This window comes from Mesorhizobium sp. CO1-1-7 (assembly GCF_020164885.1).
In the GTDB taxonomy this organism is placed as follows: Bacteria; Pseudomonadota; Alphaproteobacteria; order Rhizobiales; family Rhizobiaceae; genus Mesorhizobium; species Mesorhizobium australicum.
This window is the reverse complement of record NZ_JAIUHA010000004.1, coordinates 332,383-390,053: the sequence shown is the minus strand read 5'-3', so window position 1 is coordinate 390,053 and position 57,671 is coordinate 332,383. Positions and strand designations below refer to the sequence as shown.

Genomic DNA, 57,671 nt, shown 5'->3' with positions numbered 1-57,671 from the left:
GCCTCGAGCCCCTCGACGCGGTCGTCGATGCCGCCGACGGAGGTGAGGAAGATCGCCGGCGTGCGCACGCCGGCGGCGCGGACGGCCTTGACCATCGACAGGCCATCGAGGCCCGGGATCATCCGGTCGGCGACGATCACGTCGTAGCCGCCGCCGGTCGCGGCGAAAAGCCCATCATGGCCATTGCGCAGAAGGTCGCAGACATGGCCGGCCTCGGTCAGGCCGCGCACGATATAGTCCGCCGTCCTGTGGTCGTCCTCGACGAGAAGTAGCCGCATCGCTGTTCCCTGGCTGCCGGTATCCGGGACAGGCTATCACCGGCACGAGTCCGTTCCTAGAATAGTCGCCAACTGGCCAAGCCCTGCGGCACCCCGCCGGCGGCTCACTCCGAGTCCAGCAGCATGTCGTCCATCTCATCGGCATTATTCCTGAGCGTCATGCAGAGAACGAGCGCGATGATGCAGCCGAGGAAGATCAGGCTGGTGTAGGTGGTGCCGAGACCGAGGCCGCCATATTCGGCTGGCTGCGACAGCCAATCGCCGAAGGAGGCGCCCAGCGGACGCGTCAGTATATAGGCGAGCCAGAAGGCCAGGATGGCATCCAGATGGATGAGATACCAGGCGAGCGCGATGAGCGCGATGACGCCGCCGAACAGCAGGCCCGTGGTCAGATAGCCCATGTCGAAAGTTTCGGCGACCAGATCGCCGGCGGCGGTTCCGAGCGAGAAGGTGAAGAGAATCGCCAGCCAGTAGAAGATCTCGCGCCTGGTCGTGAAGATGGTGTGGATCGAAAGCGTCCGCTCGCTCGCGTACCAGACCGCGAATGTCGCCGCGAGCACAACGGAAAAGGCAATCGTCGTCGTCTGCAGGCGCACGCCGAAATTGTCGACGAGGTTGTCGGTGATCAACGTGCCGACGACGCTGATCAGCACCACCGCCAGCCAGTAGGCCCACGGCACGTAGCGTTTGTGCGCGAACTGCAGGGCGAGGGCGACGACCAGCACGCCGGTCATGATCAGCGAGGTGACGGTCAAGCCGAGGCCGAGGTTGACGGCGAGATAGTCCGCCGCCGTGTCGCCCATGGTCACCGCCATCAGCTTGACCAGCCAGAAGTCGAGGGTGGCGTCCGGCACCCTGTTTTGGCTCGGTGCGGGGGGTGTGTGGGGTGCGAGCATGGCTGATGTCCCGATGCCGATGGTTGCGCCGGCGGCGGAAGCGATCCGGCATTCGGATGATAGGCAAGCGACTTCTCACCAGCCTGTCCGGCGCCATACAAATTCGTAAGGATGGCGGTGGCTGGCGCAAAAGGCCTTTACGAATGCCTCCCGATGCGCTGATAGAGGGTGAGCGCCTTGTATCCGCCATCAATGGCGTGCCCCAGTGGCCGGGCCTGCACTAGAGTGCCCAGGAAAACGCGAAAATGACCTACGCTTCCCTCAAGCCGGTTTCACAGGCTTTCGACCAGCGCAAGCGGCTGATATTCATCCGGGTCGCGGCGGTGCTGGCGGTGCTGCTGCTGTTCCTGACCAAACCGGCGCTCAGCGAAGGCTCGAACGGCCACGAAACGCTCGAATTCCTCGGCTTCTGCCTGGTGCTCGCCTGCGTCGCCGGCCGGCTGTGGAGCATCCTCTATGTCGGCGGCAAGAAGAATGAAGAGCTGGTCTCGACGGGACCATTCTCGATGAGCCAGAACCCGCTCTACTTCTTCTCGACGGTCGGCGCGGTCGGCATCGGCCTGCTCTACGGCTCGCTGGTGGCCGCCGCCGCGCTTGGCGTCGCCAGCTTCCTGATCTTCCGTGTCACGGCGCGCAGGGAGGCCGAATATCTCCTGGGCAAGTTCGGCCCGGCCTACAGCGCCTACATCAAGGCGACGCCCCGGTTCTGGCCAAACCCGCTGCTCTACCACGACAATGACGAGCTGCGGTTCTCGACCCGGGCGCTGAGGCGCACCTTTTTCGACGGGCTCTATTTCCTCGCCATCTTCCCCGCCATCGAGCTGATCGAGTATTTCAGGGAGACAGGCGTGCTGTTCCCGGCCTTCATCACGCTGTACTGAGCAGCTCGCCACGGGAATTGGCGCGGCTGATCGGCCATCATGACTGCCGATGGCCATTCATGAAAATCGAAACTAGCTTCCCAGCGGATAAGGCATGTAGCCGACGAAGCCGGCTATCTTCCAGCTCGCGCCGACCTTTCGGCAGAAATACAGTGTCTGCCATTTCAGCCTGTCGACGCTGCCATCCGCCTTGGCGACGCTGCCGTCGAACTTCTTGTGCAGCACGGCGCGGTCGCCGTCGACATCGATGTCGCGCAGATTGGTAACGCGAAACAGCGCCTCGCGCAGCGGCTCGGCGAATTTGGTCGCCGCCGTTTCCTTGGCCTGGCGCAGCCACTCGTCGCGGTAAATCTCCAGCCGCGGGAATTGCAGCCGCCAGGCATCGGCATTGGCCAGGAAATGCGCATGCATGCCGAAGAAGCTTTCGGCAATGAAATCGTTCTCGACCATGGCCCAGTCCTGGCCGATGAAGGCGTCGATGTCGCGCCGCACCAGCATCTCCCACAGCGCGTGACGGTCGGCGTCGCCGGAAGGGAACGGGTTCTTATCGAAAGTCATTCTCGCGGTCTCCGGTTTAGCGAGGGCGTCTGTCCGTCGTGGCGTCGAGCCCGTCCGGCAACGTGCACGATGCAAGCGCTTCTGTAATAAAGCAACACGGATTTCGAACAATGTTGCTTTCCAACAAGGGCCTCTATCGGGATTGCCGCGATCGCGGTAAATCTCGTCGCAAAGCGGGCGCCACCTCGGTGTCCGGCCATGTCATCGGAGGAGGCCGTCCCTTGCCCAAGCAGACTTTCGGAACATCCCACGTGCCGCTGTCGCCGGCCGTGCGGGCCGGCGATTTCGTCTTTGTCTCGGGCCAGGTTCCGGTCGGCGGCGATGGCATCGTGGTCAAGGGCGGCATCACGGAGCAGACCGAGCAGGTGCTGGCCAATGTTAAGGCCGCATTGGCACTCGCCGGTTGCACGATGGACGATGTGGTCAAGACCACCGTCTGGCTCGAGGACGCGCGCGACTTCGGCGCCTTCAACGCTGTCTATGCCAGGCATTTTCCGAAGAACCCGCCAGCCCGCACCACGGTCGAATCGCGGCTGATGATCGACATCAAGATCGAAGTCGAGGCCGTCGCCTACAGACCGGCCTGAGACGGCAATTCGGCCAATCGGAGGTTCCAACAATGCAATTCGACCTCCTCGTGAAGGGCGGGCGGCTGATCGACCCGGAGGCCGGCATCGATGCGCCGCGCGATGTCGCCATTGCCAATGGCCGCGTCGCCGCGATCGACGCCGACATCCCCGCGACCAGCGCCGCCCAGGTGGTGGACGCCACCGGTTGCATCGTCGCGCCCGGCCTGGTCGACCTGCACAGCCACGTCTATTGGGGCGGCACTTCGCTCGGTGTCGACGCCGACAGGCTCGCCGCCAAGAGCGGCACCACCACCTTCATCGACGCCGGCAGCGCGGGCGCGGGCAATTTCCTGGGCTTCCGCCGCCATGTCATGGAGCGTTCGAAGGTGCGCATCCTGGCCTATGTCAACATTTCCTTTGCCGGCATTTTCGGCTTCTCGCAGACGGTGTCGGTCGGCGAATGCAGCGATCTCCGTCTCTGCGAGCCGCGCGAGGTGGTGGCGGCGGTGCGCGAGCACGCCGACGTCGTCGTCGGCGTCAAGGTTCGCTCCGGCAAGCATGCCGGCGGCACAAGCGGCATCGCGCCGGTCGATCTGGCGCTGGAGGCCGCCGACAAGGCCGGCCTGCCGCTGATGGCGCATATAGACGAGCCGCCGCCCGGCCGCTCCGAAGTGCTGCCACGCCTGCGCCGGGGCGACATCCTCACCCATTGCTTCCGGCCCTTCCCCAATGCGCCGGTGTTCGCCTCCGGCATGGTGCGGCCCGACATGCGGCTGGCGCGCGAGCGCGGCGTCATCTTCGATCTCGGCCATGGCATGGGTTCGTTTGACTTCGAGGTCGCCCGCGCCATGCTGGCCGAAGGGTTGGCGCCCGACGTCATCTCGAGCGACGTGCACCTCTACTGCGTCGACGGGCCGGCCTTCGACATACTTGTCTGCATGTCGAAGCTAATGGCCCTCGGCATGCCGCTGGTCGAGGTTCTGCGCGCCGCGACGCAGGCGCCGGCGCGGGCGATCGCGCGGCCCGACCTCGGCACGCTGACGATCGGGACCGCCGGCGACGTCGCCGTGCTGCGGCAGCGGTCAGGCCGCTTCACCTTCGTCGATGCCGTCGGCGCCTCGCTGGTCGCCGACCAGCGGCTGGTGTCGGAAGGCATCGTCGTCGGCGGCATTTGGTGGCCGAACGAGGCCGTCGACGATGTCGGCGAGACCGAGCGCTTCGTGGCCCATGCAAACCATACGCATGTCGAGGTGGCAGCCAGGCATTTCGGACACCGGCACGATTAGCCGATCTCGAGACGGCTGCGCGATTGACGAGCGGCTTCCCCCACTCCGTCTCGGCTTCGCCGAGCCACCTCTCCCCCCTCCGGAGGGAGAGGAAGGGAGCCAAGGCCGGTGAACTTGCGCCTTTCCTCTCCCCCGTCGATCGGGGGAGAGGTGTCGAGCGAAGCTCGACGGAGTGGGATCGACCTCTCACCGAAGCATGCTTCCGCCTTACCGCCCGGCGTTGCTGACCGCCCCATAAACCGGCGTCTCGATCCCTTCCATCCGTGCCTTGATCTGCAGCGCGACATATTTCGAATAGAAGCGCGACAGCGCGAGATTGCCGCCGTGGAACCACAGTGCTTCCTGCGCCGTCGGCTTCCACATGTTGCGCAATTCGCCTTGCCAGGGGCCGGGGTCGCCCTTGACGCCGGAGCCTAGGCCCCAGCAGGGGCCGACCTTGTCGGCGACCTCGCGCGAGACGAGCGCCGCCACATTCTCGTTCATCGACTGGTAGCCGGTGCAGGCGACGATGGCGTCGGCCTCGAGCTCGCTGCCGTCCTCGAACAGGATGCCTTTCGCCGTCAGCGATTTTATCGCGACGCCGCTGCGGATGCCGACCTTGCCGTCGATGATCAGGTCCGAGGCGCCGACATCGATGTAGTAGCCGGAGCCGGTGCGGTAGGCCTTCATCAAAAGGCCGGTTTCGTCGTCGCCGAAATCGAGCGCGAAGCCGGAGGCGGCCAGACGCTCGTAGAATTCGGCGTCGCGCGCGCGGACGACGTCGTAGAGCGCGCGCTGGCCCTTGGGCACCAGCGCGAACGGCGTCGAGGCGACGATCATGTCGGCCTTCTCGGTGGTGATGCCGCGTGCCAGCGCGTCCTCGGAGAAGATCTCGAAGCCGACCTGCATCAGCGTGTCCGACTTGACCACCGTGGTCGGCGAGCGCTGGATCATGGTGACGTCGGCGCCGCTCTCCCAGAGATCGACGCAGACGTCGTGGCCGGAACTGGCCGCGCCGATGACGGCGACCTTCTTGCCGCGGAATTTCTCGCCGCTGGCATACTGGCTGGAATGCAGCAGCTCGCCCTTGAACTGGTCGGAACCCGGCAGATCGATCTTGCGCGGCGGACCGTAGGCGCCGGTGGCGAAGACGATGTGCTTCGGCTTCAGCGTGATGCGCTGCCCGACGCGGTCGACCACCACGGTCCATTCTTTCTCCGCCTCGTCGTAGCTGGCGCTGAGGCACCTGGTGGCGACCCAGTAATTCAGCTCCATGACGCGCGTGTACATTTCCAGCCAGTCGCCCATCTTGTCCTTGGGCGTGAAGACGGGCCAGTTGTCGGGGAACGGTATGTAGGGCAGATGGTCGTACCAGACCGGATCGTGCAGCACGAGCGTGCGGTAGCGGTTGCGCCAGGAATCGCCCGGCCGTGCGTTCTTCTCGATGACGATGGTCGGCACGCCGAGCTGCCGCAGCCGTGCGCCGAGCATGATGCCACCCTGGCCACCGCCGATGACCAGGCAATAGGGTTGCTCCGTTACGCCGAGTTCGCGCGCCTCGCGTGCCCGCGCCTCCGACCAGGTCTCGCGTTCCGGGTCCGCCTTGTGGCGCACGCCCAGCGGTCGCGCCGCGCCCTTGCGCTCCTCGTGTCCCTTCAAGTCGGTCATCGCCGTGAACAGGGTACGGCAGCGGCCATCGCGCAGCCGCATGATGCCCTGACCCGTGGCCGCCGCCGTCTCGAAGGTGAACCAGGCCTCGATCGTGCCTTCATCCGAGGTTGCCTCGCCGGTGAGCTGCCACGCGGCAGGCTTCGTCGTCGCCAGCATCGACTTCAGCATGTCGGCGATGGCCTCGCGGCCTTCCATCGTCGTGACGTTCCAGGTGAAGGCCAGCAGGTCGCGCCAATAGCAATCGTCGACGAACAGGTTGCTTGCGGCTGACACGTCGCCGGTTTCAAGCGCCTGCGAAAACGAGCCAAGCCATGCGGCCGCCTGTTTGGATGGTGACATTTCGAGCATTTCTTCCCTCTTGTATGCGTCCAATCTGTATAGCGGGACGGCAACTGTCGAACTCGGCGCTGCCCCTCATCCGCCTGCCGGCACCTTCTCCCCGTATAGTGACGGGGAGAAGGATTAGTCTCCCAGCGGCTCCATTTCCTTGCCCGTGCGGTGGATCTGGGCGTTGTATTTGATGCGGCGCACGGTCTCGCGGGCCGGGCCGTCGAGCTTGTAGGCCGACGCCACCGCCAGGAGGTCGATCATCGCCAGGAAGGCGAAGCGCGAGGCCGTCGGCTTCAGCGTATCGGGATATTCGGGCACGGCAACCGTCAGCCTGACGTCGCAGGCGCGGGCGAGCTCGGTATCGGGCGCCGTCACGGCGATCGCGTTGGCACGGTAGTGCTTGGCGAGTTCGACGGCCTCGATCACCTCGCGCGTGCGCCCGGTCGCCGAGATGGCGATCACCAGGTCGCCGGGCTTCAGCGTCGAGGCGGTCATGCGCATCAAATAGGGGTCGCACTGGGCGCTGATCGAGATGCCATAGCGAAACAGCCGGTACTGAGTTTCCTGCGCCAGCGCCGAAGAGCTGCCGCCGAGCCCGAACACGGTGACCTGGCGGGCCCGGGCGATCAGCTCGGCGGCCTTTTCCAGCTCACCCGGATCGAGCTGCCGCTCGGTTTCCTGCAGCGCCCGGCGCGCTTCGCCGAACACCGCGTTCCAGAACGGCATGGCGGCGTCGCCCTCCCTGGCCGGCGACGTGTCCAGGTAGAGCGCGCCGACGACGAGGCTCTGCGCCAGCTTCAGCTTGAAGTCGCGCACGCCCTCGCAGCCGATGGCGCGGCAGAACCGGGTCACCGTCGGTTCGCTGACGCCGGCGCGCTGGGCCAGCGCCGCGTTGGAGGCGTCGACGGCATATTTGACATTCTCGAGCACGACATCGGCGACGCGGCGTTCGGCCGGGCGCAATTCGCCGTAGCAATCCTTGACCAGCGAGATGATGTCGGGAATGCGCCGGACGGGTTCGCCCCCGGTTCCCTCTTCGTCCGCGATCGGATGGCTGGCAGCTTCGGTCATGAAGGCGGTGTTCCCTAGCCCGTTTTCGACCTGACCTCTTATCATGTTTGCACGCTGTCGTTCCATGCGCAGGACGGCGCTGCAACCGATGCGTGCCGTCAAGGCATCCGCGTGTGCGCCTGCCAAATCATGTAGGAAAGCAACACGAATTTCAAGGCAAAGAATACCACGTCAATACAGATAGTTATGCCTAGCAGTCGGTTCTCGTCCCATGCTCGCCGCCGTCGACGCTTGACAGCAAAGTAGGATAGTTACACACTGATTTTTGACAGTCTGATGACCTTTGGATCATCACGCAATCTCCGAGGGGCGGATGAACGCGGGCGAGATAACAACGCCGAAGCTTGGCGTGCAGGCAGCGACCAAGATCTATCACACGGCGTCCGGCGACCTCTTGGCGCTGGACCGCTGCAGCCTCGACGTCAGAGCCAATGAAATCGTCTCGATCGTCGGCCCGTCCGGTTGCGGCAAGACCACGCTTTTGTGGTCGATGTCGGGGCTGCACGGCCTGACAAGCGGCGCGATCAAGCTCGACGGCAAAGAGATTTCCGGGCCGCATCCCGATATCGGCATCGTCTTCCAGGAAGCCAACCTCCTGCCCTGGCGCAATCTCGACGCCAACATCCGCTTCCCCTTCGAGATCAAGGGCGAAAAACCGGACCGCGCCTGGATCGCGCATCTGCTTAACCGCGTCGGCCTCGACGGTTTCGGCGGCAAATTCCCGCGCGAGCTTTCGGGCGGCATGCAGCAGCGCGCGGCGATCGTGCGGGCGCTGGCGCTGAAACCATCGGTGCTTTTGATGGACGAGCCGTTCGGCGCGCTCGACAGTTTTACCCGCGAGGAGATGAACCGGCTGGTCGAGGAGATCTGGCTCGACACCAAGACCACTATCGTCTTCATCACCCACTCGATCGAGGAAGCGATTTTCCTCTCCGACCGCGTCGTGGTGCTGAGCGCGCGGCCGGGTCGCGTCGCCAAGGAATACCGCGTGCCGTTCCCGCGGCCGCGCTCGCTGGAGATCATGGCGACGAAGGAGGTGTTCGACCTCACCAACCGGATCAAGATGGACATTGTCGGAGAGCGCACCAGACCGAAGGCGCCGGAGCGCCCGAGCGCCGAGATCGTGAGGATCAGGCCGTGAGCGACGCCATTCCCGAATTTTCGAAGTCGAAACCAGGCGATGGGCAAGACGTCAGCCTGACCAACCTCTCGGCCTTCGCCAGCGGCCCCGGCATCAAGTCGGGCAAGGAGGTGGCGGCCATTCTCGCCGTCGCCGTCATCATCATCGGCGGCATCGAACTGGCGCTGCGGCTGTTCCATGTGCCGCTCTACATCATGCCGCCGCCGAGCTCGATCGCCTATGCGCTGTTCGACGAGTTTCCGCTGATCGCGCCGCATCTCGGCTATACGCTGGTCGAGCTGGTGTCCGGCTTTGTCATCGGCGCCGCCGTCGGTCTGGTGCTGGCCGCCGTCATCACCCAGTTCCCGTTCGCGGAAAAGATCGTCGCGCCGTATATATTGCTGCTGGTCACCACTCCGATGCTGGCGCTGGTGCCGCTGCTCATCTTGCGTTTCGGTTTCGGCTACACGCCCCGTATCATCGCGGTGGCCCTGGCCGCCGGGCCGATGGTGATGATCAATGCCGCCACCGGCTTTCGTCGCGTCGACAGCGCCAAGATCGCGCTGGCGCGGTCCTATGGCGCCAGCACCTTGCAGATCTTCTGGAAGATCCGCGCGCCGATGGCGCTGCCGATGATCCTGGTCGGGCTGATGATCGGCGCCATCTTCGGCCTGCTCACCGCCGTCGGCGCCGAGATGGTCGGCGGTGGCTTCGGCCTCGGCAACCGGCTGACCACCTATTCGTCGATGATCCAGATGCCGCAATTCTTCGCCGTGGTGCTGATCCTGTCGATGCTCGGCATCCTGATCTACGTGCTGTTCTTCCTCATCGGCAAGAAATGGGCGAGCTGGGAGGCTTGACGCAGAAGCAATGACCACGCCCGGGAGGCGGGCGGCAAGGCAGACTGACATCAAACAAAAAAGGGGAATGCCATGACCAAAGACAATTTCATCCAGCAGGCGGGGATGAGCCGCCGCATCTTCCTGCAGGTGACCGGCGCCGGGCTGGTGACGGCGACCGCACTCGGCGCCACCGGCCTCAGGGCGAGGGCCGAGGCCTATGGAAAATTCACCTGGATCTCGCCGCGCGGCACGCTCGAAGTGCTCGACGACTACCCCTACTGGGCGGCCAAGAAGGCCGGCTATTTCGACGGGCTCGACACTGACATGCAGCCGGGACCGTCCGACGGCACGGCGACGGTGAAGTTCGTCGATGTCGGCCAGGCCGATATGGGCTTTCCCTCGCCCGGCGTGTTCTCCTTCGCCATCCAGAACGGCATGAAGCTGAAGTCGGTGTTCCACATGGGCGCGCGCGACACGTTCAGCATCGCCTTCCGCAAGGGCGAGGGCTCGAACGACCTGAAGAAGCTCGAAGGCAAGACCATCCTGCTTGGTTCCGCAGCCTGGCAGTCGATCACCGATCCGCTGCTTGCGGCGCAAGGCGTCGACATCAAGAAGGTCAAGTATGTCGAGGCCGGCTGGCCGACCTGGGGCACCGCGCTTGCCGGCGGCCAGGGCGATGCGGCGCTGTCATGGGAAGGGCTGCGCGCCGAATGGATCGCCAAGGGTCTCGATTTCGAATACTGGCTCGGCGTGAAGAACTCGAAACTGCCGGCCAATACCTTCGTCGTGCGCGCCGCCGATCTCGAGGATCCCGACAAGAAGGCGTTCCTGGAAAAATACCTGCGCGGCTGGGCGATGGGCCTTGAGTTCGGCTATCAAAATCCGCGCGCGGCGGTCGAAGCGGTGTTCGAGCAGTTCCCGACGCTGGCCAAGAACCTCGGACCGGAGCTCGGCACCACCTCGATCCTGCAGCAGATCAACGTCTTCCGCGGCGACATGGACAAGCGCGGCGGCTGGGGGTCGCACGACATGGCGAGCTGGCAGGGCTTCTTCGACGAGATCCACAAGATCGGCCAGATCACCAACCCGGTGAAGGCCGAGGATGTCTGCAGCAACGACCTGATCCCGGCCGCCAACGACTTCGACAAGGCCAAGGTCAAGGCCGACGCAGACGGCGTCAAACTGTCGGAAGGCTTTGCCGCGCTCGATGTCGAGAAGATCAAGGCGCACCTGTTCGATTCGGCGGTGAAGTAGAAGCGCGCAAGCGAAGGCCATGACGACGCCACTCCTCATTGCCCTGCCTTGGCTCCTTTCCTCTCCCTCCGGAGGGGGGAGAGGTGGCGCCGCGAAGCGGCGACGGAGTGGGGGAAGGCGGTCGCTAAACGCGCAGTCGCTGCGGGACAGGCACAATCTGGCGAAGTAACCTCAGGCGGGCGGCGAAGGTCGACCCCCACTCCGTCGAGCTTCGCTCGACACCTCTCCCCCGATCGACGGGGGAGAGGAAAGGGCCGGGCAACGAGCGGCGGCGCTGACCTGAGGTGATTGTCCGGATAAACACGCGGCAACCGGTCGCCGCGCACAATTCAATCCAGAACCTGGGAGATAACGGTGGCCGACAAGGTGAAAGTACTGGTGGTGGGTCTCGGCAATATGGGTGCGTCGCACGCCAGCGCCTATCATCGCTCGGAGGGGTTTGAGATCGTCGGCATCATGAGCCGCTCGATCAAGAGCAACACGAAAATCCCGGCCGAACTCGCCGGTTATCCGCTCTACGAGGATTTCGACCTGGCGCTGAGGGAGACCAGGCCGGATGCGGTCTCGATCAACAGCTGGCCGAACACCCATGCCGAATACGCGCTGAAGGCGATCGCGGCGAACTGCCACGTGTTCATGGAGAAGCCCTTGGCCACCAACATCGAGGACGCCGAAAAGGTGGTGGCGGCCGCGCGGGCGAAAAACCGCAAGCTGGTGCTCGGCTACATCCTGCGTGTCCACCCCTCGTGGATCAAGTTCGTCGAGGTTGGCAAGACGCTCGGCAAGCCGCTGGTCATGCGGCTCAACCTCAACCAGCAAAGCAGCGGCAGCGCCTGGCACTGGCACAAGAACCTGATCGATTCGCTGATCCCGATCGTCGATTGCGGCGTGCATTATGTCGACGTCATGTGCCAGCTGACCGGCGCCAAGCCGGTGCGCGTGCATGGCATCGGCGCCAAACTATGGGCCGAAGCCGACAAGCAGAATTACGGCCACTTGCATGTCACCTTCGATGACGGCTCGGTCGGCTGGTACGAGGCCGGCTGGGGTCCGATGATGAGCGAGACGGCCTACTTCGTGAAGGATGTCGTCGGCCCGAAAGGCGCGGTCTCGATCGTCGCCGGCCAGCAGGCGAGCAGCGCGGCCGAGTTGGCCGAAGTGTCGAACTCCGCCGACATCGACCGCCACACCAAGACCGACGCGCTGAAGATCCATTATGCGGCCGTCGACGGCGACAAGAATTTCAAAAAGCCTGACGAGATCGTCAGCATGGAGGACGAGCCCGGCCACCAGGAACTGTGCGACCGCGAGCAGGCGTTCTTCCTGCGCGCCATAAGCGAGGACCTCGATCTGACCGAGCAGATGGACGCGGCGGTCAACAGCCTGCGCATCGTGCTCGCGGCCGAACAGAGCATAGAGCTGGGACGGACGGTCGAGCTGGCGTGAGGCGATCGGGTTGGTGGCGCTGGAGGCGGCGGCGCAAGCAGAACATTGGCGAGATTGGAGCCGCTGCAGGACAGTTATCTCAGGTTTGCGCTGCCCCTCATTGCCCTGCCGGGCATTTCTCCCCGTATAGTGACGGGGAGAAAGACGCTGTCACCGACGACTTCGCCAACTTCCTAACGTCACAGGAATGGCGCCGAGGTTGCGGCAGTCCCCCTTCTCCCCGTCACTCTACGGGGAGAAGGTGCCGGCAGGCGGATGAGGGGCGGTGCCAACATTGGCAAATGACCGAAGCGGTAGCTCGGCGCCTCGACGAGCGACGTTGAGGACAGAAGGATCGGGAGGAGAGACATGGTCACCGACAGTCTTTTGAAAACCTATGCCGAGTCCGACGCGCTTGGCCTCGCCGCGCTGGTCCGCGGCGGCCAAGTTTCGCCGGCGGAACTGGTCGAGGCGGCGATCACGCTGGTCGAACGGTTGAATCCGTCGCTCAACGCGGTCATCCATCGCCTCTATGACATGGCGCGCGCGCAGGCCGCGACGGTCGACAGATCGGCACCCTTTGCCGGCGTACCATTCCTGCTCAAGGAACTGGCCTCGTCCTGGACGGGTGCGCCCAACACCAATTCCTGCTTCTATCTCAGAGATGTCGTCGCCGATTTCGACACCGAAGTCGTTCGCCGCATGAAGGCGGCGGGACTGGTGCTGGTCGGCAAGTCGAACGCGCCCGAAAACGGCTGGTCGATCACGACGGAACCAAAACTCTACGGCACGACGAAAAACCCGTGGAAGGAGGGCATCACGCCGGGCGGCTCGAGCGGCGGCGCGGCCTCGGCTGTCGCCTCGCGCATGGTGCCGATCGCGGAGGCCAGCGACGGCGCTGGCTCGATCCGCATCCCCGCCTCCTGCTGCGGGATCGTGGGCCTGAAACCGTCGCGCGGCCGCGTCAGCCTGGCCCCGTTCGGCGACTATTGGTATGGCGGTGCCTACTTCCTCTGCTGCTCGCGCACGGTGCGCGACACGGCGGCCTATCTCGATGCGGTGGCCGGCGCGCTGCCCGGCGAACCCTATACGCCGCCGGTGCCGGATGCCTCCTGGCTCAGCCTGTCGGCGCGTGCGCCGAAAAACCTGCGCATCGGCTTCACCGTCACGCCGCCCAACGGCACCGCCATCGATCCGGAGGTGAAGGCGGCGGTGCTGGCGACCGTGGCCGCATTCGAGCGGTTGGGGCATCATGTCGAGGAGCACGACATGCCGCTCGATGCCGACGGCGTATGGGCGACCTACACCAACATGACCTGCGTGCAGACGGCGGCGACCTTCGACTCCCTGGAAATGGTGATCGGCCGGCCGGCGACGCCAGGCGATGTCGAGGCGGTGACCTGGGCGATCATCGAGCGCGGCCGCGCCACCAGCGGGGTCAGGCACATCTCCGATGTCGAGCAGCTCCGGCAGGTCGGCCGCGATATTGTCGGCGATCTCAAGGCCTATGATCTCTTCGTCACGCCCACCTTGACGCAACTGCCGCGGCCGTTCGGCTATTACGATATGTCGGAGACCGACATCGACCGCTACAACGCCAAATGGACGGATGCCGTCTTTGCCTTCCCCTTCAACATCTCCGGCCAGCCGGCGATCTCGCTGCCGCTCGGCTGGTCGCAGGGCGGCGTGCCGGTCGGCGTGCAGCTGGTCGGCCGCTACGGCGACGAGGCGACGGTGCTGGCGGCGTCGGCACAGCTGGAACAGGAAATGCCATGGAGGGACAGGCGGCCGCCGGTGAGCGCTTAGGGACCTGTACGGAGGTTTGATCGCTGGACGGCAAAACCTTTCCCGTCGTCATCCTGGGGCGTAGCAAGGAGCGCAGCGACGCCGCGCAGACCCCAGGATCCATGCCGCGACATCAAAGCGTTCCCGGCGGTCCAAAATTCTGCTCCGCTGCACCCCACGGAAAGGTCACGGCATGGATCCTCGGGTCTCCGCGACGGAGCTTCGCTCCTGCTCCGCCCGTGGATGACGAAGGTGGAGGGACCTCAGCCAATTTCCGGAGGTGCAGATCTCAAGCCTCCTACTACCCGATCACCTCCAGCCGCCGCGGCAGCCGGTTCATCGCGACCGGCCCTTCCGGCGTGATCAGGAACTGGTCCTCGAGGTTGAAGCTGGCGAGGCCGTGGATATAGAGCGGGATTTCGAAGGCCAGCACCATGCCGGCCTCGATCACGACCTCGCTGCCGGCCGATATGAACGGCCATTGCTCGGAAAAGACCGACTGCCCGACGCCGTGGCCGAAGTGACCGCGGCGGTAGGAGCGCAGGCCTTGGCGCGCCAGGCTGTCGGTGGCGACGCGGTGGACATGGGCAAGCGTGTTCCCGGGAACAAGCTCGGCCAGCCCGTCGTCGAAGGCGCGCTCGGCAATAGCGTGCAGTTCGGCCTGATCAGCCGAAGGCGGGCCGAAGGTGAAGTTGCGCGACATGTCGGAGGCGTAGCCACCGACCGTACAGACCATGTCGCATTTCAGCGGATCGCCCGCCACGGCCCTGGCGTCGGCGCCCTTGGCCCGGGCGCCCAGCGTCACATATTCGGCCGTGATGACCGGATACGAAAGCCCAGCCGCCGCTGCGGCGACGCCCTGCCGGTAGAGCGCGACGAGATCGCTCTGACGCATGCCGGCCATGGCATCGACCTGCAGCCGCTCCAGGCCGGCTTCCGACAGGATGATGCCTTGCCGCAGCAGGTCGATCTCGCGCTGCGACTTGAGCGCGCGCAGCCGGTCCAGCACAAGCGAGCCGTCCACAACAGGGCAATCCGGCAGCAGCGCCTGGATGGCGGCAAAATCGGCGGCGGGAATGAAGTCGAGGTCGAGGCCGAGCGTGGCGCGCTCCAGCCCGAAATCGGCGAGGATTGCCTGCAGCTGTCGCACCGAGCCGGCGAGGTCGAAGGTGGCGGGACGCGCGAAATCCGGCGCGCGGCCGAGCGAAGCCAGGCCAGCCTCGATACGCTCCGCCAGGGGCAGCCCGGCAGCTCCTGTCTCGACCGGCGCTGCTTCGATCCAGATCGGGTGCGAGCGCACGACCATCTCGGGCGCGGCGGTCCGCAGTTGCGTGGCATTGAAGTCGGCGACCACGACGCCGATCGGCAGGTCCTGCCTGGCCGGGACGACGACGAAGCCGGCGCCGGCGCGCCGGAACAGTCCGGCCGGACCGATCGAAGCGCCGGTCGCGTAATGGAAGGCCTCGGGCGCTGAGAGCACCAGCGCGGCGATGCCGGCGCGTTGCATCAACTGCGTGGCGCGCTGCCGGTCGACAAAACCCGTCATGTGTTTCTCCGGATGTCCGAAGCGACAACGGAGCATCGCAGGTGCGGACAATCAAGACGGTTGCTCGTATTGACGCACCGATACCTTGAGTGCGGAGCGGAGACGCCCACGACTTCGTCATCCTAGAGCGGAGCAAGGAGCGCAGCGACGCAGCGCAGACCCTAGAATCCATGCCGGGACTCCGGAGCGTTGCCACGGTCCAGATTCTGCTCCGCTGCACCCGCCAGCACGGTCGCGGCATGGATCCTCGGGTCTCCGCGACGCCGCGCCGCGGCTGCTCCGCCGTGGATGACGAAGGGATAGGATGTCGGCCGCGGTTGCCGGCGAACCCGCTACTTGATCGATTCCAGCTTGGTCAGGGCGGCGGTGAAGCCGGCCAGCGACACCGGGATGGTGACCGGCTTGCGGGTGACGGACTCCATGCCGATGTTCAGATTGGTTCCCGACTTCATCGCCTTGACGAGGTCCGGCGGCAGCGGCGTGGCGGCATAGGCGCCGTTCTGGTCGCTGGTCTGGATGGCGATGGTCGTCTTCTGTCCCTGGTCGATCTGGTAGCTGGCGCCGGACGGCAGGAAGAGGCCGTGCGGCAAGGCGAGCAGCATGGCGAGGCTGCCATTGCCGTTGTCGCGGCGAACGGTCACCGTAAGCACGCGCTGTCCTGTCTTCGCCTCGGTCAGGTTTTGAGACACCTGGCATTGAAGTTCGGAGCTCGCCGAGCCGCTGGAGCAGTTGACCGCCCAGGGATTGGCGTCGGCCGGCTTTGACTGGGCCGGTTGGGGCTTGGCGGCTTCCTCGGCAAGTGCGGGTCCGGCGCCCGACAGGATGAGCCACAGGGCACCAATACCTGCGGCCAAGCTCAAAGTATTAGCTACAGCTAAAACAACTCTCATGTTCTTTTAGGCCCCACCGGTATTTCCCGCAGTAGGGCTTGATACAACACTCCAATCCAGCCTGAAAGCCAGGAATCCACCGAAGCAAGCCGGCAAATCTACTGTGTCCATATTGCCACAGAGAGGCACTTTGGTGGGCCACAACAGCAGTTTGATCATTGGGGACTCGCTATACAATAGATTTCCATTAAACATCGGCACGCGGGACGTGTAGTCCCAGAAGGACTCGCCAGGGATGGGAACTACCGAGAAGTCTCGGCAAGTTGGTGAGATGGCGGCGCGTGGGGAGGGGTTCCACATGCGCGCCGGTTATCGCCGTTCGAGCATTGCAAGGCAGCTCTGGAAGACGACGGCGCTTACGTCGCTGGCGCTGGCGCTCTCGGGCGTGGCCGCCTATGGCGACGATGCCGGGCTCTGGCAGCCGCAGGTCCGGGCCATCATCGGCGCCGACAACAATGGCGGCAACGCCGCGCTCGAAGGCTTCATCCCGATCAAGCAGACCGCCGAATCGGTGCTGTTCCTGGATGTGCGGGCCAAGCACGATTTCAAGGACGCCTTCGGCCAGGATATCGGCCTCGGCATCCGCCGCATCGTCAACCCGGACCTGATGCTCGGCGGCTATGCCTATTTCAATGCCGAGAGTTACGGCGGCACCCAGTTCACCGGGGGCACGCTGGGCGTCGAGGCGATCACGCCGAATTTCGACGCGCATGTGAACGTCTTCATGCCGATCAAGGGCGACTCGACCGACCACTCGACCAGCTCGACCCTGTCGATGGTCTCCAACCAGCTGATCGAGCAGATCTCGGTGCTCGACCATCGCGACTACGCGGCCTGGGGCATCGAGGGCGAGGTTGGGGCGAAGGTGCCGTTCGACCTGCCCGACAGGCATTCGCTGCGGCTGGACATTGGCGGCTATCATTTCGAGGATCCGCACGGTGATGATGGCAGCGTCACCGGCGCCAAGGCTGGCATCGAATATGAGATCGGCGATGTCTTCGGCACCGGAACGTCGCTGACCTTCACCGGCGAGGTGCGCAACGACAATCGCGACGACACCCAGTTCGCCGGCAGCGTGCGGCTGAATATCCCGTTCAATCCCGGCGGCGGCTCGGACAGCACCGCGGCCATCGGGGCGGATCCGGTCTATCCGGTCAGCGAAGGCCTGCGCAAGCGCGTCAACGAGCGGGTGCGCGGCGATATCGGCGTCCGCATCCAGAGCCAGGACAAGACCGGCGGCACGACGACCCGCGTCGCCATCAACGCCGCCACCAATGCCGCGTTCGGAAAGTTCTATTTCGCCGATGGCGGCCTGGCCGGCGCCGGCACGCAGGCCGACCCGACGACATTGGACGATGCCGTCACCAAGGCCGGCAACGGCGGCTTCGTCGTGGCGCTCGGCGGCAATGGCAACCTGACCACCGCGGGCGTGACGCTGGCCGCCGGCCAGACGGTCATCGGCGGCGGCGAAAGCGTCACCGCGAAGCTTTTCGGCGGCGGCACCGCCACCTTCAACCTCGGCGGCAGCGACGGCACGATCCAGGGCACCAATGTCGCCAACCCCGTCATCACGCTGGGCAATGGCAACACGCTGAACGGCATCACCATCACCGGCGGCGGCGACGGCATTTTCGGCAACAACGTCACCGGCACGACGCTGACCAAGGTCACGGTAACGGGCACCGGCGGCAATGGCGCCGACTTCACCGGCAATTCGACCAATGTCAGCGCGTCCAATTTCACCGCCACCGGCAACGGCCTCGACGGCCTGCACATCGAAGGCGACGGCACCTACAATTTCACCGGCACGACGCTGCTGTCGGGCAACCAGGACGACGGCCTCGATATTACGGGCAAGGGCACCTACAGCTTCGCCATCCTCAATGCTCAGGACAACCAGGATGCCGGCATAACGGTGAAGGGCACCGCCGTCGGCGGCAGCTTCACCACCACCGGCGGCCAGGTGTCGGGCAACACGGCGCTGGGCGACGACGGCGCCGGCATCTTCATCGACCCGATCACCGCGCATGTGGTGTTGGATTCAATCTCGCAGACCGGCGGCACATCGGGCGTGGTGCTCGACCATGTCTCGGGCAGCTTCACGGTCAACGGCGCCACCACGATCTCCAACACGACGGGACCGGCGATCGCCATTTCCGATTCGCCGGCAACGATCCGCTTCGGCGACATCAACATCACGGCGCCGGGCGGCGACGGCATGTCGTTCAGCGGCGTCAACGCGGCGGTTGTGGCCGGCAACATCGTCATCTCCGGGCTCGGTCTCGGCCATGCCGGCCTCGACTTCTCCGGCAGCCAGACGACCTTCACGGCGCTCTCGGCCAACATCAGCGGATCGGGCGCCGGCTCGATCGGCATCGATCTCGCCGACACCACCGGCGGCGCTTCGATCATTATCACCAATGGCGGCACCATTTCGGGCGTCGACACGGGCGTGCGCCTGGGCATCGCCGGCTCGCTGGCCCACTCGGCCAATGCCCAATTCAGCTTCGGCGGCGGCTCGATCGCGGGCGTCACCGCCTCGCTCGACGCGCGTGGGCTGAACCAGACGCTCGGCCTCTATGCCTTCGGCTCGACGACGTTCAGCGGCCCGCAGCTGTTCGACCTCCAGAACGTGATCTTCGTCGGCGCGGCAGCCTCGGGTGCCGGCGACGGCTCCTCGCTTGCGGACCTGGCGTCGATCGGCACCGCCGACGGCATTACCGACGCCAACGCGATCTTCGTGCTGGTCAACGACGCCGGCAACACGCCGATCAATGCGTCGGGCGGCTTCTCGCTCAGCGACGACCAGACGCTGGCGTCCTTCGGCAATGGCCGCTCCTTCTCGCTCGGCGGCGTGCCGATCAACGTCACCGGGACCAACATCCAGCACGACCAGGTCGTTTCGGATCCCGGCACCGGGGCGGCGACGCTGACCAATTCGGGCGCCGGCGACGTCGTCACGCTGGGCAACGGCAACTCGCTGCTGGATTTCAACATTTCGGGCAGCAGCGGCGCGGCGATCAACGGGACGGGTGTTGCCGGCCTGGCGGTGCAGGGCGTTACGGTCAGCAATGTCGCGACAGGCCTGTCGCTCGACAATTTCAGCGGTACCGGCACGTTCACCAATTTCGATATCGCCAGCGCCGGCGCGGGCGTCAGCATCACCGGCGGCACCACCGGGACCCTGACCTTTGACGCGGCGAGCTCGATCGCCGGCACGACAGGCGTGGCGTTCAACATCGATTCCTCGACGCCGAATCTCATCTATAACGGCACGATCAACCAGACCGCTGCCGCGAGCGCGGTCAAGATCAACGCCATGAACGGCGGCTTCGCCAGGTTCGGCGGCAAGATCACCGCCAGCACCGGCGCGGCCAACGCCATCGACCTGACCGGCAATGCCAGCGGCGCGATTGCTTTCGTCGGCGGTCTCGATCTGACAGCCGATGGCGGCTTTGCCTTCAGCGCCGTCAATGGCGGCAATCTGACGGTGTACGGGGCAAGCAATACCGTGGCGACCGGCCTGGGGCCGGACGAGAAGGGCATCCAGATCGCCGGCATGACGATCGGCCTGGCCGGAGTGAACTTCTCCAGCGTCACCGTGGATGGCTCGGGCGGCGGCGTTTCGACCGGCATCGCCATTTCCAACACCAGCGGCGGCAACGTCAACTTCGGTGGCGTCGACCTGTATCGCATCAGCGGCGTCGCCATCAGTCTCGACAATGTCGCCAGCGGCAGATACACCTTCCAGGGCACGACCAAGGTCGACACCGTGGTGGGTGGAGGCTCCGGCTTCCTGGTTCAGAACAGCGCCGCGACCGTCGGCGTCAGCAACCTCGTAACGACGAATATCGCCGGCGCCGATGTCAGCCTGACCAACAACACCGGCACGATCGACATTGGCGGCACCATCACCAATTCCGGCACGGGCGATGGCGTCGTCGTCTCCGGCGGCAGCGCGGCGATCACGATCGGCGCGACCATCAACAGCTCGGCGACAGCGCCCGGCACGGCCGTCAGGGTCGACGGCATCACCGGCGGCTCGGTCGCCTTCACTGGTCCGGTCACCTCAACCGGCGCGGGCAACCTGTTCGCCATCGGCTCGACCACCGCGCCGACGGGTGGCACGATCAGCTTCACCGACTCGGCGCTGACCGCCAGCGGCGGCGGTGGCGCGATCATCGCAGGCTTGGGCGCGGCCGCGACCTTCAACGCCACGTCCCCAATTTCGATCACCAACGCGGTCGGCAACGGCCTGTCGGTCTCCAATGTCGCCGGCAGCGCCACCTTCGGCGCGGTCACCGTGTCGGGTGCAACCGGCAATGGCATCGACATTTCAGGCAATTCCGGTTCGGTGACTTTCGGCACCACCAATGTGACGCTGGGCTCGGCGGCCAACACCGCCGGCATCAACTTCGGCAGCACCAACGCCGATGTCAGCTTCGGCACCACCAGTGTGACGATGGGCGCCGGCGCCAACCAGACGGCAATCGACTTCAGCGGCTCGTCGACGACGGCCGATTTCGGCGTGACCACCATCACCGGCACCGGCGAGGCCACCTCGCGCGGCATCGACCTGTCATCGACGACGGGCAACAAGACCATCACCTTCCTGCGCGGCTCAAGCATCAGCGACGTCCATATCGGCGTCGATTTGTCGTCCGGCCTCAGCACGCTGACTTCGGCCAACGCCAATTTCACCTTCGGCGACGGCACTTCATCCGACGGGCTGCAATCCTCGATCAGCGCCGCGCCCGGCGGCTACACCGTCAACACGGTCGGGCTCGACCCGACGCTCGGCAATTATGATTTCGACGACGTGTTCTTCACCGGCAGCGCCAATCTGCCCTCGGCGGTCGGCGCGGTGACGATGGTCTCGCAATCGGGCGGCGTCATCGCCGTCGGCACGTACGGCCTCAGCCAGTCGGTGACCACGATTTCGCTTGCCGACGCCGATCTCATGACCGGCACGCAGACCTTCGCCTTCGTCGGCACCGTCGATCTCAGCGCAACGCCGTTCACACTCGATTCCGGCCAGTCGATCACCGGCTTCGGCAACAGCAACGTCATCGCCGTGTCCGGCACCTTCCAGCAGGTGAACGTGCAGGGCAATCTCGGCGCCACCGGCGGCAACGTTACCGGCGACGAGGGCGTCGTCACCGGCACCGCGGACGCCATGCATCTGCTCGGCAGCAATCAGGTGCGCAACACCGCCTTCGACTTCACTGGCGCCAGCGGCTCGGTCTTCCTGATCGACCAGGGTGCGGCCGGCTTCGACAACACCGGCGGCATCACGATCCAGGGCGTCACGGTTAGCAATGTCGCCGTTGGCCAGACGGCGTTCAAGGTCGACGGCCTCACCAGCAACGTCTCGATCATCGACAACAACATCAACGTCGCCGGGACGCTGCTCGACGCCGATGGCGGCGACGGCAACATCACGCTCACGCGCGGCAACCTGCCCAATGGCGGGCCGGCCGGCACGCTGACCGGCGGCGGCGTCTCGATCGTCAACCGCACCGGCGGCCTTGTCGATTTCACCGACAAGGCGACCATCGGCGGCAATGGCGTATCGCTGACCAACAACAGCGGCGCGGGAATCACCTTCGCCGATCTGGACGTTTCCACAAATGGAGCGACGGCCTTCACCGCCACCGGCGGCGGCACGATCACGGTCGACGCGGGAACGATCAATGCCACGGGCGCGCAAGCGGCGTCGCTCGACAGCATCACGGCCGACATTCATTTCACGTCCACCAGCGCGACGTTCAGCGCCGGCAACGGCATCGACCTGCAGAACCTGGCCGGCACGGCCGCTTTCGGCACCGGCACGCTGACCAACACCGGTGCGGGCACGTCGTTCAATGTCGGCTCGGCGACCGCCGCCAGCGGCGGCACTGCTGATATCTCCTATGGCGGCACGATCGCCACCGACGGCAGCGGCGCCGCCGTCTCGATCCAGAGCATGACCGGTGGCTCGGTGGCGCTGTCGGGCAATTTGACCGACAGCAATGCGGCGGCCGGCGGCAACATTTTCGTTGCCGGCAACGATTCCATCACCATCACCTTCTCGGGTACGACCAAGCAGATCAGCTCGGGCGCCGCCGATGGTGTCAATCTCGGCCTCCCCGGCGGTTGGCCTTCGGGCACGCCGACCCCCAACACGAACTCCGCCATCAACTTCACCAATGGCGGCCTCGACATAACGACGACAACAGGCGCGGGCTTCATAGCCATCGGGGACTTCGGCTCCTCGACCTTCACCGTCACCGGCAGCGGCAACAAGATCAATTCCGGCGGCAACGGTCTCCTGGCGGTCGGCGCCGATGCCGGCGTCGGCGGTGTCACCTTCGACAGCATCTCGGCGGTATCCACGAGCGCCTTGGGCGGCGGCGCCGGCGTGTTCCTGTCAGGCATGAACCTGGCGGGCAATGTCAACATCGGCGGGCTGAAGGATACCGGCTATATCGGCGCCTCGCTGTCCGGCCTGTCCGGCCCCGGCGTGGTCAATTTCACCGGCACGAACGATCTCGACACCAGCCATGAAGGGTTCGAGATCAGCGGCCAGGTCGGCACCATAAACATCGCCAATGTCGCCGGATCCACCCTGACCATCGACGGCAGCGAGGTCGGCATTGCGTTTGCCGTCCTCCAGACCGGGACCGTCAATGTCGGCGGCAACGGCGGCGTCGCCAGCATCGGCGCGACGACAAGCACCACCGGGTCGGCCATAGCTCTCTCCGGCGGCAACGACCTTGTTAATGCGACGCTCAACTACAACGGTTCGATCAAGGTCGATACGGGCACGGTGCTGCAAGCCGCCGGCGGCGACTGGACCGAGTTGAACATGAGCGGTTCGGTCGTTTCGACCACGGACGCGGCGGCGGCGGGGACGGCGGCCTTCACCTTCACCGGCAACGCCAACGGCGCCTACAACATTTCAAGCACGATCAATCATGCCGGCAAGGGCATTGGCGTGCTGTTTGACGGATCGTCCAAGGGAACGGCCACCTTCTCCGGCACGTCCAAGATCTTCAACACCAGCAGCGGCGCCAACGGCGCCATCGTCAAGGCCCCCAGCATCGGCCCGGGCGAAGGCACGGGCACGCTCGCCTTCACCGGTGGCAACCTCAAGATCACCACCTCGAGCGGCGCCGGCTTCACCGCCAGCACCACCGGCCCGGGCACGGTCAGCGTCAGCGGCACCGGCAACACCATCACCACGACGACGGGCACCGCGCTCGACCTGGACGGCGCGACGGTCGGCCCGGATGGCGTGACTTTCGACAGCGTCTCGGTCAACGGCGCGGCGACCGGCATTGCGCTGAACAATGTTTCCGGCGGCACCGTCAGCCTCGGCGCCGCGAATTTGCTGGGCATCACCTCGCATGGCGTCGATATCTCCGGCACGCTCGGCTCGACGCTGAATTTCACCAGCCTCAACATCGGGCTCGGCGCGGCGGACGCGATCGGCCTCGACCTCAACGGCGCCGCGCTCGGCGCCAGCACCATCACGGCCGGCGATTTCGACGTCGACGGCGGCAGCTTCGCCGGCACGATCGGCATCGACATGGCCGGCACGACCGGCACCGGCACGATCCAGCTCGGCAACACCGACACAACCGACAACCCCGGCGACCAGTTCTCGACCATCAAGAATGTCGCGCTGGGCGTCCAGTTCTCCAGCGCCACCAATGCCGGGCTGGTCTTCGGCGACGGAGCGGGTCCGGCGGCGTCGTCGATCGCGACCTTCGGCGGCGGCCAAGTCATTCACGCCACCGATACCTTGCCAACATCGGGCCACTACAATTTCAACGACGTCAATTTCTCCGGCGATACGTCAAACCTTTCCGGCTCGATCTCCTACTACTATGTCGACAACACCGTTGACGGCACCGACGACGGCACGCGCGCGCATCCGGGCACGATCGCCGGCGCGCTTGCTTCCTCGGCCCAGGTTATCGTGCTGGTCAACAATGGCGGCACCATAACCTCCGGCACGACGCTCCTGCTTGACGACGGCCAGGCCCTGGTCGGCTTCCGCGACAGCAGCACCGTCGACCTGGCAACGCTCGGCTTCACCGCCGGCGGCGCGCCGAGTGCCTTCCATTTCACCACCGTCACCGCCGGCGGCACGACGTTGACCGATCCCACCGGCAACGGCGCGGTGACGCTGACGACAACGGCTGCCGCGGCGACGGTAACGCTGGGCGGCACCAACGGCATCAGCGGCGTGGTGATCGGCAATGACGGCGGCGGCGCCGGCATCGTCGGCACCAACATTGCCGGCTTGACCCTGCTCGACAGCACGATACGCGGCGGCACCGGCGCATCCGGCGTGTCGATCACGTCGAACGCCGTGACCAATCTGGCGCTGTCCAACCTGATTTTGAAATCGGGCACGGGCGCGGCGGCGCTGTCGATCGACGGCACCGGCGGCACCACCACGATCACCCGCTTCGACGGCCTGACCGTCGAAGGCGGCGCGGGGTCGGGGTCCGGCATCGTCATCAACACCGCGACGTTCGACGGGACTCCCGGTGGTGCCATCGATCCGGTCAGCGGCGCCAATTCGACCATCGGCACCGCGGCCAACCGTGTCAACGGAAACGGCATTTCGCTGACCCAGGTGTCGGGCGAACTCGATTATGGTGCGCTGAACATCGCCAACGACAGCGGCACCGGCCTGCTGGTCGACAATGACGCGAACAATGATGGTGTCAAGGAAACGACTTTCACGCTAACCAATTCGGGCGGCTCGGTCGACACCACGAACGGCACGGCCATCAATCTCGACCCGCTGACGGTCCACATGACGCTCGGCAGCGTCACCGCCACCGGCGGCGCCAGCGGCATCATCTTCGACGGTGTTGCCGGCACCTTCGCCGTCACCGGCGCTACCAGCATCACCGGCACGTCGGGCGCCGGCATCAGCGCCATCAATACCAATACCGGCACGTTCAACTTCAACGCGGTAACGGTCAACAACACGACCGGCGGCGGCATCGGCTGGGCCAGCGGCACGCTCAACGTCACCGGCCTCGCCAACATCGACACAACGAGCGGTGCCGGCATAGCCGCGACGGGCGGTACGATCAGTGTCGCCGGCTCGGGCAACACGATCACGACCGGGTCAGGAACCGCACTCGATCTCAGCGGTACGACCGTTGGTGCTGGCGGCGTGAATTTCTCCAGCGTCTCGGCCAATGGCGCCGCTACCGGCATCGCGCTGAACAACGTCTCCGGCGGCGCCATCGCGCTTGGCGCGGTCGACCTGCAGGGCATAACCTCGCGCGGCGTCGATGTGTCCGGCACGCTTGGCGCGGCCCTGTCTTTCACGGATCTGGGCATCGGCCTGAACAGCAGCTCGGCCGCTGCCTTCGACCTGAATGGCGCGATCATCAACGCGGCGATCACCGCCAACGATTTCAGCGTCACCAATGCGGCCGTGGGCGCGGGCTCCTCGATCGGCGTCGACCTGCGCGGCTCGACCGGCGGCTCGACGGTGCGGCTCGGCGACGCCGTGATCGCGGGCAACAGTTCGAGCATCGCCGGCGTCAATACCGGCATATTCCTGAACAGCGCGACGAATCTTGCCTTTGTCTATGGCGACGGCGAATCGACCGACCAGAGCTCGACCATCAGCGCCAATGTCGGCATCGACGCCTCCAGCGCGCCGGCTGCCGGCACCTACAATGTCCAGGACGTGAACTTCCAGGCGAGCCCCGGCCTCGGCTTCGGTATCGGCAAGATCTATTTCGTCGGCGCCACCGCGACCGGCGATGGCCTTGGCAAGGACCAGAGCAATCTAATGACGTTGGCCGCAGCGGAGTTCCAGGCCGGGCCAAACGACATCCTCGTTCTCGTCAACAATGGCGTCATCACAGCGGCGGGAGGCGACAACACGCTGCTGCTGCAGGCCGGCGAGCAGGTGCGCGGCTTCGGTGCCGGCGCCATCAACCTGGCGCTGACCGTGCCGTCGACGATCCAGCTGGCCAGCAATAACGTCTCGATCGTCGATCAGACGTCCGGCGGCGCGGCGACGCTGACAAGCGCGGATGGCAGCAGCATCATCACGCTGGGCAGCGGCGGCAACATCATCGACGGCTTTACCATCAACGGTAGCGACGGCACAGGCGCCAATGCCGCGATCGGCATCAGCGGCGCAACGGCGAACGCCACGATCCGCAACATGACGATCAAGAACGTCACCGCCACCGATATCGACTTCGGCGCCGGCGCCACCGGCACGACGACGCTGACCAATCTTTCGCTCTTCTCCACGGGCGCGGCCGGCACCGCCATCAAATTTGGTGCTGCCTCCGGAACGGTCACCGCCACCAAAGTCGTCACGTCGGGCGGCGGCGGCCTGTCCGTCGCCGGCGGCAACGCGGCCATCAGCTTCGACAGCACGAGCTCGGTCTCCAGCATCGTCGGCACCGCTATTCGCATCACCAACCGCACCGGCGGCAGCTTCGGCTTTGCCGGCACGATCGGGACGAGCACCGGGGCCAGCGGCATCGCCATCTCCGGCGCGACCGGAATAAACACGGTCAGCTTCACCGGCGCGGTCAATCTCACCGCCAACGGCGGCACCCCTGTATCGATCGACAATGGCGGCCTGGCCTCGACCGTCAGCTTCGCCAGCCTCGCCATCGCCACGGGCAGCGGCACCAACACCGCCTTCACCGCGACCAATGGCGGCACGGTCAATGTCACCACCGGCTCGATCAGCACGACGGCCGCCCAGGCGATCAACCTCAACGGCATCGCCGCCGGCATCAATTTCACCTCGACCACTTCCGGCGGGGGCCCTAATAACGTCGCGCTGACCAATGTCACCGGCACGGTGAACCTGGGCACGGGCTCGTTGACAGGCGCTTCGGGCACGGCGTTCGACGTCAGCGGCGGCTCGGCCAATATCGACTACAATGGCTCCATCACGCACACCGCCAACGCCACCGCGATCGACGTCCAGAACCACACCGGCACCGCCGGCGGCGCCAGCACGATCTCATTCGACGGAACAGTGTCGTCGAGCGGCTCGAGCCACGGCATCAACCTGGTCAGCAATGGCGGCACCAACGGCACCAATATCAATTTCGCCAACACGCTGACCATCAACACGTCGAGCAGCGGCACCACCGGCTTCAACGCAACCGGCGGCGGCACGATCAGTGCCACGGGCATTGGCAGCACGATCAATTCGGGTTCCGGCACGGCGCTCAACGTCGTCAACACCGCGATCGGCTCGGGCAACCTGACGTTCCAGAGCATTTCGTCCGGTTCCGCCGTCGACAGCACGGCCACGGGTATCATTCTCGACACCACGGGATCGAGCGGTGGTCTTCATGTGACGGGCCTTGGCGCGACGGCAGGCAGCGGTGGCACAATCCAGCATAAGACCGGCGCGGATGGCAGCACGACGACTGGTGTCGGCATTTATCTGAATAACACCGCAGGCGTTCAGCTTGCCAACATGCAGCTGAACGATTTCCAGAACTATGGTATCCGAGGGTTCGAAGTGAACGGCTTCACGCTCACCAACAGCACGGTGAACGCAATCTCCGGCACAAACGGTAACAGCGCCGCATTCGACGAGGGCTCGATCAGTTTTCGTGCCGCCGATAGCGGCCATAACGGCCTTACCGGCACCGTCAACATCACCAATTCGGTGATCGCGAACGGCCTTGAGGATAATTTCAACGTCTTCAACAACAGCGGCTCGGTCAATATCACCGTTTCAGGTTCGACCTTCCGCGACACCTCAGTCGGGGCGCCGGGCAATGACGGCCTGCTGCTGCAAGCCGACAACACCGCCAGCATCACCGGGTTGGTCACGACCTCGTCGTTCCTGCGCAATTTGGCCAACGGCATCCAGGTCATTAACAACGGCTCGGGCAATATCGATTTCGATGTCGGCCAGGCCGGCGTTGCCAACAGCGGCGGCACTTTCACCGATAATTTTGTCGGTACGAATTTGGACCAGAACGGCGCCGGCACCTATAGCTTCAACGTGTTGAACGCGACCTTCACCACGGCGAACTACGCCAGCCTGTTCGGCGGCGGTGCCGGGTCGCAGATCAATGTCAATCGAGGCGGTGCCGCAGTGCTGGTGGCTCGCGGGTTGTTCACCGGCAACATCGACAATAACATCATCAACAACGCCGACTCCGGCACCGGGCCCGGCATCAGTATCGACGTCAACGGCACCGCGACCGGCAGCAACACCGTGACCGTCAAGCTCAATGGCAACAATGTCTCCCATGTTGCGAACTACGGCATCTTGATTTCGAACGGCGACGGCAACGCCACCCTGAACGCCACCGTCACCAACAATACGGTCAGCACGACGACCGCCGCCGCGCTTGAGGCGATCCGCGTCAACGGCGGGAAAACCTCGAGCCAGGCTGGTGCGCCCGGCACGCCGGACAACGGCACGCTCAATTTTGATATTCGTGGAAATACTCTGAGCACTGATCCATCGGCCGGCGTCAGCGATATTCGCGTACGGCAGCGGTTCAATGTGATTGATAAGATCGAAGGCTATGGCGGCAACGCCACCGATGACGCAGCGGTCCAAGCCTATCTCGCCAGTCTCAACAGCCATATTGGCGGCGGCGCCGCAACTGTCACCGCCGACCACAGCAACACCGGCTTCGGGACCATCGTTGCGGTTCCGGAGCCGCCTACTCCCTGAGGGAGCTCGCAGTGCCGCAGCAGAATAAATTCCTTGCGGAATTAGGGGACGATAGTTGATTGATGCATTCGGATCGGCTAACCATATCGTAATATGGCGTATCTACTAACGTTTTACTACAAATTGACCATTGGGGGACGTATATGGCTGAGCCGTATCTCTCGGAAATCAAGTTGATGTCTTTCGACTTCCCCCCCAAGGGTTGGGCAACTTGTGATGGGCAGTTCATGCCAATCAACCAAAACCAGGCGCTGTTCTCGCTGTTGGGCACGACCTATGGCGGCAACGGGCAAACGACGTTTGCGTTGCCCGATTTGCGCGGCCGCGTGCCGACACACACTGGCGGCGAAGGTCATTTCCTGGGTGAGAAGGGCGGCGAGCCGGCGCATACGCTGACAATATCCGAGATTCCTCAGCATTTTCACACCGCCAGCGCGACATCGGATTCCGGCGATCTTTTCGTTGCAACCAGCAATGTGCTTGCAGCCTCGCCCGCGCAACTCTATGCACCCGCGACGTCGAACCTGACCACGCTGATACCGAGCAGCGTCACCACGATTGGCGGCAGTCAGCCGCATGAAAATATGCAGCCTTACCTAGCGTTGAATTTTTGCATCGCCCTGGTAGGCATCTTTCCCTCCCGGAATTGAAGGACGCAGCCATGACAGCTTACGTTGGCGAGGTTCGCATGTTCGCGGGAAACTTCCCTCCCAATGGATGGATGTTCTGCCAGGGCCAAACGCTGCCCATCTCCGAAAACGAGACCCTGTTCCAGTTGATCGGCACCACCTATGGCGGCGACGGTCAGGAGACATTCAATCTGCCGAATCTGGCCAGCCGCGTGCCGGTCCATCGGGGAAGTGGTTTTGTCATTGGGCAAACCGGCGGGGTTGAGACGGTGCAGCTAACCGTTCAACAAATAGCGGCCCACAACCACGCGATGCTGGCAACGAGCAGCATTTCCAACCAGACAAGCCCCGCGAACAATGTCGTGGCTCAATCCTCGACAGGCAAGCTCTACGTCGAGGATACGCCCACGGCGAACCTGTCCAACCTCGTCGTAAGCCCGGTAGGCGACAGTCAGCCTCACAGCAACCTGCAGCCCTATCTTTGTATCAATTTCATCATTTCGCTGTTCGGCGTTTTTCCGAGCCAAACATAGGACAGGCCATGTCGGACCAATTCGTCGCAGAAATCCGAATCTTCCCGTTCAACTTCGCGCCCACGGGCTGGGCTACCTGCGACGGCCAGATCATGCCGATATCGCAGAACACGGCTCTGTTCTCGCTGCTGGGCACTACCTATGGCGGCAACGGCACATCGACCTTTGCCTTGCCGAACATGCAGGGCAATGCACCCGTGCAGCCCGGCCAGGGTTTAGGACTAAGTCTCTACGACCTCGGGCAGTTCGGCGGCTCGGATACCGTTACTTTGCTCGAATCGGAAATGCCGAACCACGCTCACAACATTCGCGCCGTAACCGACCCCGCTGAACTCCAGATTCCGACGCCGACGCGGGCCATCGCCAGATCGAGCAATGCCAACGCCTACAAGAACACGACCGCCAACATCGTACCGATGGCAAACAACATGCTGGCTCCTGCCGGTGGCGGTCTGCCGCACAACAACCGAATGCCCTATCTTACATTGACTTTCTGCATTGCGTTGCAAGGAATTTTCCCAGCGCGCCCCTGATCTTTCGATGACCGGTTTGCAGAAGGCTAAAGCGGTGTCGACCAGCTGGGTTCGGGCAGCTGGTTTCGGGCTGATGTTTCGCCCGGCCACGGACGCCGATCTGCCGTTCCTGTCGCGGCTCTACGCCTCGATCCGCGCCGAGGAACTTGCCGTCACGTTCTGGACAGACGCACAGAAGGCGGCGTTCCTCGACATGCAGTTCCGGGCGCAGCACGCGCATTATCACGAGCATTATCCCGAGGCCGACTGGCTGGTGATCGTGCAGGCCGCCCAGGACATCGGACGCCTCTATATCGAGCGTTGGCCGAGCCAGCATCGCATCATCGACGTCGCCTTCCTGCCGGCGCATCGCGGCAAGGGTTTCGGCGCGGCACTGCTCGGCGATCTTATCGACGAGGCAAGTACCGTCGGCAAGCCGGTGTCGATCCACGTTGAAAAAAACAATCCGGCGCGCCGGCTTTATCTGCGCCTTGGCTTCGCTGTCGTCGAGGACAAGGGCATCTATGACCTGATGGAGCGTCCGCCCTCATGAAGGCCGCACGCATCATTACGCGCCGCGATACCAGGATACGATGGTGAAACGTTCGCCGCTCGTCACCGGGGTGACTTCGTGCGTCGTTTCCGAACGAAAGGCGACCAGAGTGCCCGGCAGCGCCGGCATGGCAACCCGCAGGTGCGGGCCGCTGTACGGGCCGTGCAGAACCAGCGAGCCGCCGGCATAGTTTGCCGGCGAAGGATCGTCCGATTGACGGTTCAGGAAGAGCACTGCCGAAATCTTCCTGAACCGGGACTCGTCGTGGATGAGCGGCGTGTTGCCATCCTGGTGCGGCACGAAGAAATCGCCTTCGCGATAGTGAAGGAACTGGGGCCTTTCCCAAGTGCCTAGCGCGAGCCCGAAATGCCGTTCCAGGACGGGCCTCTGCTGCGCCAAGACACCGTTCACCCGTGCTTCGGTCGCTTCCGAGACCTCGGCGCGCCTGGTCCTGCGCACTTCCGGCCACGCCGGTTTCTGGTCAGTACGCCCCAGCAGGCCGGCCGGACGACCGCCGGCCTCGCGGATTTCCGCGCACAGCGCGCTGCATGCTGCTTCGTCAAACATGTCGGCGATTTCGATATGGTCGATCATGTGTCGAGCCGCGCCTCCGAACCGCCCGTGATCTGGCCGTCGCTCTCACCGGCCGGACCGCCGAAAATCAGTTGAACACCGCCTCGTAGGTCCGGCCAGTCGCGTCGGCGGCTACCGGTACGATGAAGATGTCGTGGACGCCGCCGGCGCCGGCAAGGCTGTAGGTCGCCTGCGGCAGCGCGATCTCACGCGCCCCCCTGAACAGCAATGAAAAACCACCGCCCGGGCGGGGGCTGGCCGCGATGCGGTTGACGGCGCTCAGTTCGAGCGAGATCCGTCCCGCTCCGGTCTCGATGATGAACGCCTGTCCGATCGCCTGTTCGAAATCCGCCGCCGCCGCCATTTTTGTCGCCTCGAAGCCGTTTGCGCGGCACTGTCGCCGCTTCGCCGCGGGCTGTCCAGGGCTCTTTTTCCGACCAAAATTCCCAGGAAAACCGTCGACCACTTTTCCTCGGAATTGGCGCATCGGCACGGAGCGCTGGCGCGCAAGACATTTCGTCGCCGCAAACCCCAAAATACAGCAACGCGTCCTTTTATGAGCGCCGGTGACACTGTAGTACTTTGTTTCGGCATGGGATTGTTTCGATACGAACCCGGCGCCGGACGCGGATTGGCCGGCCTGATCGGCTTGCCGGAGAAAAAGGACCGACGATGGCTGAAGGTGCGAAAACAGGGACGGCGGCGACAGCAGGGGCCGATGCGATGCCGCTTTTCTACTCCAGGCCGGAGGCGCTCAATCCGGCGCGGCACGGCTCGCTGGGGTTGACCGCGCGCAGCGACTTTTCCTTCGCGCGCTCGGCGCACGCCATCCCGGTGGTGGCGTCGGAGATGCCGGCGGCGATGCGCTCCTATCCGATCGTCTTCATCGGCGCCGCCAAGGCGCCCGTCATCATCACCGGCGTTCGCCAGGACGAGAACCTGTTCGTCGATGCCGACGGCAAGTGGAACGCGCCGCACTACATCCCGGCCTATGTCCGCCGCTACCCTTTCATCCTGGCCGAGGATCCGACCTCGGCCGGCCGGCTGACGCTGTGCGTCGACCGTGCGAGCGACCGTGTCGTCGACCAGCTGATGGCGCCCTTCCGCGACGACAAGGTGCTGCCGTTCTTCGGCGGCAACGAACCGACCGAGGCGACCAGGCAGGCGCTCGCTTTCTGCAACCAGTTCCAGATCGATTTCAGGGCCACCCGCGAGATGGTCGACAAGATCGACGCGCACGGTCTGTTTTCGCCGCGCCAGAGCAAGGTGACGCTGGAAGGCGGCGAAGTGCTCAACCTCACCGACTTCCAGGTGATCGACGAAGCGGCCTTCAACAAATTGAGCGACGAGGCCTTCCTCGACCTCAGAAAGTCCGGCGCGCTCGGCCTGCTCTATTGCCACCTCGCCTCGACCAACAGCTGGACCTCGCTGGTGCACCAGGCGTCGCTTCGCAAGGCGGAGACCGCGAAGAGTGCCTGACGGCATTGCCCGACCTGCCGAGGGCGACGACATCCAAATTGGAACATTTCAGGCGTTGTCCGGTTGCTTCCTCAGGGAAGGAAGACGGCCATGGTGATCAGCCAGGAAGAACGTGTCGCGCATATCAGCAAGCGGGCCCGCGAACTCTGGGAACGGGAAGGCTTGATGCCCGATCGTGAGAAGGCCTGCTGGGACAAGGCGGTCGAGGAGTTCGAGTCCGGCCGGCTGACCGCCGGACGAAAGCAACCAGGCGCGGATGCCGCTGGCGACAGCGCGGGTACCAAACACTGACGCTGATGGCACAATCGGAGCGAACCCAGAGACGTATCGGACCGACGCCAAAGTGGATGCCGTCATGGCCCGCGTCACATACAAGTTCGGGATGGGTCAGTAGCCCAGTCGAGCGGCGCAGGAATTTCCCGTGCACCCAACGGAGGGCGCCTGTGCGACAGGCCACGCCGGCAGCGCCCGGCATCACAGATTCGTGATGCTCGGGATGAACGGCGTCCCGGGTGCTCCCGAGACCGCGAGCGCCCTGAAATCAAACCGATTTTGGGAGAACAATGATGAAACATCACCTTATCCCCGTGGTGCTGGGCTTGCTGATGACCTCCGCCGGCCTGGCCTCGGCAGCCAACGTCCACTCGGTAACGGGGACGAAAGGTCAACCCGATCAAACGATCGGCACCGCTCAGACAGGAAGTGTTACGCCTGGCAATGCCAGCACCGCGCCGGGTTCGGCCTTCAACCCGGACGGAAATGCGGGAACACATTACGCAGGCACCCAGCCGCAGAACTCCAAGAACCCGAAGAGCGTATCTCAGTACGACGTTGCCGGCTTCCAGCAGTCCCATAAGTGACGTCCGGCTCTTAGGCGGTCGAGGTTCAATCCGCCAGAAACGAAAAAGCCGCGGCGAACCGCGGCTTTTCGATGCTTGATTCCCTGGAGGAAACTGGAGCGGGTGAAGCGATTCGAACGCTCGACCCCAACCTTGGCAAGGTTGTGCTCTACCCCTGAGCTACACCCGCTCACACGGCGTCTTGGCCGCAAGCCGGGCCTATATGGCTGAAGACCGCGGCGATTGCAACAGGGAAATAGCAGGCTTTTTGCAACCTTCCGAGCGATGCCGGCAAACCGCCCGCGACGCGCCGATTTCATCGCCGCTGGCGCGGCGGTCTTGTGTCGGCCGCCTCATTGGCCGTAAACGGCAAGGCCGAGAAACCAACGAAGAAGAGACCCATGCCGAAGACCGAAGCTGACCTGATGGCCTTTCTTGCCGAACTCGGCATCGCGGTTTCGACGATACGCCACCCGCCGCTCTATACGGTTGCCGATTCGCAGGCGCTGCGCGGCGAAATCGCCGGCGGGCACACCAAGAACCTGTTCCTGAAGGACAAGAAGGACAATTTCTTCCTGGTCACCGTCGGCGAGGACGCGGTCGTCGATCTCAAGCAGATACATCAGCTGATCGGCGCCGCCAGCCGGGTTTCGTTCGGCAAGCCGGAAATGCTGATGGAGCTTCTGGGGGTCACGCCGGGGGCGGTCACGGTGTTCGGCATCGTCAACGACAGGGAAAACCGGGTCAAACTGGTGCTCGACAAGGATCTGATGGACCATTCCGTCATCAATGCGCATCCCCTGACCAACGAGGCGACGACATCGATTGCGGCCGCCGATCTCATCAGATTCGTCGAGGCAACCGGGCATGATGCTGCTATCTTGAAAGTCTCGGCATGATCGCCACATGGGTGGCAAAGCCGATTTCCAATTGAGACAGGGCGCCGGGCCACGGGCCGGCCGCGCGACCGAAAGGGTGACGAGATGAGCGACAACAATCCGTTTGGCGGATCATTCGGAAACAAGGGCGGCCAGTATGCCACCACGGTGCAGTATGGCGGAACCGAGCCCAAAGCCGGATTCGGCGAGACGTCCGCGCCCCCAGCTGCCGGCCCCACCGCCGGCCCCACCACCGGCGATGTCATCAAGGACACGACGACCGCGGCCTTTGCCGCCGACGTCATCCAGGAATCGCGCCGCCAGCCGGTGCTGGTCGATTTCTGGGCGCCCTGGTGCGGACCTTGCAAGCAGCTCACCCCGCAGCTGGAAAAGGCGGTCAAGGCCGCCGGCGGCAGGGTCAAGCTGGTCAAGATGAACATCGACGACCATCCCTCGATCGCCGGCCAGCTCGGCATCCAGTCGATTCCGGCGGTCATCGCCTTCAAGGACGGCCAGCCGGTCGACGGCTTCATGGGCGCCATTCCCGAGAGCCAGATCAACGAATTCATCACCAAGGTCGGCGGCAAGGGCAATGGCGCGCCGCCGGTGGCCGAGGCCCTGGCCGCAGCGGCGGAGGCGCGCGACGCCGGCGACATGCAGACCGCGGCCGACATCTACGATGCCATCCTGGCGCAGGCGCCGGAAACGGTCGAGGCGATTGGCGGACTGGGCGACCTGCTGTTCGAGGCCGGCGACACCGAGGGTGCCGAGGCGCTCCTGGCAACGGCGCCGGAGGCCAAGAAGGACGCACCGCCGCTGGCTGCCCTGCGCGCCAAGATCGCGCTGGCCGCGCAGGCGGCGGCGCTGGGCAATCCGGCCGAGTTCGAGCGGCGGCTCGCGGAAAATCCCAAGGACCATCAGGCGCGTTTCGACCTGGCCATGATCCAGAACGCCATGGGCGATCGCACGGCGGCCGCCGACAATCTGCTGGCCATCATCAAGGCCGACCGGAGCTGGAACGAGGATGGCGCCAGGACGCAGTTGCTGCAGCTGTTCGAGGCCTGGGGCATGACCGACGAGGCGACGCTTGCCGCGCGCCGCAAATTGTCGGCATTGCTGTTTTCCTGAGCCGGTTACGGTTGTTTTGTCGCAAGGGCTTGTGGCGCCAGGCCTGTGCGCCAGATAGGACAAGGCAGGATTGACGCTTCGCAAGGGAAGCGATCGGAGGAACGAGGTGCAAGCGGGAAACGCGCATTACCGGCTCGCCAAGGATCTGCCATCGACGATCCCGCTCTTTCCGCTCGAAGGCGCGCTGCTGCTGCCGGGCGGCCGCATGCCGCTCAACATCTTCGAGCCGCGCTACCTGCAGATGGTGGACGAGGCCGTCGCCGGCTCGCGGCTCGTCGGCGTCATCCAGCCCGGCCTCAATGGCGCATTGCGCGAGGATGGCGAGCCGGAGCTTTGCAACGTCGGCTGCATCGGTCGCATCATCGCCTTTTCCGAGACCGGCGACGGCCGCTACCTGATCTCGCTGCAAGGCGTGTGCCGGTTCCGCGTCGCCCACGAGCTGACGGTCAAGACGCCGTTCCGCCAGGCGAAGCCGGCGCCCTTCCTCGCCGATCTGGACGAGGAGCAGGCGGCTGATGAAATCGACCGGCCGGCGCTGCTCAGAGCCTTTCGCGCCTATCTGCAGGCCAATGATCTGGAAGCCGACTGGGAAAGCGTCAGCCGCGCCGAAAACGCCATGCTGGTCAACGCGCTGTCGATGATGGCGCCCTATGGACCGGCCGAGAAGCAGGCATTGCTCGAGGCCGCGGACCTGAAAACCAGGGCCGAAACGCTGATCGCCATCACCGAGATGACGCTGGCGCGGGAGAATGAGGATTTTGGCTCGAGCCTGCAGTAGGAATGCGTCGATATCCAGCCGGCCCGCAAATGACGGCCCGACCGATCTCGACAGATCCTGCATCCTGGCTGACAGGCTGGGCGTGAAACCGGAAGAGGACCCAATGGCGGATGGGCGCGACGGAAAGAAGACGAATGTTGACCCGAAGCTGCTGGAACTCCTGGCCTGCCCGCTGACCAAGGGGCCGCTGGCCTGGGACCCCGAGCGCGGCGAGCTGGTCTCGCGGGTCGCCAAGCTCGCTTATCCGGTGCGCGACGGCATCCCCATCATGCTGCCCTCGGAAGCGCGGGTGCTCTCGGCCGAGGATGTGCTGTCGCCGCCACGGCCGGGTGGGCCGAATTGAGGTGGCGCGGAGCCATCGCGACGTCGCTTCAGTTCGGCCTGGTCAGCGCCTTGTCGATCTGCGGCAGCAGAAGCTCCTTGGCGGACTCCGGCGTCAGCGGGCCGACATGCTTGTAGGCTATCTTGCCATCCTTGCCGATGACGAAGGTTTCCGGCACGCCATAGACGCCCCAGTCGATCGCCGTGCGGCCGGCTTCGTCGACGCCGATTGCCTGGAACGGATTGCCAAGGTCGCCGAGGAAGCGGCGGGCGTTTTCCGGCCGGTCCTTGTAATTCAGCGCCGCCATCGCGAACCTTTTGTCCTGCGCCAGCGCCAGCAGCACTGGGTGCTCTTCCCGACATGGTGCGCACCAGGACGCAAACACGTTGACCAGCGTGACCTTGCCGGCGAAGGCTTTCGAATCGAGCCCGGGCAGATTGCTGCCCTCCAGGGGCGGCAAGTTGGTTTGTGGCGCCGGGAGGCCGATGAGCGCCGACGGCACTTCCGAGACATCGCGTCCCGACAAGAGCTGCGACAGGAACAGTCCGGCCAGTCCGAGGAAGACCAGCAGCGGCAAAAACACGAACAGGCGGCGACGGGCCGGCGTTTCCGTCCCTGTGCTCATGGCTTGGCTGCCTTGTCGGAACGGCGGCGCACGCCGGCCGCCTCGAGTTCGGCGAGTTCGCGCTTGCGCGCCCGCTGGTCGATGAGGATCCAGCCGATCAGCCCGGCCAGCGCCACAGCGGTGATCGCGTAGGCCGCCGCGACGTAGAGCGCATGCGCGCTCATGCGCGCCGCTCCATCGCCGCGTCTCGTTCCAGCCGGGTCTTTCCGCCTCGTTCGCTCATGTCTTCCCTTAGCCGCGCGCCGGCGGCTTCGCAATCGGCCGCCACGCCGCAGCCTTCAGACCTCTGGCGCCTCAATCGGTGCCGTGGCGCAGCGCCAGCGCCGCGGCGGTCGGCCCCAGGACGCCAAGAAACAGCGTCAGCGCGGCAAGAATGAGGAAGGGCTGCAGGAACGGATCGGGATTGGCCGTCGCGCCATAGCTCGCCGAAACGCCGAAGATCAGCACCGGTATGGTCAGCGGCAGCACCAGCACCGAGATCAAGAGACCGCCACGCGGCAGCGCCACCGCCACCGCGGCGCCCACGGCGCCGATGAAGGTGATGGCCGGCGTGCCGACCAGCAGCGTCAGCGCCGTGGCGCCTATGGCCAACGGTTCCATGTTCATGAGCAGGCCGAGCAGGGGGGCCGCGACCACCAGCGGCAGGACGCTGCCCGCCCAATGCGCAACGCACTTCACCAGCACCGTCAGCGCCAGCATGTGCCGGTCGTTGCCGAGCACCAGCAGATCGAGTGAACCGTCCTCGCGGTCGGCCTGGAACAGCCGGTCGAGGCCGAGCAGGCAGGCAAGCAGCGCGCCGATCCACAGGATCGCCGGACCGATGCGGGCCAACAGCTTGAGATCCGGCCCAACGCCGAAAGGGATGGTGGCGATGACGGCGAGGAAGAAGATGACGCCGGTCAGCGCGCCGCCGCCGGCGCGGATAGAGAGGCGGATGTCGCGCAGGAAGAGGGACCACATTACGATGTGGTCCCCTGTTGAAGAAGGGGGGCGCCGTAGGGTGCAGTCATCAAAAGGCCTCCCCCATTGCCAACTCTTTCGCCCCTTCCAATCCCAGCGGCAGATGCGTCGCCGCCACGATCATCCCGCCTTCCTCGCAATGCCGGCGCACCAGCCCTGCAAACCGCGCTTCCGAAGCCTTGTCCAGCCCTGCCGTCGGCTCATCGAGCAGCCACAGCGGCCGATGGCTGACCAAGAGTTTCGCGATCGCCGCGCGGCGTCTTTGCCCGGTGGAGAGATAGCCGAACGGCAAATGGCCGATGCCGCCGAGCCCGACCGTTTCCAGCGCCTCCTCCACATCGAGCCGGCCTTCGCCATGGAACTCCCGCCAGAAGCGCAAATTCTCGGTCACGCTCAGCGCCGTCTTCATCGCGTTCTGGTGGCCGAGATAGTGGCAGGCCGAGCCGATCGAGGGGAACTCGTCGCCGCCGCCCTCGAGCAGCAGACGGCCTTCGGTTTTCGGCAGCAGCCCGGCCACGACCCTGAGCAAGGTCGATTTGCCCGAGCCGTTCGGCCCGGTGACGACCAGGGCCTGGCCCTGATCGAGCACAAAGCCGATGCCGGAGAAAACCGGCTCGCCGCCGCGTTCGCCGCCCAGATTTTCGGCGATAAGCCGCATCCCTCGCCTGCCCTGAAATCAATGTTTCGCGAGCGCTGCCGCATCGCACAAATTTGCTCAGCAACTGTCTAGAACTATTCCAGAAAATTCTCTATATGCGGGGCATCCGTGCCAGCGGTCGGCGCGGGAACAGAATTAGCGCCGAACCAGCGCACGCGCCGCCTTGAACGGCTCGGGTTGCTTGGGAACGGACAGCGGAAATGGCCGTACCCGCACCTTTGCGCGTGATTGCATGCCATCGGCGTCCGTTCCCTTTCAGGCTGAACAGACAAGGACGGATCGCACGTGTCAAAATCCCTCGACAGTTTCAATTGCCGCCGCACGCTGAAAGCGGGCGACGCCGAGTATGTCTATTTCGACCTCGTCGAGGCTGAGAAGAACGGCCTCACCGGCATTGCCCAGCTGCCCTATTCGATGAAGGTGCTGCTGGAAAACCTGCTGCGCAACGAGGACGGCCGCTCCGTCACCAAGGAGAGCATCCAGGCGGTGGCAGGCTGGCTGACCGACAAGGGCACCGCAGGCGTCGAGATCGCCTATCGCCCGGCCCGCGTGCTGATGCAGGATTTCACCGGCGTCCCGGCCGTGGTCGACCTCGCCGCCATGCGCGACGCCATGGCCTCGCTTGGCGGCGATCCGCAGAAGATCAACCCGCTGGTGCCGGTCGACCTCGTCATCGACCATTCCGTCATCGTCGACGAGTTCGGCACGCCGATGGCCTTCGCCCGCAATGTCGAGCTCGAATATGAGCGCAACGAAGAGCGCTACAAGTTCCTGAAATGGGGCCAGCAGGCGTTCCGCAACTTCCGCGTCGTGCCGCCCGGCACCGGCATCTGCCACCAGGTCAATCTCGAATATCTCGGCCAGGTGGTGTGGACCAACACCGAGGACGGCGAAACCACCGCCTATCCCGACACCTGCGTCGGCACCGATTCGCACACCACCATGATCAACGGCCTTGGCGTGCTCGGCTGGGGCGTCGGCGGCATCGAGGCCGAGGCGGCCATGCTAGGCCAGCCGGTCTCCATGCTGCTGCCGGAAGTCATCGGCTTCCGCCTCACCGGCAAGCTCAAGGAGGGCGTCACCGCCACCGACCTCGTGCTGACCGTCACCCAGATGCTGCGCAAGAAGGGCGTCGTCGGCAAGTTCGTCGAGTTCTTCGGCCCCGGCCTGTCCAACATGACGCTGGCCGACCGCGCCACCATCGGCAACATGGCGCCCGAATACGGCGCCACCTGCGGTTTCTTCCCGGTCGATTCCGAAACCATCCGCTATCTCACAATGTCAGGCCGCAGCGAGGACCGCATCGCCCTGGTCGAGGCCTATTCCAAGGCGCAAGGCATGTGGCGCGAGGCCGGCTCCGCCGACCCGGTCTTCACCGACCTGCTCGAACTGGAGCTGGACAGCGTCGTGCCGTCGATGGCCGGTCCCAAGCGCCCCGAGGGCCGTGTCGCGCTGGAAGGCATTCCGGCCGGCTTCGCCAAGGCGATGGACACCGAATACAAGAAGGCGGCGGAAATCTCCAAGCGCTATGCGGTCGAAGGCACCGACCATGACCTCGGCCATGGCGACGTCGTCATCGCCGCCATCACCTCCTGCACCAACACCTCGAACCCATCAGTGCTGATCGGCGCGGGCTTGCTTGCCCGCAACGCCAACCGCCTTGGCCTGAAGCAGAAGCCGTGGGTAAAGACCTCGCTGGCCCCCGGCAGCCAGGTGGTGGCGGAATATCTGGAAAAGTCGGGCCTGCAGAAGGAGCTCGACCAGATCGGCTTCAACCTGGTCGGCTTCGGCTGCACCACCTGCATCGGCAATTCCGGCCCGCTGCCCGCTCCGATCTCAAAAACCATCAACGACAAGGGCCTGATTGCCGCCGCGGTGCTCTCCGGCAACCGCAACTTCGAAGGCCGCGTCTCGCCCGACGTGCAGGCGAACTACCTGGCGTCGCCGCCGCTGGTCGTGGCGCATGCGCTGGCCGGCACCGTGACCAAGGACCTGACCACGGAGCCGCTCGGCGACGACAGGAACGGCAATCCGGTCTATCTCAAGGATATCTGGCCGAGCTCGGCCGAGATCCAGGAGTTCATCGAGAAGAACGTCACCCGCGAGCTGTTCGCCCGCAAATATGCCGACGTCTTCAAGGGCGACGAGTACTGGCAGAACGTCAAGGCGCCGGAAGGCCAGACCTATGCCTGGGACAACAATTCGACCTATGTGCAGAACCCGCCCTACTTCGCCGGCATGACCACGGGTTTCGGCAAGATCGGCGACATCAAGGGCGCCCGGGTGCTCGGCCTGTTCGGCGACAAGATCACCACCGACCACATCTCGCCGGCGGGTTCGATCAAGGCCGCCTCGCCGGCCGGCAAATACCTCACCGACCATGGCGTCGGCGTCGCCGACTTCAACCAGTACGGCACGCGGCGCGGCAACCATGAGGTGATGATGCGCGGCACCTTCGCCAACATCCGCATCCGCAACCACATGCTGGGCGAGAACGGCCGCGAGGGCGGCTACACCATCCATTATCCCAGCAAGGAAGAGGAATCGATCTACGACGCGGCGATGCAGTACAAGAAGGAAGGCGTGCCGCTGGTCATCTTCGCCGGCGTCGAATACGGCAACGGCTCGTCGCGCGACTGGGCGGCAAAGGGCACCAACCTGCTCGGTGTCCGCGCCGTCATCGCCCAGTCCTTCGAGCGCATCCATCGTTCGAACCTGGTCGGCATGGGCGTCATCCCCTTCGTCTTCGAGGAAGGCACCTCATGGGCTTCCCTCAACCTCAAGGGCGACGAGTTGGTCGAGATCGACGGATTGAGCACGATCAAGCCGCGCCAGACGATGACCGCCAAGATCACCTATGGCGACGGCACGGTGAAGAACGTGCCGATCATCTGCCGCATCGATACGCTGGATGAGCTCGACTACTTCAAGAACGGCGGCATCTTGCAGTACGTGCTGCGCGATCTGGCGGCTTAGAAAACAGTGAGTAGTGAGTGGGATGCAGAGGACGCCCCGACTCACTACTCCCCTGCCGCGGCACAGCAGACCAGCATACCGCACAGTCCTGCCGCGATGAAGGCAAGGCCGTCAAAGCATTGACCGGCCCAGACCAAAGTCCAGGGCCGGTGCGTTCGCAATAGAGATCGATGTCGGTGAGGAGAACCTGCCGCATGGCGATGATGCCGCCGCTCAATCGAACCACGCCTTGAAATGCAGCGGCTGCTCCTATTGCGGCCTTACCTCACGATTGCAGCGGTAAAATTTCACCGCAACGTGACTTCCCGTTGACTTCCCGTTCTGCCACATATTTCGGCAAAGCAGAACAAAGCCGGCATCACCGGCGGGAATTGGAATGGTCATGGCCTCGCGACGATCATTGTGGCTGGCAGCCTTCGCGCTGGCCTTCTCGGCTTTTGCCGGCGCTGGGCATGCCAGCGAGCCCGAAAGGGCCCAGGCCGAAAAATCCGACAGGCCGCTCGGCGTGGTCGAACTGTTCACCAGCCAGGGCTGCAGTTCCTGCCCGCCGGCGGACGCGTTCTTCGCCGAACTCGCCACAAGGCAAGACCTTGTCGCGCTCGCTTATCACGTCGATTACTGGGACTATCTCGGCTGGAAGGACACGCTGAGCCACAAGGAAAACACCGAGCGGCAATATGACTATATGCGCTATTTCAGCAGCCGTTCGGTCTATACGCCGCAGGCCGTCCTGAACGGCCGCATGCATGTCAACGGCGCCAATCGCGGTGAGGTCGACGGCGCGCTTGCCCGCATGGCCCGTGCCGGCGAAGGCATGCGTGTGCCCATCAAGGTCAGCCGCACCGGCGACCGTGTGATCATCGACGCGGGTGACGCCGGCACCGGCCCGAACGACGCCCATGTCGTCATCGTCTATTTCGACGCGCCGCAGACGGTAAAGATCGGCCAGGGCGAGAACTCCGGCCGCAAGATGACCTATTGGAACGCGGTCACCGGGATCCAGACCGCCGGCATGTGGCATGGCAAGGCGCAGCGCTACGAATTTCCGCTGAGCGAGATCACCAAGAAAGGCGGCTGCGCCGTGCTTTTGCAGTCGGTCGGCAAGGATGGCCTGCCAGGCCCCATCCTGGGTGCGGCTTTCATCCACAAACCGGGATCCGAGGCCTCCCTCGATCGTAAGCTGTAAGGTCACGGGTTCGGCGCAATTCCAGACGGAAACCGCTACATATCCTGCTCGAATGCTTTCAGTGTCCGGTCAGGCGATCGGCGAAGGCCGCAAGGCGTGAGGTCCGGTCCAGGCCGTTTGCTTCACGCCGGTCGGCGATGCGATAGAGCTGGTACATTGTGTGCACGCCGAGCCAGCGCAGTGGTTCCGGTTCCCATTTCTTGACCGTGCGGTTGACCCAGGGCAGCCGGGTCAACTCGGTGTCGTGGCCGAGCACGAGGTCGCGCAAGGTGCGGCCTGACAGGTTGGAACTGGAAACCCCGAGCCCGACATAGCCGCCGGCCCAGCCGATGCCGCTTTCCGGGTCGAAGCCTGAAGTGGTGCACCAGTCGCGCGGCACCCCAAGCGTCCCGCACCAGGCATGGTCGAGACGCACGCCCTTGGTCTGCGGCAACAGCCTGGTCAGCACCTCGTGCAACTGGTCGATGGTCGCCTGCTGGGTCCGGCCGCGCGCATCGGTGCGCGAACCGAAGCGGTAAGGCACGCCACGGCCGCCCATGGCGATTCGGCCTTCGCGCGTGCGCTGCGCGTAGCAATAGGTGTGAGCGGCATCGCCCAGCACCTCGTAACCGTTCCAGCCGATCTGGTCCCACAGTTCTTGCGGCAGCTTCTCGGTCACCACGATGGCGCTGTTCAGCGGCAGCCAGAGACGCTCGTAGCCGGGAATGCCAGCCGTGAAGCCTTCGGTGGCGCGGATGATCTTCCCTGCCCGCACGATGCCTCTGCTGGTGGTGACCTTGCCCTTCTCGATCGCCAGCACCTGCGTCTGCTCGTAGATCGGCACGCCAAGCCGCTCGACAGCCGCCGCCAGGCCTTGCACCAGCTTCGCCGGCTGGACACGCGCGACGTTGCGCACGACGAAGGCGCCCAGCACCTTGTCGATGGCGATGCGCTGGCGCGCCTCCCGCGCGTCGAGGAAGGCCAGCCGCTCCGGCGGCATCTCCCAGCGCAGCAGCTCCTCGTATTCGGCCTTGGCGCGCTGCAATTGTGCCGCGTTGGTGGCGACGGTGATGTTGTCGACGCGGCGGATATCGGCGTCGATGCCTTCGGCTTCCGTCACCGCGATCACCTCATCGACCGTGCCGAACATGGCGCGCTGCATGTCGATCACCGCGCCGCGCGAGGAGGTCTTTGCGTATTTCTCGCGCGACCAGCTGAAGCCGCCCGACAGCCAGCCGCCATTGCGGCCCGACGCGCCGAAGCCCGCGAACTCCTTCTCGACCATGGCGATGCGCAGCGCAGGTTGCGCCTTCTTCAAATAATAGGCGGTCCACAGGCCGGTGTAGCCGGCGCCGACGATGCACACATCTGCCTCGATGTCGCCGGGCAAGGACGGCCGATAGGCCGGCACGCCGCCGATATCGGCATACCAGAACGACACGTCGCCATTGTGCTTGGCTTGCATTTTTGAAATCCGTTCCGAAATCAGGTGAGCGTCAGGTCAGCCTTGTCGTCGTCGGCGAGCAGCTTCACGTCGGCGCCGGCGAACAGCACCTCGACCTCGTCCCCGATGGCGAAACTGTCTGCTTCCAGCGTCGAGCGCACGATGGCTTTCGAGCCGTCGGCCAGGTCGACCTCGTATTTTGAGCCGGAGCCGAGATAGATGGCTTCGCCAATACGGCCCGTGAGCCGGTTGCGGCCGTCGCCGCCCACACCAGGGCGGGCGAGCGCCAGCTTTTCGGGGCGCAGCAGCATGACCGGCGTGCCGCCATTGGCGAGACGCTTGGCCGTCGTCACCATCTGGCCTGATATCTCGATCGCCGTCTCCTGGCCAGAGGTGGCGGCGGCCCCGCGCAGCACGGTGGAATCGCCGATGAACTTGCCGACGAACAGCGTCGCCGGCTCGTCATACAGCTCGCGCCCGGTACCGATCTGTTCGATCCGGCCCCGGTTGAACACGGCGATGCGATCCGACAGCACCAGCGCCTCTTCCTGGTCGTGCGTCACATAGACGAAGGTGGTGCCGAGTTCGCGGTGGATGCGCTTGATCTCGAGCTGCAGCCATTCGCGCAGTTTCTTGTCGAGCGCGCCGAGCGGCTCGTCCATCAACAGCAGCGGCGGATCGAAGACGATGGCGCGGGCCAGCGCCACGCGTTGCTGCTGGCCGCCCGAAAGCTCGCTGGGGAAGCGATGGCCGAAATCCGCCATCTTGACCATGTCGAGCGCCTGGCGCACCCGGCGTTCGCGCTCGGCTCCCGCCACGCCGCGCAAGGCGAGCGGATAGGCGACGTTGCGGCTCACCGTCATATGGGGAAACAGCGCGTAATGCTGGAAGACGACGCCGATGTTGCGCTTGTGCGCCGGCACGCCGACGACGCTCTTGCCGCCCACTTCCAGCGCGCCGGAACTGGCCTCGGTGAAGCCGGCGACGACGTTGAGCGTCGTCGTCTTGCCGGAGCCGCTTGGTCCGAGCAGCGTCATGAACTCGCCGGCCTCGATGTGCAGCGACACGCCGTCCAGCGCCTTGAAGCTGCCATAGGCCTTGCTGATCGACCTGAGATCGATCGCCGCGCCCCTGCTCTCTTGCCCCGAGGTCATTGGCGTCCTTTCCGCTCGCGGCCAAGAAGAAGCATGCCGCCGCCGATCAGGATCGTGGTGGCAAACAACAGGATCGTGCCGACGGCCGCGACCGTCGGGTCGGCGTCGCGCGTGATGGAAGCGAAGATCTGCACCGGCAATGTCTTGAGGTAGGGATTGGTGATGAACAGCGACACGACGATCTCATCGAAGGAGGTGGCGAAGGCGAACAGCAGGCCCGACAGCACGCCGGGTGCAATCAGCGGCAGCGTCACCGTGCGGAAGGTAGTGAGCGCGTTGGCGCCGAGGCTCGCCGCGGCTGTCTCGAGCCGCCTGTCGAACACTTCGAGATTGGCCGAGACGGCAATCAGCACGAAAGGCAGCGCAAGGATGGTGTGGGCGAGCACGAAGCCGAGCAGCGTGCCGACAAGCCGCGTATCGAGATAGACCGCGTAGATGCCGATGGCCAGCACCACGCCCGGCACCACCATCGGCGTCAACATCAGCATGCGCAGCAGGTTTGCCGGCCGCGCCTTCATGCGGTCGAGGCCGAAGGCGGCAAGCGTGCCGAGCACGGTTGCCAGCACGGCAACGATCGAGGCGACCTTCAGCGAATTGAGGAAGCTGCTCGACCAGTCCGGGCTGGTGGCGAAATTCTGGTACCATTGCCAGGAAAAGCCCTGCGGCGGAAACGCCAGCGACTTGTTCTCGTTGAACGACATCGGCACCACGACCAGCGTCGGGGCCACCAGCCATATGGCCACCAGCAGGCAGACAAGGCCGAGGATGACGCGGGTGAGCGGCTTCATCTCCATCAGCGCCGCTCCGCTTCCCGGTACCGGGACCGCATGACGGGCGCGGCGAGCGCCAGCAGCACGAAGGTCGTGACCAGCAGCACCACGCCCATGGCGCCGCCACGGCCCCATTGCAGCAGGCTGAGCACCTGTGTCTGCACCAGGGTGGACAGCATGGTCGAACGCGGACCGCCGAGCAAAGCCGGCGTGATGTAGAAGCCGAGCGCCAGGATGAAGACGATGATCGCCCCGGCATAGACGCCCGGCAGCGACAGCGGCAGGTAGATGGTGAAGAAGGCGCGGGACGGCCGCGCGCCAAGGCTTTGCGCCGCGCGCATCAGCCTGAGATCGATGCCTTTCATGACCGAATAGAGCGGCAGGATCATGAACGGCAAAAGCACCTGCGCCATGCCGATGACCACGCCCGTCTGGGTGCGGATCAGCCTGACGCCACCAAGCCCGAGCGACCGCAGGACCGAGTTGATGACGCCTGAATCCTGGAGCAGGATCACCCAGGACAAGGTGCGCACCACGCCGCTCACCCAAAACGGGATCAGCACACACAAGAGCAGCACCAGCCGAACGCGCGGCCCGACCGCGGTCATCAGATAGGCGTAGGGATAAGCGCAAACCACGCACACCAGCGTGACCCACGCCGAAATGACGAAGGTCCGCTGGAGCACGACAAGGTTGATCGGCGCACTGAAGAACCAGACATAGTTCTGCGCTCCCCACTCCGGTTCCGACAGGCTGCGCAGCACGATGGTCAGCAGCGGATAGCCGATCACCGCGAAAAGCAGGACCAGGGCCGGCAACGCGAGCGCGAACGGCCGCCATGCCCTGCGCCTTTCGGCGGCCGGAATGGTTGGCTCGGACGCGCTCACGGCCCTTGCTTCCCGTCAGCCGGTCAGTTGCCGGCCATCAGCGCCGACCACTTCTCCTGCGCCACCGCAAAGTTCGGGACCCAGAACTTGAAGTTCTGCTTGTAGCCCTGCTTCTGGCGTTCAGGCGTATTGGTCAGGTAGGCGGCAACAGAAGCGTCGACCTTGGGCTGCGCGTCGTTGTTGATCGGCGTGTAGGAGGTCTTCTCCGCCAATATCTCCTGGGCATGCTTGCCGAGATAGGCATTGAGCAGCGCGTAGGACGCATCCGTATCCTTGACGCCGACCGGAATCGTCATCTGGTCCATCACCACCAGCCAATCCTGCCAGGCGGGCGCGTACTTGGCACCGTTCTTGACCGCCGTCATGGCGCGGCCCGTCCACATCATCAGCATGTCGGCCTCGCCGGATTCGGCGAGCTGCTGCGATTCGGCACCCGTCTTCCAGAAGATCGTGTCGGGGCCGAGCTTGCGGACCACATCGATGGCCTTGTCGATATCGGCCACCGTCATCGCCTTCGGATCGCCGCCGGCAACCTTGAAAGCCTGTTCCAGCAGGCCGCCGGTCGGGCTGCCGGAGCCGTCGATGCCACGCACGCCGGGGAATTTTTGGGTATCGAAGAAGTCGGCCCAGCTCTTGGGCGGATTATCCCCGTACTTTTCCTTGTTGTACATCAGCACGACACCGTAGTTCATCGCCGGCACCGAGCATTCGCCGACCTGGCCTTCCGGGATTTTCGAGACGTCGAGCTTCGTCAGATCGAGCTTCTGGAACAGCTTGCCGCAATAGACATAGGGCAGCAGGTCGTCGGTATCGACGACGTCCCAGGTCACATTGCCGGACTCGACCTGCGCCTGCAGTTTGGCGATCTCCGTCGGGCCGTCATTGAGCAGCTTGACGCCGGACTTGTCGACGAACTCCTTGAGTGCCGCCGCCTGGCCGTCCTGATAGATGCCGCCATAGGAAACGAGGGTCAGCGTCTTGCCCTTCAGCGAGCCTTCGGCGACCTCTCCCGCCACCGGCTTGGATTGCGCGAGCGCGGCGGTGGCCGCCATAAGCACGGCGACGGCCGCCGCATGTCCAAATTTCAGTTTCATGATCATCTCTCCCATTTGCAGAACTCGCATTGTTTTCATTCACCCGGATGCGAGCGGTTTCCGGGCCTGTATCGATCGAGTTCGAGCGCGCCGGCGGTCGGCGGCGCAATGATCCAGAGCACCTCGGCCGGCGTGTCGCCGACATTGACGGTCCGGTGCGGCACCGAGGTTGCGTATTCGACGCTGTCGCCCTCGCGCATCAGATGGCGCTCGTCGGCAAGCGTCAGTTCGACGGTGCCTTTGAGCACCATGAACATTTCGTGCTCGCCGCCATGCACATAGGTCTCGTCGCCGGTCGAGCCGCCAACCTCGAAATGGCCGGCATAGACTTCGAATTGATGGATCGGCCGCCGCGACAGGAGCATCTTGCGGCCTTGGAGGCCAACCGGAACGACCGGCCGCTCCTCGCGCCTCAGCACCTTGTGCAGGGGACGCGCATTGTCCTCGAACAGATCGTTGATGCCGAGGTCGAGAGCGGCGGCGATCTTGAGCAGCGTGCCGGTGTTGGCGCCGCACAGATTGCGCTCGAGCTGGCTGATGAAGCTCGCCGTGGTGCCCGTCATGTCGGCAAGCTGGCGCAGCGAGACGCGCCGCGCCGTGCGCAGTGCCTTGATACGGGGGCCGACGCCGCCGGCCTCCGGCACGGCCGCCCCGCCATTCAACTGTTTTACTGGGGAGTCCGATGCGTGTGGCATTGTCGTCTCCGTTTCCACTTAACACCCTATTAAGTGAAACGGAAAATGGCAAGCACGGTCGGCAGAATTGAATGGCGACGCGGGGTTGGCCGCTTTCGGCCCTACGCCGATGCCGTCGGCGCGCAGTCCCGGGTGCAAGGCCCAAACGAAAAAACCGACGTCAGCTTGCTTCTGACGTCGGTCATTTAGGTTTTGGGATCGTCGCACCTGGCTTTTCCGAGGAAAGGCCGAGGTTGGTTCGATCCGACGCAGACCCGTGGGCGGGGGGCTTGGGGTTTACGAGCCGGTGCCGGACCGAACCGTCTCAGGCAACGCCGGTAAATTCGTCGGACATTGGGGCAGGAGCGCGGATAAAAAAAGGCGGAAATGTGGCGAAGCATCACCAATTCCAACACGCGTTTCACAAACGTGACTGGACGCAACGGAAACGGCGCGCCGCTGCCTTCGCTTCTCCGGCTCTTGCAATTGCGATGCGAAGGGGCCAACTTTGGTTGGCAAAGATTCATTTTGAAGGATCGAGGCAGGCATGATCGATGACGGCGGCGGGATGGGGGATGGAGACGCATCCGCAATATTGATCCCGCTGCACGAGGCGCGCAGCGCACGCCTCGACCAGCCGGTCCGCTTCGACCGGCGCGAACTGGACCAGATCCTCAGGCTTTACGGACGCATGGTCGCGGCCAATGAATGGCGCGACTACGCCATCGATCACCTCACCGACCGCGCTGTCTTTTCCGTCTTCCGACGCGCCAGCGAAGTGCCGCTGTTCCAGATCGTCAAGGATCCGAAACTGGCGCGCAAGCAAGGCGCCTTCGCCGTCATAGCGGCGGGCGGGCGCATCCTCAAACGCGGCCAGGAGCTTGGCCGCGTGCTCGGCGTCTTCGACAGCAAGCTGAAGCTGGTATAGGGGTGAATTGGGAACTGAAGAATTGAGGAACGAAGGAAAAGGGGCGCTTACGTCAGGCGCCGCGTGTCCTGTTCCTCAATTCTTCAGTTCCCCCTTCCGGAACTTCCGCTCCGGCAGCGAATCCGGATCAGGTGGCAGCGATGCCCCGCCGTTGAGCGACAGCTGCATGAATACCGTGTCCAACCAGCGCCCGTGCTTGTAGCCGGAGCCTTCGAGGCGGCCGGAATGACGGAAGCCGAGCTTCTCGTGCAACCTGACCGAGGCGCTGTCGGCGCGGCCATCGCCGATCACCGCGACGATCTGGCGAAAGCCCGCCGCCTCGACCGCCGCGACCAGGCTTTGCATCAGCTTCAGGCCGACACCCTGGCCCTTGGCGTCAGGCGCGACATAGACCGAGTCCTCGACGATGAAGCGATAGGCCGGGCGCGGCCGGAAGGCGCCGGCATAGGCATAGCCAAGCACGGCGCCTGCCTTTTCCGCCACCAGATAGGGAAAGCCGCCGGCCGCGAGTGCGGCGAATCGCGTCCCCATCTCGGTGCGGCTGGGCGGCTCCAGTTCATAGCTCGCCGTGCCGTTGGCGACCGCGTCGGCGTAGATTTCGGTTATGGCGTCGAGGTCGGCCGGGGTCGCCGGCCTGATCGCGATGTTGCTCATTCTTTATGCGGGCCTCTTTTGTGCTTTCGATAACAGCAGAGCCCCGCTTAAAAGAAAAGGGCGGCCGTTGGGCCGCCCTTCCAGGAGTCGATGGTCCAATACCGCTTAGCGGCGGTCGCCCATGAACTGGAGCAGGAACATGAACAGGTTGATGAAATCGAGGTAGAGCGACAGCGCGCCCATGATGGCCTTGCGGCCCGCGACATCGGAAGCGTCGCCCTCGAAATACATCTCCTTGATCTTCTGCGTGTCGTAGGCGGTGAGGCCGGCGAAGACCAGTACGCCGATCGCCGAGACGGCGAAGGTCAGTGCCGACGACTGCAGGAAGATGTTGATCACCGAGGCGATGATGATGCCGAACACGCCCATGATCAGGAACGAGCCCATCGCCGACAGGTCGCGCTTGGTGGTGTAGCCGAACAGCGACAGCGCGCCGAAGGCCGCGGCGGTGGCGAAGAAGGTCTGCGAGATGCTGGCCGTCGTGTAGACCAGGAAGATCGACGACAGCGACAGGCCGACCAGACCGGCATAGACCCAGAAGGTGGTCTGCGCGGCGGCGACACTCATCGACTGAATCCTGAACGACAGGAAGAACACGGCGGCCAGCGGCGCCAGCATGACAACCCAGCGCAGCGGCGAACCGAAGATCGCGTAGCCGAAGGAAGTCAGCATCTCGCCGCTCGGCAGCGTCGCGACGGCCGAAGCCGGATCGGTGGTGGTGGCCAGCATGATCGTGCCGACGGCGGCAAGGCCGGTGATGAGCAGGCCAAGCCCCATCAGATTGTAGACCTTGATCATGTAGGCGCGCAGACCCTGGTCGATGTCGGCGCGGACGCCGGGCACCGCCGACGTCTGATAGTTGCGAATGGGATCAGCCATTGGAAATCCTCGTTGCTTCTGCCCCGTCCGGTGTCGGGCCTCTTGCGGACCCAGGCGCCGCTGGGGGGCTCCAGCATGCCTGCGCGGAATATGATGGTTATTCGCGTCAAGAACAAGACCGTAACCGGGTGTAACGGTTCGTGACAGGCCAAAATGCCGCTTCGCCGGCCGTTTCGGACGGCATTCTTACCAAGATTTAACCCGGGCAGGCGGCGCCCGCCGGCGAATCAGAGGTTTCGCAGCACGGGTGCCGCCTTGTGGCCGAGCACCCGCCAGGTGCCGGCAAGGCCGATGCCGACCGTGATCACCAGCGAAAAGGCAATCGTCGCCACCGCCACCTCGGGCATGAAATGCGATGGCAGCGTCATGATGCGTGCGACCACGAACCAGGCGGCGGCGCTGCCGGCGGCGAGCGCGAAGATGGCGGTGGCCAGTCCGATCAGCATGTATTCCAGAGAGAATGCCGTGATCAGCGTTCGCCGGGTGGCGCCCAACGTCTTCAGCACCACAGCGTCGTGGATGCGCGCCCGGTTGCCGGCGGCAAGCGCGCCGGCAAGCACCAGAACCGAGGCGATCAGCGCCACGCCGGCCGCCGCCCGGATCGCCGTGCCGAGCTGGCCGACCAGCCGGTTGACGATGTCGAGCGCGTCCTTGACCCGCACCGTCGTCACGGCGGGGAAGGCGCGGGTGACGGCGTTGAGGACGCGCGCGTCGTCGGCCGCCGAGGCGTTCTTTTCGGTGAGCGTGGCTATCCAGCCATGCGGGGCGCCGGCGAATGTGTTGGGCGAGAACACCATGACGAAATTGATGCCCATCGTCTCCCACTCGACCTGGCGGAAATTGGCGATGCGGGCGGTGACATTGCGGCCGAGCACATTGACGGTGATGGTGTCGCCGAGCTTCAGCCCGATTTCCTTGCCTTCCTTGTCGGAAAACGAAACCAGCGGCTCGCCGGCATAGTTGTCGGGCCACCATTTGCCCTCTGTCAGCGTCGCGTTTTCCGGTTGCCTGGTGTCATAGGTCAGGCCGCGATCTCCCTTCAGCACCCAGGCGCCCTCGGCCGGCACCTTGACCTTGTCGACATCGACGCCATTGAGAGCCATGACCCGGCCGCGCAGCATCGGCACCTTGGCCAGCGTTCCCCGCGGCACCTCCTTCGCGATCAGCGAGGAGAACGCATCGACTTCGCTGCCCTGGATGTCGACGAAGAAGAAGTTCGGCGCCCGCTCCGGCAGGCTGCCGGAGATCTGGCGCCTGAGATTCCCGTCGATCAGCGCCAGTGTCACCAAGAGCGTCAGCCCAAGCCCCAGCGACAGCACCACGGACGGCGTCAGCGCCCCGGGCCGGTGGATGTTGCCGATAGCGAGCCTGAGCGCGACAAAGCGCACGCGCGGGCTTTTCCGGGCTGCCCATTGCACCAGTCCGCCGACGAGACGCAGCACCAGGAAAGCAAAAACGGTGGCGCCGACGAAGATCGAGGCGATGCGCTGGTCGCCCGAAAACAGGATCGCCAGCGCTGCCAGGAAAAGCGCGATGCCGAGCGCGCAAACGACATAGACGGGGCGCGGCAGGCCCCGGCCTTCCAGTCCCATCTCCCGGAACAGCGCGGTTGCCGGCACGTCACGGGCGCGACCGAGCGGCAACAGCGCGAAGGCCAGCGTCACCAGCAGGCCGAACAGGGCCGCCATGGCGAGCGCGCCGGGATAGAAGCCGCCCTGCGCCGGCACCGGAATGACCGACTGAAGCGCGGCACTCGCCGCGAACGGCATCAGCGCCCCGAGCACCAGGCCGAGCACGATGCCAAGTGCCGCGATGATCAGGATCTGCACGAGGTAGACGGCAAAGACGAAGCCGCCGGACGCCCCCAGGCTCTTGAAGGTGGCGATGACGCCGCGCTTGCCGTTGAGATAGGCGCGCACCGCATTGGCGACGCCGACGCCGCCGACCACCAGCGCGGTGAGCCCGACCAGCGTCAGGAACTGCGAGAAGCGTTCGATATTGGAGGATAACGCCGGTGCGGCGTTGCTGCGCGTGCGGATCGACCAGCCGGCCTGCGGAAGATCCTTGGCCGCCTGGTCCTGGATGGCCTTGAGCCGCGCCTCGTCGGCACCGGCGGGCAGCCGGACCTTGTAGGCGTTCTCGACCAGGCTGCCCGGTTGGATCAGCCCAGTGGCGGCCAGGCCCTCGGTCGAGATCATCAGCCTTGGCGCGAAGCCGAACCCGTCGGAGACCGCGTCGGGCTCGGCCACCAGCCTGGCGCGCAGTTCGAACGTGGCGGTGCCGAGCTTCAGCCGGTCGCCGATCTTGAGATGCAGCCGTTCGAACAAGAGATCGGGTGCCGCGGCGCCGAAAACGCCGAACTGCCTGCCGAACAGTTCCTGCTTCGTCAGCACCGGTTCGGTTTCCAGCGCGCCATAGAGCGGATAGGCCTCGTCGACAGCCTTGGCCTCGACCAGCGCCTGGTCGGATCCGTCAGCCAGGCGCGCCATCGAGCGCATGCCGGCGGTATGCGAAACCACGCCCAGCCCGTCGAGAAAGCCAAGTTCTGCCCGGCTGGCGTCGCGCTGGTTGATCTGGAAGCGAAGATCGCCGCCGAGCAGCGTCTGGCCCTGATCGGCGACACCGGCGGTGATGGAGCGGGCCACCGAATTGACGCCGCCGATAGCCGCCACGCCGAGCGCGATGCAGGCGAGGAAGATGAGGAAGCCGGACAGGCCGCCGCGCATCTCGCGCAGCGAAAAGCGGATGGCAAGCTTCAAGGTCCGCGCCAGCGGCATCAGGCGGTGACCCTGACCGGCGGCGGCGCCTCGATCCGGCCGGAGCGCATCGAAACCTGGCGCGAGCAGCGCGCCGCGAGCGCCGGATCATGGGTCACCAGCACCAGCGTCATGCCGCGTTCGGCGGCCTTGGCGAACAGCAGATCGGCGACCTGCCGCCCCGTCGCCTGATCGAGGTTGCCGGTCGGCTCGTCGGCGATCAGGATGCGCGGCGATGGTGCCAGCGCCCGGGCGATCGCCACGCGCTGCTGCTCGCCGCCGGAGAGCTCGCCGGGATAATGGGTGACGCGGTCGCTGAGGCCGACGGCCGCCAGTTCCCGCTCCGCCACCGAGAAGGGATCGGCGTGGCCGGCCAGTTCCAGCGGCACGGCGACATTTTCGAGCGCCGTCATATTGGGGATGAGGTGGAAGGACTGGAACACGATGCCAATGTTTCGGCCGCGAAACGAAGCGATCTGGTCCTCGCTTCTACCGTTGAGCAGTTCGCCGGCAATGCGCACCGTACCGGAATCGACCCGCTCCAGCCCGGCCAGCACCATCAGCAATGTCGACTTGCCGGACCCCGACGGGCCGACGATGCCCGTCGCCTCGCCGCGCGCGACGTCGAGGCTGACGCCCTTCAATACATGAACCGACGAAGCGCCTTCGCCGAGTGTCAGGGATATGTCTTTCAGCGCGATGACGGCTTCTGTCAAAATGAAAGCGTCCTATATGGAAAGGGAGGCTCTGCCTGTCGGAAGCCATCGCCGGAAGAATTCTCTGTCATATGGGGCCTGCCGCATGTCTTTCAAACGCCGCTTTGCCGCAGGCCTGGTCGTTTTCCTCGCCATCTGCGGCGGCATCTCGTCGGCGCGCGCCGCGCCTTTCAAGATCGTCGGCTTCGGTGACAGCCTGATGGCGGGGTACGGCCTTGGCCCGGGCGAGGGCTTTACCGACAAATTGCAGGCAGCACTTCGCGCCAAGGGCCATGACGTCGTCGTCGCCAATGCCGGCGTCTCCGGCGACACCTCCAGCGGCGGCCTGGCGCGGCTCGACTGGTCGGTGCCTGACGGCACGCAGCTGGTGATCCTCGAACTCGGCGCCAACGACATGCTGCGCGGCGTCGCGCCCGACATCACCAAACGGAACCTGGACGAGATGCTAGGCAAGCTCAAAGAGCGCAAGATTGCCGTGCTGCTGGCCGGCATGCGGGCGGCGCCCAATCTCGGCGCCGACTACCAGAGCGCCTTCGACGCCATCTTTGCTGACCTGGCCGGCAAATACGATGTTCCGCTCTATCCGTTCTTCCTCGACGGCGTCGCCGGCCAGCCCGGCCTGCAGCTCGAGGACGGCCTGCATCCGAGTGCTCGTGGCGTCGACCTGATGGTGGAACGCATCCTGCCCACCGTCGAGAAGACCATGGCGGCGGCGCCAGGAGGATCGTGACGTCGGATGGAACCGGTTCCGCCGCGGAAGCTTTAGATTGCATGTAGATTGCATCCGGGACCAACAAACCACTTGCTCCATTTGATTATCGATGATTCGCTAGGGATGACAGTTTCGATTCGAGGAAGGGAGGCTCTTCATGCCGCGTCTTTTCACCGCCCTCGAAATTCCGCGTGATGCCGCCCTTTCGCTGTCCCTGCTCCGGGGCGGCCTGCCCGGGGCCCGCTGGATCGACGTCGAAAACTACCATCTGACGCTACGCTTCATCGGCGACGTCCAGGGCCATGTCGCCGACGAGATCGCCAACGCGCTCGACCGGGTGCATCGCCCTTCCTTCTCGCTGACCTTGTCCGGTGTCGGCGCTTTCGGCCAGAAGAAGCCGCATGCGGTGTGGGCCGGCGCTTCGCCCTCGCCCGATATGGCGGCTCTTCAGGCCGAAATCGAGCGCATCTGCCAGCGGCTCGGCATTCCCGCCGATCCGCGCAGGTTCATGCCGCATGTGACGCTGGCGCGGCTGCGCAATTCGAGCCCGCTCGACGTCGCCCAATATCTGTCGGCGCGCGGCAATTTCTCGACGCTGCCGTTCCGCATCGGCCGTTTCGTGCTGATGTCGTCGCGCGATTCGGTGGGTGGCGGCCCCTATATTGTCGAGGAGGCATGGCCGCTGTCCGGCCTCGATACGCGTGCCGCCAGCCGTGTCGCCAGCACCTCCGACGCCTCGCGGATCATGCGATAGACCTCGGCAAACGCTTGCTGGTCCTCATAGTAGGGGTCCGGTACATCGCGCGGCCTTCCCTCGGCGAATTCCAGGAACAGGTGGATACGGTCGCGCACCGCCGCCGGCGCCAGCGCCTTCAGGTCGGCGACGTTGGACCGGTCCATGCCGAAGATCAGGTCGAAGCGGTGAAAATCCTCCGGCATGATCTTGCGCGCCCGCTGCCGCGAGATGTCGATGCCGTGGTGAGACGCGATGGCGATCGAGCGCGGGTCGGGAGCGGAGCCGACCTCCCAGCCGCTGGTCGCGGCCGAATCGAGCACGATATCGCCGCCATATCCGCGCTCCGCCAGCACGGCGCCAAGAATGCCTTCGGCCAGCGGCGACCGACAGATGTTGCCGAGGCAGACGAAAAGAATGGAATTTATGGGCTTCGCGATCATGGATCCGGCGCTATGGTGACGACTTCAGCCCAATAGCACGGGAAGCGGACATGAAGAGAGAGAAACTGGGCAGGGAGGCCGCCGAAGCAGCGCTCACAGGGCTTGATGGCTGGGCACTGGCGGACGACGGCGCCTCGA

49 protein-coding genes, 1 tRNA gene and 1 pseudogene (2 of these 51 only partly in view) are annotated in these 57,671 nt (G+C 64.7%); 26 read left to right on the top strand and 25 right to left on the bottom strand.

Annotation, left to right across the window (positions count from 1 at the left end):
- Both LB516_RS11180 and LB516_RS11175 read right to left on the bottom strand, forming a co-directional pair.
- Positions 1-278, bottom strand: the beginning of a protein-coding gene (locus LB516_RS11180; RefSeq protein WP_140618187.1) for a winged helix-turn-helix domain-containing protein. Its footprint begins 406 nt before the window's first position; 278 of the gene's 684 nt are visible here — the first part of the coding sequence; its start codon is at positions 276-278; its stop codon lies off the left edge, out of view.
- Positions 279-382: 104 nt separating this feature from the next.
- On the bottom strand, positions 383-1,174 hold the full coding sequence (locus LB516_RS11175; protein WP_224719545.1) for a hypothetical protein: 792 nt from the start codon (positions 1,172-1,174) through the stop codon (positions 383-385).
- Positions 1,175-1,419: 245 nt separating this feature from the next.
- On the opposite strand from LB516_RS11175, the gene LB516_RS11170 reads away from it, so the two are divergent.
- Entirely contained in the window at positions 1,420-2,055 is a 636-nt protein-coding gene (locus LB516_RS11170) for a methyltransferase family protein (RefSeq protein ID WP_140788983.1), read from the top strand.
- Positions 2,056-2,127: 72 nt separating this feature from the next.
- Here LB516_RS11170 and LB516_RS11165 read toward each other — a convergent pair whose 3' ends face one another.
- Positions 2,128-2,613 (bottom strand): hypothetical protein, encoded by a 486-nt coding sequence (locus LB516_RS11165; RefSeq protein ID WP_140788985.1) that lies wholly within the window; start codon positions 2,611-2,613, stop codon positions 2,128-2,130.
- A 221-nt stretch (positions 2,614-2,834) separates the two neighbouring features.
- Between LB516_RS11165 and LB516_RS11160 the strand changes: the two genes are divergently transcribed.
- The gene (locus LB516_RS11160) at positions 2,835-3,200 is read left to right on the top strand and encodes a RidA family protein (RefSeq protein ID WP_140618195.1); all 366 of its coding nucleotides are present in this window, start codon (positions 2,835-2,837) and stop codon (positions 3,198-3,200) included.
- 32 nt (positions 3,201-3,232) lie between these two features.
- Positions 3,233-4,468: an amidohydrolase/deacetylase family metallohydrolase gene (locus LB516_RS11155; protein WP_224719544.1), complete on the top strand. Its 1,236-nt coding sequence runs from the start codon at positions 3,233-3,235 to the stop codon at positions 4,466-4,468.
- Between the two features lie 207 nt (positions 4,469-4,675).
- On the opposite strand, the gene LB516_RS11150 is transcribed toward LB516_RS11155, so the two are convergent.
- Both LB516_RS11150 and LB516_RS11145 read right to left on the bottom strand, forming a co-directional pair.
- Positions 4,676-6,466 carry an NAD(P)/FAD-dependent oxidoreductase gene (locus LB516_RS11150; protein ID WP_224719543.1) on the bottom strand — a complete coding sequence of 597 codons (1,791 nt, stop codon included), beginning with the start codon at positions 6,464-6,466 and terminating at the stop codon, positions 4,676-4,678.
- Between the two features lie 114 nt (positions 6,467-6,580).
- Entirely contained in the window at positions 6,581-7,519 is a 939-nt protein-coding gene (locus tag LB516_RS11145; RefSeq protein ID WP_224719542.1) for a MurR/RpiR family transcriptional regulator, read from the bottom strand.
- Between the two features lie 313 nt (positions 7,520-7,832).
- Here LB516_RS11145 and LB516_RS11140 point away from each other — a divergent pair, with 313 nt between their 5' ends.
- The 5 genes from LB516_RS11140 (at position 7,833) to LB516_RS11120 (ending at position 13,966) form a co-directional block, all read left to right on the top strand.
- The gene (locus LB516_RS11140; protein WP_140618202.1) at positions 7,833-8,660 is read left to right on the top strand and encodes an ABC transporter ATP-binding protein; all 828 of its coding nucleotides are present in this window, start codon (positions 7,833-7,835) and stop codon (positions 8,658-8,660) included.
- Positions 8,657-9,499 carry an ABC transporter permease gene (locus tag LB516_RS11135; protein ID WP_224719541.1) on the top strand — a complete coding sequence of 281 codons (843 nt, stop codon included), beginning with the start codon at positions 8,657-8,659 and terminating at the stop codon, positions 9,497-9,499. The genes LB516_RS11140 and LB516_RS11135 overlap by 4 nt, the downstream gene beginning before the upstream one ends.
- A 72-nt stretch (positions 9,500-9,571) precedes the next feature.
- On the top strand, positions 9,572-10,735 hold the full coding sequence (locus LB516_RS11130; protein WP_140618206.1) for an ABC transporter substrate-binding protein: 1,164 nt from the start codon (positions 9,572-9,574) through the stop codon (positions 10,733-10,735).
- A gap of 354 nt (positions 10,736-11,089) precedes the next feature.
- Entirely contained in the window at positions 11,090-12,181 is a 1,092-nt protein-coding gene (locus tag LB516_RS11125) for a Gfo/Idh/MocA family protein (protein ID WP_224719540.1), read from the top strand.
- A 348-nt stretch (positions 12,182-12,529) separates the two neighbouring features.
- A complete protein-coding gene (locus LB516_RS11120) occupies positions 12,530-13,966 on the top strand; it encodes an amidase (protein ID WP_224719539.1) in 1,437 nt (478 codons plus the stop codon).
- 280 nt (positions 13,967-14,246) lie between these two features.
- Here the strand turns inward: LB516_RS11120 and LB516_RS11115 are convergent, their stop codons facing one another.
- Both LB516_RS11115 and LB516_RS11110 read right to left on the bottom strand, forming a co-directional pair.
- Positions 14,247-15,491 (bottom strand): M24 family metallopeptidase, encoded by a 1,245-nt coding sequence (locus LB516_RS11115; RefSeq protein WP_224719538.1) that lies wholly within the window; start codon positions 15,489-15,491, stop codon positions 14,247-14,249.
- A gap of 332 nt (positions 15,492-15,823) precedes the next feature.
- The gene (locus LB516_RS11110; RefSeq protein WP_224587168.1) at positions 15,824-16,345 is read right to left on the bottom strand and encodes an invasion associated locus B family protein; all 522 of its coding nucleotides are present in this window, start codon (positions 16,343-16,345) and stop codon (positions 15,824-15,826) included.
- Positions 16,346-16,679: 334 nt separating this feature from the next.
- Here LB516_RS11110 and LB516_RS11105 point away from each other — a divergent pair, with 334 nt between their 5' ends.
- The 5 genes from LB516_RS11105 to LB516_RS11085 all read left to right on the top strand — a co-directional run bounded on the left by LB516_RS11105 (position 16,680) and on the right by LB516_RS11085 (position 31,308).
- Positions 16,680-29,081: a hypothetical protein gene (locus tag LB516_RS11105; RefSeq protein ID WP_224719537.1), complete on the top strand. Its 12,402-nt coding sequence runs from the start codon at positions 16,680-16,682 to the stop codon at positions 29,079-29,081.
- A 143-nt stretch (positions 29,082-29,224) separates the two neighbouring features.
- Complete coding sequence (locus tag LB516_RS11100; protein ID WP_224719536.1) at positions 29,225-29,731, top strand: phage tail protein; 507 nt, start codon at positions 29,225-29,227, stop codon at positions 29,729-29,731.
- An 11-nt stretch (positions 29,732-29,742) separates the two neighbouring features.
- Entirely contained in the window at positions 29,743-30,243 is a 501-nt protein-coding gene (locus LB516_RS11095; RefSeq protein ID WP_224719535.1) for a phage tail protein, read from the top strand.
- An 8-nt stretch (positions 30,244-30,251) separates the two neighbouring features.
- Positions 30,252-30,776, top strand: coding sequence for a phage tail protein (locus tag LB516_RS11090; protein ID WP_224719534.1), 525 nt, complete (start codon positions 30,252-30,254; stop codon positions 30,774-30,776).
- Between the two features lie 7 nt (positions 30,777-30,783).
- Positions 30,784-31,308: a GNAT family N-acetyltransferase gene (locus tag LB516_RS11085; RefSeq protein ID WP_224719533.1), complete on the top strand. Its 525-nt coding sequence runs from the start codon at positions 30,784-30,786 to the stop codon at positions 31,306-31,308.
- A 15-nt stretch (positions 31,309-31,323) separates the two neighbouring features.
- On the opposite strand, the gene LB516_RS11080 is transcribed toward LB516_RS11085, so the two are convergent.
- Complete coding sequence (locus LB516_RS11080; RefSeq protein WP_224719532.1) at positions 31,324-31,902, bottom strand: 2OG-Fe(II) oxygenase; 579 nt, start codon at positions 31,900-31,902, stop codon at positions 31,324-31,326.
- 67 nt (positions 31,903-31,969) lie between these two features.
- The gene (locus tag LB516_RS11075) at positions 31,970-32,245 is read right to left on the bottom strand and encodes a DUF6916 family protein (RefSeq protein WP_224719531.1); all 276 of its coding nucleotides are present in this window, start codon (positions 32,243-32,245) and stop codon (positions 31,970-31,972) included.
- Between the two features lie 308 nt (positions 32,246-32,553).
- On the opposite strand from LB516_RS11075, the gene LB516_RS11070 reads away from it, so the two are divergent.
- The 3 genes from LB516_RS11070 to LB516_RS11060 all read left to right on the top strand — a co-directional run bounded on the left by LB516_RS11070 (position 32,554) and on the right by LB516_RS11060 (position 34,220).
- Complete coding sequence (locus LB516_RS11070; protein ID WP_224529785.1) at positions 32,554-33,360, top strand: SapC family protein; 807 nt, start codon at positions 32,554-32,556, stop codon at positions 33,358-33,360.
- 90 nt (positions 33,361-33,450) lie between these two features.
- Positions 33,451-33,651, top strand: coding sequence for a DUF2934 domain-containing protein (locus tag LB516_RS11065; RefSeq protein ID WP_140618224.1), 201 nt, complete (start codon positions 33,451-33,453; stop codon positions 33,649-33,651).
- A gap of 275 nt (positions 33,652-33,926) precedes the next feature.
- On the top strand, positions 33,927-34,220 hold the full coding sequence (locus tag LB516_RS11060; protein ID WP_140822921.1) for an adenylate cyclase: 294 nt from the start codon (positions 33,927-33,929) through the stop codon (positions 34,218-34,220).
- Positions 34,221-34,314: 94 nt separating this feature from the next.
- On the opposite strand, the gene LB516_RS11055 is transcribed toward LB516_RS11060, so the two are convergent.
- Positions 34,315-34,389: transfer RNA gene (locus tag LB516_RS11055), tRNA-Gly, on the bottom strand.
- Between the two features lie 211 nt (positions 34,390-34,600).
- Here LB516_RS11055 and LB516_RS11050 point away from each other — a divergent pair.
- From LB516_RS11050 to LB516_RS11035, 4 genes are all read left to right on the top strand, one after another.
- Positions 34,601-35,098: a prolyl-tRNA synthetase associated domain-containing protein gene (locus tag LB516_RS11050; protein ID WP_015314918.1), complete on the top strand. Its 498-nt coding sequence runs from the start codon at positions 34,601-34,603 to the stop codon at positions 35,096-35,098.
- 84 nt (positions 35,099-35,182) lie between these two features.
- On the top strand, positions 35,183-36,205 hold the full coding sequence (gene trxA / locus LB516_RS11045) for a thioredoxin (protein ID WP_224682781.1): 1,023 nt from the start codon (positions 35,183-35,185) through the stop codon (positions 36,203-36,205).
- A 106-nt stretch (positions 36,206-36,311) separates the two neighbouring features.
- Complete coding sequence (locus LB516_RS11040; RefSeq protein WP_015314920.1) at positions 36,312-36,983, top strand: LON peptidase substrate-binding domain-containing protein; 672 nt, start codon at positions 36,312-36,314, stop codon at positions 36,981-36,983.
- Positions 36,984-37,086: 103 nt separating this feature from the next.
- Complete coding sequence (locus tag LB516_RS11035) at positions 37,087-37,326, top strand: Trm112 family protein (protein WP_140618229.1); 240 nt, start codon at positions 37,087-37,089, stop codon at positions 37,324-37,326.
- A gap of 28 nt (positions 37,327-37,354) precedes the next feature.
- Here LB516_RS11035 and LB516_RS11030 read toward each other — a convergent pair whose 3' ends face one another.
- From LB516_RS11030 to ccmA, 4 genes are all read right to left on the bottom strand, one after another.
- Entirely contained in the window at positions 37,355-37,930 is a 576-nt protein-coding gene (locus LB516_RS11030) for a DsbE family thiol:disulfide interchange protein (RefSeq protein WP_224719530.1), read from the bottom strand.
- Positions 37,927-38,094: a heme exporter protein CcmD gene (gene ccmD, locus LB516_RS11025; RefSeq protein ID WP_023774434.1), complete on the bottom strand. Its 168-nt coding sequence runs from the start codon at positions 38,092-38,094 to the stop codon at positions 37,927-37,929. The genes LB516_RS11030 and ccmD overlap by 4 nt, the downstream gene beginning before the upstream one ends.
- 130 nt (positions 38,095-38,224) lie before the next feature.
- Positions 38,225-38,890, bottom strand: a complete 666-nt coding sequence (ccmB, locus tag LB516_RS11020; RefSeq protein WP_224719529.1) for a heme exporter protein CcmB — start codon at positions 38,888-38,890, stop codon at positions 38,225-38,227.
- Positions 38,891-38,939: 49 nt separating this feature from the next.
- Positions 38,940-39,548 (bottom strand): heme ABC exporter ATP-binding protein CcmA, encoded by a 609-nt coding sequence (gene ccmA, locus LB516_RS11015; RefSeq protein ID WP_140660402.1) that lies wholly within the window; start codon positions 39,546-39,548, stop codon positions 38,940-38,942.
- Positions 39,549-39,833: 285 nt separating this feature from the next.
- Between ccmA and acnA the strand changes: the two genes are divergently transcribed.
- Together acnA and LB516_RS11005 are read left to right on the top strand one after the other, a co-directional pair.
- Complete coding sequence (gene acnA, locus LB516_RS11010; protein ID WP_224719528.1) at positions 39,834-42,524, top strand: aconitate hydratase AcnA; 2,691 nt, start codon at positions 39,834-39,836, stop codon at positions 42,522-42,524.
- A gap of 376 nt (positions 42,525-42,900) precedes the next feature.
- Positions 42,901-43,710, top strand: a complete 810-nt coding sequence (locus LB516_RS11005) for a DUF1223 domain-containing protein (protein WP_140822911.1) — start codon at positions 42,901-42,903, stop codon at positions 43,708-43,710.
- A gap of 58 nt (positions 43,711-43,768) precedes the next feature.
- Here the strand turns inward: LB516_RS11005 and LB516_RS11000 are convergent, their stop codons facing one another.
- The 6 genes from LB516_RS11000 to LB516_RS10975 are packed head-to-tail and all read right to left on the bottom strand — an operon-like array spanning position 43,769 to position 49,733.
- Positions 43,769-45,154 (bottom strand): NAD(P)/FAD-dependent oxidoreductase, encoded by a 1,386-nt coding sequence (locus LB516_RS11000; RefSeq protein ID WP_224719527.1) that lies wholly within the window; start codon positions 45,152-45,154, stop codon positions 43,769-43,771.
- A gap of 20 nt (positions 45,155-45,174) precedes the next feature.
- Positions 45,175-46,287: an ABC transporter ATP-binding protein gene (locus LB516_RS10995; RefSeq protein WP_015314929.1), complete on the bottom strand. Its 1,113-nt coding sequence runs from the start codon at positions 46,285-46,287 to the stop codon at positions 45,175-45,177.
- Positions 46,284-47,081: an ABC transporter permease gene (locus tag LB516_RS10990; RefSeq protein WP_140712185.1), complete on the bottom strand. Its 798-nt coding sequence runs from the start codon at positions 47,079-47,081 to the stop codon at positions 46,284-46,286. Before LB516_RS10990 ends, LB516_RS10995 begins: the two co-directional genes overlap by 4 nt.
- The gene (locus LB516_RS10985; RefSeq protein WP_140712187.1) at positions 47,081-47,944 is read right to left on the bottom strand and encodes an ABC transporter permease; all 864 of its coding nucleotides are present in this window, start codon (positions 47,942-47,944) and stop codon (positions 47,081-47,083) included. Before LB516_RS10985 ends, LB516_RS10990 begins: the two co-directional genes overlap by 1 nt.
- Positions 47,945-47,967: 23 nt before the next feature.
- On the bottom strand, positions 47,968-49,038 hold the full coding sequence (locus LB516_RS10980; protein ID WP_224719526.1) for an extracellular solute-binding protein: 1,071 nt from the start codon (positions 49,036-49,038) through the stop codon (positions 47,968-47,970).
- A 35-nt stretch (positions 49,039-49,073) separates the two neighbouring features.
- Complete coding sequence (locus LB516_RS10975; RefSeq protein WP_140876172.1) at positions 49,074-49,733, bottom strand: helix-turn-helix domain-containing protein; 660 nt, start codon at positions 49,731-49,733, stop codon at positions 49,074-49,076.
- 526 nt (positions 49,734-50,259) lie between these two features.
- On the opposite strand from LB516_RS10975, the gene LB516_RS10970 reads away from it, so the two are divergent.
- Complete coding sequence (locus LB516_RS10970; RefSeq protein WP_015314934.1) at positions 50,260-50,640, top strand: DUF2794 domain-containing protein; 381 nt, start codon at positions 50,260-50,262, stop codon at positions 50,638-50,640.
- Between the two features lie 75 nt (positions 50,641-50,715).
- On the opposite strand, the gene LB516_RS10965 is transcribed toward LB516_RS10970, so the two are convergent.
- From LB516_RS10965 to LB516_RS10950, 4 genes are all read right to left on the bottom strand, one after another.
- Positions 50,716-51,294, bottom strand: a complete 579-nt coding sequence (locus tag LB516_RS10965; RefSeq protein WP_140618237.1) for a GNAT family N-acetyltransferase — start codon at positions 51,292-51,294, stop codon at positions 50,716-50,718.
- 105 nt (positions 51,295-51,399) lie between these two features.
- Positions 51,400-52,173: a Bax inhibitor-1/YccA family protein gene (locus LB516_RS10960; protein ID WP_015314936.1), complete on the bottom strand. Its 774-nt coding sequence runs from the start codon at positions 52,171-52,173 to the stop codon at positions 51,400-51,402.
- A gap of 227 nt (positions 52,174-52,400) precedes the next feature.
- Entirely contained in the window at positions 52,401-54,950 is a 2,550-nt protein-coding gene (locus LB516_RS10955) for an ABC transporter permease (protein ID WP_224719525.1), read from the bottom strand.
- Entirely contained in the window at positions 54,950-55,645 is a 696-nt protein-coding gene (locus tag LB516_RS10950; RefSeq protein ID WP_224719524.1) for an ABC transporter ATP-binding protein, read from the bottom strand. The genes LB516_RS10955 and LB516_RS10950 overlap by 1 nt, the downstream gene beginning before the upstream one ends.
- An 85-nt stretch (positions 55,646-55,730) precedes the next feature.
- Between LB516_RS10950 and LB516_RS10945 the strand changes: the two genes are divergently transcribed.
- Both LB516_RS10945 and thpR read left to right on the top strand, forming a co-directional pair.
- Positions 55,731-56,375 carry an arylesterase gene (locus LB516_RS10945; protein ID WP_224719523.1) on the top strand — a complete coding sequence of 215 codons (645 nt, stop codon included), beginning with the start codon at positions 55,731-55,733 and terminating at the stop codon, positions 56,373-56,375.
- Between the two features lie 139 nt (positions 56,376-56,514).
- Positions 56,515-57,111, top strand: coding sequence for an RNA 2',3'-cyclic phosphodiesterase (thpR, locus tag LB516_RS10940; RefSeq protein WP_224719522.1), 597 nt, complete (start codon positions 56,515-56,517; stop codon positions 57,109-57,111).
- Here the strand turns inward: thpR and LB516_RS10935 are convergent.
- Complete coding sequence (locus tag LB516_RS10935; protein WP_224719521.1) at positions 57,015-57,533, bottom strand: low molecular weight protein-tyrosine-phosphatase; 519 nt, start codon at positions 57,531-57,533, stop codon at positions 57,015-57,017. The two genes, thpR and LB516_RS10935, sit on opposite strands and share 97 nt — an antisense overlap.
- Positions 57,534-57,583: 50 nt before the next feature.
- Here LB516_RS10935 and LB516_RS10930 point away from each other — a divergent pair.
- Positions 57,584-57,671: pseudogene (locus LB516_RS10930) on the top strand (4a-hydroxytetrahydrobiopterin dehydratase); its annotated part runs 203 nt beyond the window's last position; the annotation flags it as partial.

Excerpts from the sequence above, each read along its gene's own strand:
- LB516_RS11000 (WP_224719527.1), bottom strand. The coding sequence starts at position 45,154 with ATGCAAGCCAAGCACAATGGCGACGTGTCGTTCTGGTATGCCGATATC.
- LB516_RS10995 (WP_015314929.1), bottom strand. The coding sequence starts at position 46,287 with ATGACCTCGGGGCAAGAGAGCAGGGGCGCGGCGATCGATCTCAGGTCG.
- LB516_RS10980 (WP_224719526.1), bottom strand. The coding sequence starts at position 49,038 with ATGAAACTGAAATTTGGACATGCGGCGGCCGTCGCCGTGCTTATGGCG.
- LB516_RS11090 (WP_224719534.1), top strand. The coding sequence starts at position 30,252 with ATGTCGGACCAATTCGTCGCAGAAATCCGAATCTTCCCGTTCAACTTC.
- LB516_RS11165 (WP_140788985.1), bottom strand. The coding sequence starts at position 2,613 with ATGACTTTCGATAAGAACCCGTTCCCTTCCGGCGACGCCGACCGTCAC.
- LB516_RS11050 (WP_015314918.1), top strand. The coding sequence starts at position 34,601 with ATGCCGAAGACCGAAGCTGACCTGATGGCCTTTCTTGCCGAACTCGGC.
- LB516_RS10990 (WP_140712185.1), bottom strand. The coding sequence starts at position 47,081 with ATGGAGATGAAGCCGCTCACCCGCGTCATCCTCGGCCTTGTCTGCCTG.
- LB516_RS10955 (WP_224719525.1), bottom strand. The coding sequence starts at position 54,950 with ATGCCGCTGGCGCGGACCTTGAAGCTTGCCATCCGCTTTTCGCTGCGC.
- LB516_RS11175 (WP_224719545.1), bottom strand. The coding sequence starts at position 1,174 with ATGCTCGCACCCCACACACCCCCCGCACCGAGCCAAAACAGGGTGCCG.
- LB516_RS11170 (WP_140788983.1), top strand. The coding sequence starts at position 1,420 with ATGACCTACGCTTCCCTCAAGCCGGTTTCACAGGCTTTCGACCAGCGC.
- LB516_RS10945 (WP_224719523.1), top strand. The coding sequence starts at position 55,731 with ATGTCTTTCAAACGCCGCTTTGCCGCAGGCCTGGTCGTTTTCCTCGCC.
- ccmB (WP_224719529.1), bottom strand. The coding sequence starts at position 38,890 with ATGTGGTCCCTCTTCCTGCGCGACATCCGCCTCTCTATCCGCGCCGGC.
- LB516_RS11130 (WP_140618206.1), top strand. The coding sequence starts at position 9,572 with ATGACCAAAGACAATTTCATCCAGCAGGCGGGGATGAGCCGCCGCATC.
- LB516_RS11120 (WP_224719539.1), top strand. The coding sequence starts at position 12,530 with ATGGTCACCGACAGTCTTTTGAAAACCTATGCCGAGTCCGACGCGCTT.
- LB516_RS11075 (WP_224719531.1), bottom strand. The coding sequence starts at position 32,245 with ATGGCGGCGGCGGCGGATTTCGAACAGGCGATCGGACAGGCGTTCATC.
- LB516_RS11080 (WP_224719532.1), bottom strand. The coding sequence starts at position 31,902 with ATGATCGACCATATCGAAATCGCCGACATGTTTGACGAAGCAGCATGC.
- LB516_RS11070 (WP_224529785.1), top strand. The coding sequence starts at position 32,554 with ATGGCTGAAGGTGCGAAAACAGGGACGGCGGCGACAGCAGGGGCCGAT.
- LB516_RS11060 (WP_140822921.1), top strand. The coding sequence starts at position 33,927 with ATGAAACATCACCTTATCCCCGTGGTGCTGGGCTTGCTGATGACCTCC.
- LB516_RS11105 (WP_224719537.1), top strand. The coding sequence starts at position 16,680 with ATGCGCGCCGGTTATCGCCGTTCGAGCATTGCAAGGCAGCTCTGGAAG.
- LB516_RS11085 (WP_224719533.1), top strand. The coding sequence starts at position 30,784 with ATGACCGGTTTGCAGAAGGCTAAAGCGGTGTCGACCAGCTGGGTTCGG.
- LB516_RS10960 (WP_015314936.1), bottom strand. The coding sequence starts at position 52,173 with ATGGCTGATCCCATTCGCAACTATCAGACGTCGGCGGTGCCCGGCGTC.
- LB516_RS10935 (WP_224719521.1), bottom strand. The coding sequence starts at position 57,533 with ATGATCGCGAAGCCCATAAATTCCATTCTTTTCGTCTGCCTCGGCAAC.
- LB516_RS10970 (WP_015314934.1), top strand. The coding sequence starts at position 50,260 with ATGATCGATGACGGCGGCGGGATGGGGGATGGAGACGCATCCGCAATA.
- LB516_RS11095 (WP_224719535.1), top strand. The coding sequence starts at position 29,743 with ATGACAGCTTACGTTGGCGAGGTTCGCATGTTCGCGGGAAACTTCCCT.
- LB516_RS11030 (WP_224719530.1), bottom strand. The coding sequence starts at position 37,930 with ATGAGCACAGGGACGGAAACGCCGGCCCGTCGCCGCCTGTTCGTGTTT.
- thpR (WP_224719522.1), top strand. The coding sequence starts at position 56,515 with ATGCCGCGTCTTTTCACCGCCCTCGAAATTCCGCGTGATGCCGCCCTT.
- LB516_RS11065 (WP_140618224.1), top strand. The coding sequence starts at position 33,451 with ATGGTGATCAGCCAGGAAGAACGTGTCGCGCATATCAGCAAGCGGGCC.
- LB516_RS11150 (WP_224719543.1), bottom strand. The coding sequence starts at position 6,466 with ATGCTCGAAATGTCACCATCCAAACAGGCGGCCGCATGGCTTGGCTCG.
- trxA (WP_224682781.1), top strand. The coding sequence starts at position 35,183 with ATGAGCGACAACAATCCGTTTGGCGGATCATTCGGAAACAAGGGCGGC.
- ccmA (WP_140660402.1), bottom strand. The coding sequence starts at position 39,548 with ATGCGGCTTATCGCCGAAAATCTGGGCGGCGAACGCGGCGGCGAGCCG.
- LB516_RS11100 (WP_224719536.1), top strand. The coding sequence starts at position 29,225 with ATGGCTGAGCCGTATCTCTCGGAAATCAAGTTGATGTCTTTCGACTTC.
- LB516_RS11155 (WP_224719544.1), top strand. The coding sequence starts at position 3,233 with ATGCAATTCGACCTCCTCGTGAAGGGCGGGCGGCTGATCGACCCGGAG.
- ccmD (WP_023774434.1), bottom strand. The coding sequence starts at position 38,094 with ATGAGCGCGCATGCGCTCTACGTCGCGGCGGCCTACGCGATCACCGCT.
- LB516_RS10965 (WP_140618237.1), bottom strand. The coding sequence starts at position 51,294 with ATGAGCAACATCGCGATCAGGCCGGCGACCCCGGCCGACCTCGACGCC.
- LB516_RS11115 (WP_224719538.1), bottom strand. The coding sequence starts at position 15,491 with ATGACGGGTTTTGTCGACCGGCAGCGCGCCACGCAGTTGATGCAACGC.
- LB516_RS11140 (WP_140618202.1), top strand. The coding sequence starts at position 7,833 with ATGAACGCGGGCGAGATAACAACGCCGAAGCTTGGCGTGCAGGCAGCG.
- LB516_RS11005 (WP_140822911.1), top strand. The coding sequence starts at position 42,901 with ATGGTCATGGCCTCGCGACGATCATTGTGGCTGGCAGCCTTCGCGCTG.
- LB516_RS10975 (WP_140876172.1), bottom strand. The coding sequence starts at position 49,733 with ATGCCACACGCATCGGACTCCCCAGTAAAACAGTTGAATGGCGGGGCG.
- LB516_RS11035 (WP_140618229.1), top strand. The coding sequence starts at position 37,087 with ATGGCGGATGGGCGCGACGGAAAGAAGACGAATGTTGACCCGAAGCTG.
- LB516_RS11145 (WP_224719542.1), bottom strand. The coding sequence starts at position 7,519 with ATGACCGAAGCTGCCAGCCATCCGATCGCGGACGAAGAGGGAACCGGG.